This is a genomic window from Mesorhizobium sp. 1M-11 (genome assembly GCF_001303895.1).
Classification (GTDB): domain Bacteria; phylum Pseudomonadota; class Alphaproteobacteria; order Rhizobiales; family Rhizobiaceae; genus Mesorhizobium.
Genome location: NZ_LJSD01000076.1, coordinates 1 through 55,956 on the forward strand (window position 1 = coordinate 1; position 55,956 = coordinate 55,956).

General features: G+C 60.0%; 55 protein-coding genes and 2 pseudogenes (1 of these 57 only partly in view). 30 read left to right on the plus strand and 27 right to left on the minus strand.

Annotation, left to right across the window (positions count from 1 at the left end; all coding sequences use genetic code 11):
- The 3 genes and pseudogenes from AO692_RS31425 to AO692_RS33840 form a co-directional block, all read left to right on the plus strand.
- Nucleotides 1-747, plus strand: a 747-nt coding sequence (locus AO692_RS31425) for a glycosyltransferase family 2 protein (protein WP_152980044.1), incomplete at its 5' end; no start/stop codon positions are given.
- A 491-nt stretch (nt 748-1,238) separates the two neighbouring features.
- A pseudogene (locus AO692_RS33835) lies at nt 1,239-1,355 on the plus strand (IS481 family transposase); the annotation flags it as partial.
- Nucleotides 1,349-1,552 (plus strand): annotated as a pseudogene (locus AO692_RS33840) (IS481 family transposase); the annotation flags it as partial. The pseudogenes AO692_RS33835 and AO692_RS33840, both read left to right, overlap by 7 nt.
- A 75-nt stretch (nt 1,553-1,627) precedes the next feature.
- On the opposite strand, the gene AO692_RS31430 reads toward AO692_RS33840, so the two are convergent.
- The 6 genes from AO692_RS31430 to bcp form a co-directional block, all read right to left on the minus strand.
- Complete coding sequence (locus AO692_RS31430) at nt 1,628-2,386, minus strand: hypothetical protein (RefSeq protein WP_054313985.1); 759 nt, start codon at nt 2,384-2,386, stop codon at nt 1,628-1,630.
- Nucleotides 2,387-2,440: 54 nt separating this feature from the next.
- Nucleotides 2,441-3,661 (minus strand): hypothetical protein, encoded by a 1,221-nt coding sequence (locus AO692_RS33035; protein ID WP_152980045.1) that lies wholly within the window; start codon nt 3,659-3,661, stop codon nt 2,441-2,443.
- 67 nt (nt 3,662-3,728) lie between these two features.
- Nucleotides 3,729-4,979: an oligosaccharide flippase family protein gene (locus tag AO692_RS31440; RefSeq protein WP_082407725.1), complete on the minus strand. Its 1,251-nt coding sequence runs from the start codon at nt 4,977-4,979 to the stop codon at nt 3,729-3,731.
- 3 nt (nt 4,980-4,982) lie between these two features.
- Complete coding sequence (locus tag AO692_RS33040; protein ID WP_152980046.1) at nt 4,983-6,266, minus strand: hypothetical protein; 1,284 nt, start codon at nt 6,264-6,266, stop codon at nt 4,983-4,985.
- A 535-nt stretch (nt 6,267-6,801) separates the two neighbouring features.
- Complete coding sequence (locus tag AO692_RS31450) at nt 6,802-8,112, minus strand: M23 family metallopeptidase (protein WP_054313989.1); 1,311 nt, start codon at nt 8,110-8,112, stop codon at nt 6,802-6,804.
- A gap of 142 nt (nt 8,113-8,254) precedes the next feature.
- Nucleotides 8,255-8,722, minus strand: a complete 468-nt coding sequence (bcp, locus tag AO692_RS31455; RefSeq protein WP_054313990.1) for a thioredoxin-dependent thiol peroxidase — start codon at nt 8,720-8,722, stop codon at nt 8,255-8,257.
- A gap of 203 nt (nt 8,723-8,925) precedes the next feature.
- Between bcp and AO692_RS31460 the strand changes: the two genes are divergently transcribed.
- The gene (locus AO692_RS31460; RefSeq protein ID WP_054313991.1) at nt 8,926-12,324 is read left to right on the plus strand and encodes a DUF3971 domain-containing protein; all 3,399 of its coding nucleotides are present in this window, start codon (nt 8,926-8,928) and stop codon (nt 12,322-12,324) included.
- An 11-nt stretch (nt 12,325-12,335) separates the two neighbouring features.
- Here AO692_RS31460 and tyrS read toward each other — a convergent pair whose 3' ends face one another.
- A complete protein-coding gene (gene tyrS / locus AO692_RS31465) occupies nt 12,336-13,586 on the minus strand; it encodes a tyrosine--tRNA ligase (RefSeq protein WP_054313992.1) in 1,251 nt (416 codons plus the stop codon).
- Nucleotides 13,587-13,944: 358 nt separating this feature from the next.
- Between tyrS and AO692_RS31470 the strand changes: the two genes are divergently transcribed.
- The 4 genes from AO692_RS31470 to AO692_RS31485 all read left to right on the plus strand — a co-directional run bounded on the left by AO692_RS31470 (nt 13,945) and on the right by AO692_RS31485 (nt 17,662).
- On the plus strand, nt 13,945-14,679 hold the full coding sequence (locus AO692_RS31470; RefSeq protein ID WP_054313993.1) for a glycosyltransferase family 2 protein: 735 nt from the start codon (nt 13,945-13,947) through the stop codon (nt 14,677-14,679).
- Complete coding sequence (locus AO692_RS31475) at nt 14,672-15,004, plus strand: lipid-A-disaccharide synthase N-terminal domain-containing protein (RefSeq protein WP_054313994.1); 333 nt, start codon at nt 14,672-14,674, stop codon at nt 15,002-15,004. Before AO692_RS31470 ends, AO692_RS31475 begins: the two co-directional genes overlap by 8 nt.
- A 62-nt stretch (nt 15,005-15,066) precedes the next feature.
- A complete protein-coding gene (locus AO692_RS31480) occupies nt 15,067-16,707 on the plus strand; it encodes a glycosyltransferase family 39 protein (protein ID WP_152980047.1) in 1,641 nt (546 codons plus the stop codon).
- Between the two features lie 97 nt (nt 16,708-16,804).
- Nucleotides 16,805-17,662, plus strand: coding sequence for a phosphatase PAP2 family protein (locus AO692_RS31485; RefSeq protein WP_054313996.1), 858 nt, complete (start codon nt 16,805-16,807; stop codon nt 17,660-17,662).
- 8 nt (nt 17,663-17,670) lie between these two features.
- Here AO692_RS31485 and AO692_RS31490 read toward each other — a convergent pair whose 3' ends face one another.
- From AO692_RS31490 to AO692_RS31500, 3 genes are all read right to left on the minus strand, one after another.
- Nucleotides 17,671-18,324 (minus strand): FMN-binding negative transcriptional regulator, encoded by a 654-nt coding sequence (locus AO692_RS31490; protein ID WP_054313997.1) that lies wholly within the window; start codon nt 18,322-18,324, stop codon nt 17,671-17,673.
- Between the two features lie 78 nt (nt 18,325-18,402).
- Nucleotides 18,403-18,840, minus strand: a complete 438-nt coding sequence (locus AO692_RS31495; protein ID WP_054313998.1) for an acetyltransferase — start codon at nt 18,838-18,840, stop codon at nt 18,403-18,405.
- 33 nt (nt 18,841-18,873) lie between these two features.
- Complete coding sequence (locus AO692_RS31500) at nt 18,874-19,548, minus strand: alpha/beta hydrolase (protein ID WP_054313999.1); 675 nt, start codon at nt 19,546-19,548, stop codon at nt 18,874-18,876.
- Between the two features lie 244 nt (nt 19,549-19,792).
- On the opposite strand from AO692_RS31500, the gene AO692_RS31505 reads away from it, so the two are divergent.
- The 7 genes from AO692_RS31505 to sufA all read left to right on the plus strand — a co-directional run bounded on the left by AO692_RS31505 (nt 19,793) and on the right by sufA (nt 26,977).
- Nucleotides 19,793-20,953 (plus strand): cysteine desulfurase family protein, encoded by a 1,161-nt coding sequence (locus tag AO692_RS31505; protein ID WP_054314000.1) that lies wholly within the window; start codon nt 19,793-19,795, stop codon nt 20,951-20,953.
- Nucleotides 20,954-21,131: 178 nt separating this feature from the next.
- A complete protein-coding gene (gene sufB / locus AO692_RS31510; RefSeq protein ID WP_054314001.1) occupies nt 21,132-22,661 on the plus strand; it encodes a Fe-S cluster assembly protein SufB in 1,530 nt (509 codons plus the stop codon).
- A gap of 27 nt (nt 22,662-22,688) precedes the next feature.
- Nucleotides 22,689-23,444: a Fe-S cluster assembly ATPase SufC gene (gene sufC, locus AO692_RS31515; RefSeq protein WP_054314002.1), complete on the plus strand. Its 756-nt coding sequence runs from the start codon at nt 22,689-22,691 to the stop codon at nt 23,442-23,444.
- A gap of 10 nt (nt 23,445-23,454) precedes the next feature.
- Nucleotides 23,455-24,723, plus strand: a complete 1,269-nt coding sequence (sufD, locus tag AO692_RS31520; RefSeq protein ID WP_054314003.1) for a Fe-S cluster assembly protein SufD — start codon at nt 23,455-23,457, stop codon at nt 24,721-24,723.
- A gap of 89 nt (nt 24,724-24,812) precedes the next feature.
- Nucleotides 24,813-26,057 (plus strand): cysteine desulfurase, encoded by a 1,245-nt coding sequence (locus tag AO692_RS31525; RefSeq protein WP_054314004.1) that lies wholly within the window; start codon nt 24,813-24,815, stop codon nt 26,055-26,057.
- 5 nt (nt 26,058-26,062) lie between these two features.
- Nucleotides 26,063-26,455: an SUF system Fe-S cluster assembly protein gene (locus AO692_RS31530; protein ID WP_054314005.1), complete on the plus strand. Its 393-nt coding sequence runs from the start codon at nt 26,063-26,065 to the stop codon at nt 26,453-26,455.
- A gap of 135 nt (nt 26,456-26,590) precedes the next feature.
- Nucleotides 26,591-26,977, plus strand: a complete 387-nt coding sequence (sufA, locus tag AO692_RS31535) for a Fe-S cluster assembly scaffold SufA (RefSeq protein WP_054314006.1) — start codon at nt 26,591-26,593, stop codon at nt 26,975-26,977.
- 90 nt (nt 26,978-27,067) lie between these two features.
- On the opposite strand, the gene AO692_RS31540 is transcribed toward sufA, so the two are convergent.
- Nucleotides 27,068-27,565, minus strand: a complete 498-nt coding sequence (locus AO692_RS31540) for a GFA family protein (RefSeq protein WP_054314007.1) — start codon at nt 27,563-27,565, stop codon at nt 27,068-27,070.
- A 110-nt stretch (nt 27,566-27,675) separates the two neighbouring features.
- Here AO692_RS31540 and AO692_RS31545 point away from each other — a divergent pair, with 110 nt between their 5' ends.
- Complete coding sequence (locus tag AO692_RS31545; protein ID WP_054314008.1) at nt 27,676-27,999, plus strand: TfoX/Sxy family protein; 324 nt, start codon at nt 27,676-27,678, stop codon at nt 27,997-27,999.
- A gap of 3 nt (nt 28,000-28,002) precedes the next feature.
- Here the strand turns inward: AO692_RS31545 and AO692_RS31550 are convergent, their stop codons facing one another.
- Together AO692_RS31550 and AO692_RS31555 are read right to left on the minus strand one after the other, a co-directional pair.
- The gene (locus tag AO692_RS31550; RefSeq protein WP_054314009.1) at nt 28,003-28,920 is read right to left on the minus strand and encodes a pseudouridine-5'-phosphate glycosidase; all 918 of its coding nucleotides are present in this window, start codon (nt 28,918-28,920) and stop codon (nt 28,003-28,005) included.
- 64 nt (nt 28,921-28,984) lie between these two features.
- A complete protein-coding gene (locus AO692_RS31555) occupies nt 28,985-29,929 on the minus strand; it encodes a carbohydrate kinase family protein (protein WP_054314010.1) in 945 nt (314 codons plus the stop codon).
- 260 nt (nt 29,930-30,189) lie between these two features.
- Here AO692_RS31555 and recA point away from each other — a divergent pair, with 260 nt between their 5' ends.
- On the plus strand, nt 30,190-31,278 hold the full coding sequence (recA, locus tag AO692_RS31565; RefSeq protein ID WP_054314012.1) for a recombinase RecA: 1,089 nt from the start codon (nt 30,190-30,192) through the stop codon (nt 31,276-31,278).
- A 209-nt stretch (nt 31,279-31,487) separates the two neighbouring features.
- On the plus strand, nt 31,488-34,148 hold the full coding sequence (gene alaS, locus AO692_RS31570) for an alanine--tRNA ligase (protein ID WP_054314013.1): 2,661 nt from the start codon (nt 31,488-31,490) through the stop codon (nt 34,146-34,148).
- A 72-nt stretch (nt 34,149-34,220) separates the two neighbouring features.
- On the opposite strand, the gene AO692_RS31575 is transcribed toward alaS, so the two are convergent.
- From AO692_RS31575 to AO692_RS31585, 3 genes are all read right to left on the minus strand, one after another.
- A complete protein-coding gene (locus AO692_RS31575) occupies nt 34,221-35,195 on the minus strand; it encodes a glycerophosphodiester phosphodiesterase family protein (RefSeq protein ID WP_054314014.1) in 975 nt (324 codons plus the stop codon).
- 136 nt (nt 35,196-35,331) lie between these two features.
- Nucleotides 35,332-36,153, minus strand: a complete 822-nt coding sequence (locus AO692_RS31580) for an aldo/keto reductase (RefSeq protein WP_054314015.1) — start codon at nt 36,151-36,153, stop codon at nt 35,332-35,334.
- Between the two features lie 189 nt (nt 36,154-36,342).
- Complete coding sequence (locus tag AO692_RS31585; RefSeq protein WP_054314016.1) at nt 36,343-36,990, minus strand: glutathione S-transferase family protein; 648 nt, start codon at nt 36,988-36,990, stop codon at nt 36,343-36,345.
- A 128-nt stretch (nt 36,991-37,118) separates the two neighbouring features.
- Here AO692_RS31585 and AO692_RS31590 point away from each other — a divergent pair, with 128 nt between their 5' ends.
- Nucleotides 37,119-37,967 (plus strand): AraC family transcriptional regulator, encoded by an 849-nt coding sequence (locus AO692_RS31590; RefSeq protein ID WP_054314083.1) that lies wholly within the window; start codon nt 37,119-37,121, stop codon nt 37,965-37,967.
- Between the two features lie 103 nt (nt 37,968-38,070).
- On the opposite strand, the gene AO692_RS31595 is transcribed toward AO692_RS31590, so the two are convergent.
- Complete coding sequence (locus AO692_RS31595; RefSeq protein ID WP_054314017.1) at nt 38,071-39,282, minus strand: NADP-dependent isocitrate dehydrogenase; 1,212 nt, start codon at nt 39,280-39,282, stop codon at nt 38,071-38,073.
- A 234-nt stretch (nt 39,283-39,516) separates the two neighbouring features.
- On the opposite strand from AO692_RS31595, the gene AO692_RS31600 reads away from it, so the two are divergent.
- The 4 genes from AO692_RS31600 to AO692_RS31615 all read left to right on the plus strand — a co-directional run bounded on the left by AO692_RS31600 (nt 39,517) and on the right by AO692_RS31615 (nt 42,177).
- Complete coding sequence (locus tag AO692_RS31600) at nt 39,517-40,143, plus strand: LysE family translocator (RefSeq protein ID WP_054314018.1); 627 nt, start codon at nt 39,517-39,519, stop codon at nt 40,141-40,143.
- Nucleotides 40,144-40,240: 97 nt separating this feature from the next.
- Nucleotides 40,241-41,116, plus strand: coding sequence for an RNA methyltransferase (locus tag AO692_RS31605; protein ID WP_054314019.1), 876 nt, complete (start codon nt 40,241-40,243; stop codon nt 41,114-41,116).
- Nucleotides 41,117-41,125: 9 nt separating this feature from the next.
- Nucleotides 41,126-41,926: a glutamate racemase gene (gene murI / locus AO692_RS31610; RefSeq protein ID WP_054314020.1), complete on the plus strand. Its 801-nt coding sequence runs from the start codon at nt 41,126-41,128 to the stop codon at nt 41,924-41,926.
- Nucleotides 41,927-41,988: 62 nt separating this feature from the next.
- Nucleotides 41,989-42,177 carry a DUF3008 family protein gene (locus AO692_RS31615; protein WP_054314021.1) on the plus strand — a complete coding sequence of 63 codons (189 nt, stop codon included), beginning with the start codon at nt 41,989-41,991 and terminating at the stop codon, nt 42,175-42,177.
- Nucleotides 42,178-42,214: 37 nt separating this feature from the next.
- Here the strand turns inward: AO692_RS31615 and AO692_RS31620 are convergent, their stop codons facing one another.
- Nucleotides 42,215-42,853, minus strand: a complete 639-nt coding sequence (locus tag AO692_RS31620; protein ID WP_054314022.1) for an NAD(P)-dependent oxidoreductase — start codon at nt 42,851-42,853, stop codon at nt 42,215-42,217.
- 147 nt (nt 42,854-43,000) lie between these two features.
- Between AO692_RS31620 and AO692_RS31625 the strand changes: the two genes are divergently transcribed.
- The 4 genes from AO692_RS31625 (at nt 43,001) to AO692_RS31640 (ending at nt 46,130) form a co-directional block, all read left to right on the plus strand.
- Nucleotides 43,001-43,408 carry a helix-turn-helix domain-containing protein gene (locus AO692_RS31625; protein ID WP_054314023.1) on the plus strand — a complete coding sequence of 136 codons (408 nt, stop codon included), beginning with the start codon at nt 43,001-43,003 and terminating at the stop codon, nt 43,406-43,408.
- A gap of 305 nt (nt 43,409-43,713) precedes the next feature.
- Nucleotides 43,714-44,331 carry a 30S ribosomal protein S4 gene (gene rpsD / locus AO692_RS31630; protein ID WP_054314024.1) on the plus strand — a complete coding sequence of 206 codons (618 nt, stop codon included), beginning with the start codon at nt 43,714-43,716 and terminating at the stop codon, nt 44,329-44,331.
- Nucleotides 44,332-44,449: 118 nt separating this feature from the next.
- A complete protein-coding gene (gene ttcA, locus AO692_RS31635; protein ID WP_054314025.1) occupies nt 44,450-45,316 on the plus strand; it encodes a tRNA 2-thiocytidine(32) synthetase TtcA in 867 nt (288 codons plus the stop codon).
- The gene (locus tag AO692_RS31640; RefSeq protein WP_054314026.1) at nt 45,306-46,130 is read left to right on the plus strand and encodes an inositol monophosphatase; all 825 of its coding nucleotides are present in this window, start codon (nt 45,306-45,308) and stop codon (nt 46,128-46,130) included. The genes ttcA and AO692_RS31640 overlap by 11 nt, the downstream gene beginning before the upstream one ends.
- 31 nt (nt 46,131-46,161) lie before the next feature.
- Here AO692_RS31640 and AO692_RS31645 read toward each other — a convergent pair whose 3' ends face one another.
- Nucleotides 46,162-47,430 (minus strand): multidrug effflux MFS transporter, encoded by a 1,269-nt coding sequence (locus AO692_RS31645; RefSeq protein ID WP_082407729.1) that lies wholly within the window; start codon nt 47,428-47,430, stop codon nt 46,162-46,164.
- A gap of 109 nt (nt 47,431-47,539) precedes the next feature.
- Entirely contained in the window at nt 47,540-47,875 is a 336-nt protein-coding gene (gene grxD / locus AO692_RS31650; protein ID WP_054314027.1) for a Grx4 family monothiol glutaredoxin, read from the minus strand.
- A gap of 160 nt (nt 47,876-48,035) precedes the next feature.
- On the opposite strand from grxD, the gene AO692_RS31655 reads away from it, so the two are divergent.
- Nucleotides 48,036-48,911, plus strand: coding sequence for a phosphodiester glycosidase family protein (locus AO692_RS31655; RefSeq protein WP_082407731.1), 876 nt, complete (start codon nt 48,036-48,038; stop codon nt 48,909-48,911).
- Between the two features lie 28 nt (nt 48,912-48,939).
- Here AO692_RS31655 and AO692_RS31660 read toward each other — a convergent pair whose 3' ends face one another.
- The 4 genes from AO692_RS31660 to AO692_RS31675 all read right to left on the minus strand — a co-directional run bounded on the left by AO692_RS31660 (nt 48,940) and on the right by AO692_RS31675 (nt 53,802).
- Nucleotides 48,940-49,599 carry a class I SAM-dependent methyltransferase gene (locus tag AO692_RS31660; protein ID WP_244483572.1) on the minus strand — a complete coding sequence of 220 codons (660 nt, stop codon included), beginning with the start codon at nt 49,597-49,599 and terminating at the stop codon, nt 48,940-48,942.
- Between the two features lie 113 nt (nt 49,600-49,712).
- Nucleotides 49,713-49,946 carry a BolA family transcriptional regulator gene (locus AO692_RS31665; RefSeq protein ID WP_054314029.1) on the minus strand — a complete coding sequence of 78 codons (234 nt, stop codon included), beginning with the start codon at nt 49,944-49,946 and terminating at the stop codon, nt 49,713-49,715.
- 17 nt (nt 49,947-49,963) lie between these two features.
- Nucleotides 49,964-52,189: a phosphoribosylformylglycinamidine synthase subunit PurL gene (gene purL / locus AO692_RS31670; protein ID WP_054314030.1), complete on the minus strand. Its 2,226-nt coding sequence runs from the start codon at nt 52,187-52,189 to the stop codon at nt 49,964-49,966.
- Nucleotides 52,190-52,383: 194 nt separating this feature from the next.
- On the minus strand, nt 52,384-53,802 hold the full coding sequence (locus tag AO692_RS31675) for a PLP-dependent aminotransferase family protein (protein WP_054314031.1): 1,419 nt from the start codon (nt 53,800-53,802) through the stop codon (nt 52,384-52,386).
- Nucleotides 53,803-53,892: 90 nt separating this feature from the next.
- On the opposite strand from AO692_RS31675, the gene AO692_RS31680 reads away from it, so the two are divergent.
- The gene (locus AO692_RS31680) at nt 53,893-54,138 is read left to right on the plus strand and encodes a DUF1127 domain-containing protein (RefSeq protein ID WP_054314032.1); all 246 of its coding nucleotides are present in this window, start codon (nt 53,893-53,895) and stop codon (nt 54,136-54,138) included.
- Nucleotides 54,139-54,168: 30 nt separating this feature from the next.
- Complete coding sequence (locus AO692_RS33045; RefSeq protein ID WP_152980048.1) at nt 54,169-54,366, plus strand: hypothetical protein; 198 nt, start codon at nt 54,169-54,171, stop codon at nt 54,364-54,366.
- 55 nt (nt 54,367-54,421) lie between these two features.
- Here AO692_RS33045 and AO692_RS31685 read toward each other — a convergent pair whose 3' ends face one another.
- The 3 genes in view from AO692_RS31685 to purQ are tightly spaced (at most 55 nt apart) and all read right to left on the minus strand, a layout consistent with a single transcriptional unit that may run on beyond the window.
- Entirely contained in the window at nt 54,422-55,069 is a 648-nt protein-coding gene (locus tag AO692_RS31685; RefSeq protein WP_054314033.1) for a Pr6Pr family membrane protein, read from the minus strand.
- A 15-nt stretch (nt 55,070-55,084) separates the two neighbouring features.
- Nucleotides 55,085-55,504 carry a hypothetical protein gene (locus AO692_RS31690; protein WP_054314086.1) on the minus strand — a complete coding sequence of 140 codons (420 nt, stop codon included), beginning with the start codon at nt 55,502-55,504 and terminating at the stop codon, nt 55,085-55,087.
- A gap of 55 nt (nt 55,505-55,559) precedes the next feature.
- Nucleotides 55,560-55,956, minus strand: the 3' portion of a protein-coding gene (purQ, locus tag AO692_RS31695; protein ID WP_054314034.1) for a phosphoribosylformylglycinamidine synthase subunit PurQ. 272 nt of this gene lie beyond the right edge of the window; only the last 397 of its 669 coding nucleotides appear in the window; its start codon lies beyond the right edge, outside the window; its stop codon occupies nt 55,560-55,562.

Consider the following 55,956-nt stretch of genomic DNA (forward strand, 5'->3'; position numbering starts at 1 on the left):
AACGAAGTCGACATGATTGCCGACTGCCTGCGGAGCGTCGACTTCTGTGCCGAGATCGTGGTGGTGGATTCTGGTTCGACCGACGGCACGCTGGAATGCATCGCGGACTACGTCGCGAAAGGCTATCCGATCCGCCTGTTCCACAACGACTGGCCGGGCTTCGCCAGGCAGCGGCTTTTTGCGCTACAACAGGCCACGCAGCCTTGGTGCTTGTGCATCGAGGCAGATGAGCGCGCCGACGCTGAGCTGAGGCAATCCATCATCGAAATTACAAGTTCGGGCAGAAACAATACCGATGGTTGGTTCGTCCGCCGTCGCGACTACCTGAAAGGTTACGGCTACGCCCACCGCTGGGTGGCACACAATCGCATCTTCCGCTTCTTTCGCCGCGACAAGGCGACAATGGACATTGCTCAACGCGTCCACGAGTCCTTCAGAGTGCCTGGCCGCACCGCTCTGATCGAAAAGGGGATGCTGCTGCACCGGCGCGCGACCTCGCTGACCGAGGATCTGAAGCGCACGAACTCCTATTCGTCGCTCAAGGTCGAAGCTCAGGTCGAGCAGGGCGACAAGCCCAGCATGTCGCGGCTGGTCTTCTCGCCCTGGATCAATTTCCTGAAATTCTATGTCGGCAAGCGCTACTTCCTGTGCGGCCGCTACGGCTACGTCCATTCGGCGATGGTTTTTCTCTATTCCTACGTCACCGAAGCGAAGCTGTTCGAGGCCCGTGAGAATTCCAAGTCATAGCGATTTGCGTTCGAAGTGCTCAAACTTTCACCTGCTCTGGTTCGCCAAGGGTTTTCTTTCAGGTTACAGGAACCGGTTGCGCTGCGAAGGTCACTTGGTGCTTGTCACATAGTTCATTGGATCCTAATGGTCTCGCTCAACTCAGGCTTGCAGGTTGGAGTTGGACTTCGCGGTTGGTCAAAGAGAGACATTGTCCTTCAGGATTTCTGAAGCGGATGTTGCCAGGTTCGTTGAGTTGTCGGGTGATACAACTCCACTTCCTACTGATGAGCAATTTGCCGTCTCCGCAGGGGTTTAAAGGGGGGTGGTTCACGGTGCACTGCTGTGGTGCGCCTATCCCAGTTTGTTGGGATGACGTTTCCACGGCAGCGCCACGATCGAGCACGTCATCCGAGCGGCAATACAGCGATCGAAGGCTCCGCTCAAAAGAACTAGTGGCGCAGCACGGCTTTAATCAGAAAAACGTCGCCAAGTGGCACAAACAGGCCTTTGTCCACGATGCGTCGATGAGCCCGAAGACTATGCGCTCGATTGTGCTAACCGCTAAGGAAGAGGCGATCGCCGTCGCCCCCGCGCAAGCTACACTGCCGCCTCTGGATGATTGTCTCTGTTCCTCGACGGATACAATTTCGCCAGGCGGTTCAAGACTTTGCGCGGCCTTACACCCTATGGGGCAATCTGTACTGCATGGGCCAATCAGTCAGACCGCTTCCGCCTAGAACCTGTCCATTTGACCGCGGAACTGACACCTAGAGCCGCGGCTCCCCCGGAGAGGAAGCATCATGATGCAATCTGGATCGTCTGATAAGCGATGCTTCGAAATCCAAGAAAAAGCGGTGAATGCCCCAGCACGATCGCGAAGAGAGCGTATCGACTACTTTCAGTTTTTCTGAAGAGAAGCAAAATTCCGCCCAGTGGCAACCGAAATCGCGAGGAGCAAGACCAAAAGAGCACCAAGGACGAGGAGGCGCTTCATTTGTATTTTCGCTACAATGTCGACCTGGATAGGAGAGTTCGCCTTAGTTGGGGTCTGTTTTCCGATAGGTGCGGTATCGAAAGGCAGAACGATCTGAACGTTCGAGGGGAGGGGAGAATTTGTTGATAAGGTGAATTGAAGCGATTTGACGTATGCTAATCGCTTTTCCAGATTAGCTTTTTCTGAGGTCTCCCATTGTGCTTGGATCGCCTTGTGGCGCTCCAGCACCATCGCAATTAAGTCCATCACACACTGCTTCGCAGCGTTGGGTGTGTCCATTATCGCGGCAATTTGAACCACACGACCATCTGTTCTAGACGGTGTAAAACTAGTCGCTGCTGCTACGGTGTCTTCCGCCAATGGGGTGGCGGTCGTTCTGCAGGATTTTTGGGCTGAAGTAGTATACGAAGCCGTATCCCTGAGGGACCCCAGTAATTGGTCCTGCGTTTCGATCCATTCAGTTCCATTTTTGCCGATCTCGACCATTCCTTCCGCTTGATATCGATTCGGTACCGAGTATTGATAGAAAAAAACAGATGTTAGTAGGGTGGCAATTAATAGCAAGACTATCCACCATATCTTGCTTATAAAAATGAAGGCTCTTTTCACGAGATTAAGATTAACTGAAAACTCGATTGAAGGCACTTCTCTCGGGTTGCTCATTTCCTATCCTTGTCGGAACTCTATTTTCTTTGTGTGGAAGCTGCGGATTGATACTTAATCTGCGATGGTTCTTTTTTTAACAAAAATTCTTGTATTCGTAAGACCGTACACGAGCAGGAGAAAAATGAGAAATCTCCATAGGCCCAGTCCATTGTAGAAATAGTTCTCGACGCTTGAGACGGCAAAAATCATAGGGAGATAAATCCCCGCTGGTGAAATCTCATCGGCGCTCCCAATTTGGGCAGAAGAATAGCACAAAACCATGCATATAGCGATCAGAGCGCTTCCTAGCCAGCCAAAATCAAACAACATGGATGCGTAAAGGGTCTCATAGAGCCCAGCAAATGGGTTGGTTATCAGTATCTCCTGCAATGTGGCAGCGCGGTCGCATTTAAAAACCACACACCATTGATCATCTAGATAGGGGGTGGCCCCTAGGAAGCCAAAAGCCTCCGCTGAAATAAGGTCAGCCAACACGCCTATGGAGTGCGTTAGATACTGCCCCAGGAAAACCAGAGGGAAGAGGAAGGGTGCATTGCGGCCTATTGCGTCAAGTGTGGCATCGCTGATGCGCAGGTGATCCATGAGCCAGGAATGTTTGAGCGTGTTGCGCCAATCCCAACCGACTGTCGTGGTGTCTAGGGATCGCGCCCGTGTTTGCCAATCGAACAAAAAAACAAAAACCGTTAGTACAAATAGTATGACCGCTATCGATTTGAAGGAGATTAGTCTCTTGCGGGTGCAAAGTATGTGAAATAAGATCACAAATATAGGGGCATTTCGAGTTCCCAAAAAGATAAAATCTATAATCATAACAATCGCAAACATCGATAGAAATGCTATTCTATGGTATTTTCTCAATTCGGCAAAGCAGAGAATTATAGAAAGAGGGTAGAATAGCATCGTTACAGCTGAGTATAATCCGCCTCCTCCGAGATTTTGATTTGCCCTTGTCTCATATAAACCGACCCTTAAAAAGCTTACTATGTATTCCCCCCTGCTGAGAAATATAACGGAAAAAAAGGAAACAATATAAAGCGTACTAAATAGAATTGGATCGATTCTAGGCCAGCGGGTTGCCTCGTTCGTTGTTGAAACTATGAGTAGTAGAGAGCTGGCGCTGAGCGCTCCTACCATCAGCCAAACAATATTCTGAAACAGTGAACCATTGGCGATCAGGTTTAGGTGGACAAATTGCACTATCAAAATAGCCAGAAGGAGCGCTAGACAACGATTTATGAAGATCCAAAAAGGAATGGGTTTGTAAATTTCCAATATACCGATCCCTGTTTGTTGGCTGCTATAATTCGTCTGGTCTCTAGCGGTAGGTAAGGCGAACGAATTAAGGCGTTCTTTTTCGCGAGAATCGGTAGATGTAGAGAAGCATGCTCGTGAGACCGGTGCAATATACGGCGCTTAAACCGTAGGCGGCCCCAAAGGCACCCCAGTGGCCAATGGTGAAATATAGTGTAGGCACGCTCAGGACAAGCATCATAATGTTGATTTGGGCAATAAACGCTACCTTTCGCATGAATGTAAGAATGGGTGTCATTAGCCCGAGGAGACTTGCGATCAACGCGGCCATGACCACCGGTTGCAAGTACACCTCGACTCCTGCGAAGCTCCGGTCGACTAAGTGTGGCAGAACGAAAATCAGCAAAGGGGGGGCAATAAAATAGAATAAAACGGCCACCGCCGTCATCATAATCAATCGTTGAAGGATCTGGGAAAGCTGTCTTTGGCCAAGATCCGCCGGCAGTCTATAGACCCATGCCTCCCAAACAGGCAGAATTGGACCGAAGAATAAACCGACAACTGCGGAGATTTGCACGGCAACGCTATATAGGCCTAGCTGTTCAGCTCCGACGAATTTTGCTATGAACAGCCGGTCGATTACTAGAAGCCAGTATCCGATCAAGCTGGACACCAGTAGAGGCAGGCTGAAGCGCAGCATTGCCTTCATTGACTTCCAGTCGAACTCCCAGCGTAACGCAAAGTCGCGACGGAGGAAGAAGAGTGAAATCGGAAAGGCTGCGATCGCAACAAGAAGTTCGGCCCAGGCACGAGCGCTCCATCCTGGGATGAATGAGATAAGAAAGAGATAAGTCAATCCAAAAGTGGAGATGGTAACCGTCAGTCCCCACAGTCCATATAGAAGAGGGCGGTTCGTAAGCTGCAGTAAATTGTGCAAAATTACGGATTGAAAGCGAAAGTAGGATAGAAGCATCACTAAATAGTACCATTTATAAGTAAATTCGCTATAGTGGTTTAGGTGTTTTGAGAAGGTGAATATTATTATAAATGAAGAAACGGTTGCCAAATTTGAGAATACAAATGCTGTTGATAGGTGAGTTGGAAATTTTTCTATATTTGTTGCATAAGTTCTCTTTAGCGAAGCGTTGAGTTCGAGCCTAAGAAAATTGCTTCCAAACATGCAGGCTATATTAAAGATGGCGAGAATGCCATAATCCGATGGCGTCATATATTTAGTGAATATAGGAAGCGTTATGACGGGGAGTATTGCTGATACTATATTGAATATAAAATATACTGACGCGCTTTTTATGTAAGAAGATCTGGTTATTTTTTTCATAATTCAGATGAATTTCTTGACAAGGGATTCGAATTGTTCACTGCAGTCGGAATTTCTTGGAATATAAATGTATTCGTTGACGAATTCTTTGTAGTTATCGCTAGGATCTATTTCGGGTGGGTTGTTGATACTGGTATTGATGGCGTTTTGTAGCTGGCTCTTGTCGTAAGCAAAGCGTGCTAGATGGAAAACTGCAGAGTTGCTTGCGGGGTACATGACGTCCTCACCGCGGTCTTTGCACTCACCCCAAGCCGGTAAGACAATGTTTGACCTTGCCATAGCGGCTTCTACTAGAGATAGTGAGTTATATCCAATCACTAGGCGAGAATTTGGCAAGGCGGAGAACAGGTCTATCTCGTGGTCGCAAACCAAATTCCCGGCTGAATCCGAGCCTAACAGGGCTCTGACCTTCATTGTGTCATCAAGGTCTTTCGTTTTGACTAGGAATTGAATCGGACTGTCTCGATGAGACTTAGCTGCAGCAGAAAATGCGTGAAGCACATCAACAAAGGTTGTATCGGCGAAGTAGCCTTCGGTGAACGTCAGGAGCGTGATTAGGGGGCGTTGCTGCATTGGCTTGCTTGTATCTACGTCTCGCCAGGCATCGAAGCGTGGCAGGCCTGTAATAACGACCTGGTCTCGACGGCACACTGTACCCACTTTCCTCAGGACAAGCTCAGTAGACGGACCCGCTACTGCGATGGCGGCTCCATCAAAATGATAACCTGAATTGCGGTACCAGCTTTCTACTATGTCGCACGTTTTTGGAATAATTGGATGCTCTCGTGATAAGACTATAAATGGAATGTTTAGTATTTTGCAGGCTTGCTTAAAACCTGCATCCTGCCAGTAGTCGAAATTGGCTGAGAGGACTGCGCGAACTTGACTTTTTTTTCCCGCAAGTCGAATTAGTTGCAGGGCATATTGTGTACTTTTGGTGAGAGCTTCGGTTTTTCCTGGGCCGTCATACTTTTGATAGAATGTTTGTATCTGCATTGGAGCAGGGGTCCAAGACATTTGAAATCGTGTAAAACCAGCCGTTATCAGAGCGTAGCTGAATTCTGTCCTCCTTCGCAGTTCACGGATGTCCTTGATGAAGGACTCACGTGACAGGCAGAGGATCAGCGGACCACTTTTGGTATCTCGATCAATGCTCAAGTTTGTCAGTCGAGCGGCTACCTTTGGGCCACCGCTTCTGATTATCGTCGCGGCGATCGGTGCCCACAGTCTGGAAAGAACACCATGTCTTAGGTTTTTCAAAAGCCCAAAGCTGCTCAGGTTCAACATGCTATGCTCGTGCCGTCATATCTTGGGGTTGAGGGGAATGCGCTGTCACGGAACTGTACCAAAAAAATAAGCAAAGGAGGCCGGTGTGGGTTCAATCACTTTCCTCGCGCTCTATCTCGAATGAGTTTAGCCTCCGGTTAGGCGAAATATTTAAGACTGACAACGCAGGCCCGCAATTGCACAGGTGGGGGGCTAACTTGATACGGATTGAACAATGCCACTAGTCCTCTCCAAAACGGGCGCGACGGTGGAAGCGCTGTTACAAGATTGTTCGCAAGCGGTATTCAAATTTTAACCGTCTGTTGCCGTGGCATGAAACGATTGCTAGTAACTAGCTATGAGTTTTCAGCAGGTTGTCTATCCGGTCCCTCCGAGAAAACTGAAGCTTCGTAACCTCAGCTTTCCCGGAGGGACCGGATAGACAACCTGCTGAAAACTCATAGCTGGGCAATTTCACGCTGGCGGTCACGGGTTCGTCCCGCCGCTCAGGCATTTGAATGCAATCAACGCTGGCTCAAATCCGCCAATCGCAGCGCTAGAGATACTTCTGGACCTTCTTGCCTACTTTCAAGAACCGCAGCGGATCGATGGCATCGCCGTCATGCCGCACTTCATAGTGCAGGTGCGGGCCCGTCGAACGGCCTGATGAGCCGGTCTGGCCGACGACATCGCCGGCTTTCACGGCTTGGCCTACGGCAACGTCCACGCGACCGAGATGGGCGTAGCGCGTGGTGTAACCCTGGCCGTGGTCGACCTCGACCATGCGGCCATAACCACCATTCCAGCCGGCTTTCGTAACTACGCCGGGTGCTGTGGCGCGGGCGGGCGAGCCCAGCGGAATGCGGAAGTCCATGCCGGAATGCAGTGCCGCAGTGCCGAGCAGGGGATCTGTGCGCACGCCAAATGGGCTGGTTACGGCGCGGCCTGGTGCCGGATTGGCGAGCGGTAATCGCCGCGCCTCCTTGCGAAGGTGATCGAGCTGATCGAGTGCCTCGTCCAGTTCCTTGACCTTGGTGTCAAACAGCGACGCGCGGTCGACCGGCACGAGCGGGCCGCCGACGTCGGTTTCGTCCTTGCCGAAATCATCGTCGACCGGGAGGCCGGCGGCCTGGAGCGCCCCCTTAATGGCGTCGGCATTCTCGTAGGTTGTATCGGCAAGTCGGGTAACGCGCTGCAACTGCTCGGTTTCGATCGCCTGCAGAGACTGGTTGATCGCCACGAACAGCTTGTCGGCGCGGTCTGCGGACGAGGCGTCCGCGGGCAGGTCAGCGCGGGTAGACCAGTGCGAAAAAGCTGGCGTTTGCGAATTGCCCAGGCTGGCCAAGGTGGCAAGTTCTGGTATCGCCTTGTCGCCGACGAGGGCTGCATGATCTTCCGACTTGGCCTGGTCAGCAGGTGCGGCGGCCGGAATCGGATTTTGCGGTTCAGGGCTGATCGTCTCAAGGGTCTCGGCGCGTTCGAGGATGGGGCCAAGCCGGCCATGACGTTGGCTGAGCTGGGTCTGTCGCGCCAGCAATTCGCCGACCTTGGTTTCCATCAATTGCTGATCGAGCAACTGCCGGCTGGTGATTCGGTCCACTTGAGCGCGTAGGGCTGAGATGCGGTCCTCATAGGCCTGCTGCATGCGGGCTTGGCGAGCGGTCGTCGCCCCAATGAGATCGTCGCGGAAAACGAGATAGGACGTGGCCAGCAAGTAGCCGATGACAACTGCGGCAACGGCTGAACCGAAGCATGCAATCATCCAGGGGCGGACTGTGAAGTGCCGGATCTCATCGCCGCGGGCAATGATGACCGTATGCGGCTCCTTACGCCTGCCGAACACCGCCGACTGACCGTTTGCGCTCACCGAACCAGGCTTTCGTTTGCTACCCCAACAATGCCCATTAGGCACTTGTTATGGTTAATAAAGCCTTGCTTCATGGGAGCTATGCAGCTCAATGGGACGAGCAGACATAGTTGGGTACTGGACGCAAGGGCGCCCAGAGAACCTAGAGAGCTTGCACCGCTTCCAGAACCGCTTCGGCATGGCCCTTTACCCGTACCTTGCGCCAAATGTGCGCGATACGGCCGTCGCGCCCGATCAAAAACGTGGCGCGTTCCACTCCCATATAGCTACGGCCATACATCTTCTTTTCCACCCATAGATGATAGGCTTCGATCACCTCGCGCTCTTCGTCGGAGGCGAGATCGACTTCCAGCGCGTGCTTGGCCTTGAACTTGTCGTGCTTCTTTACGCTATCGGGCGAAAGCCCGATCACCGCAGCGCCTGCTTTCTCGAAATCGGATTTGAGTTGCGAAAAGCTGATCGCTTCGTTTGTACAGCTCGGCGTGTCATCCTGCGGGTAGAAGTAGAGAACCACCGGTTTGCCAGCGAAATCGGAGAGCTTGAAGCTGCTGCCGCCGTCACGAGGAAGGATGAAGTCGGGCGCAACATCGCCCACATTGAGATCGGTCATAACCACGCCTTTGTTTGAACCTAAGCGCCGAGCCACGGTGTCCGCGAGAGATAACTTCGGCGGCATCGTGCGTGACCCTCAATAAATTGGCGCGCGATGGAAGGCAAAGCTGGATTCTGCTTTTGCCGTTCGCGCTTTGCATTGGCTCGATATAGTGTCGGCGAGGAATCGTCGGCCACCGAGGGCTGAAGACGGAAGACTAGGTGAATCAGGAAGTCCCGAGGCCCGAGAAGATCCGGTTCAGGCGCGATGAGATTGCCGATCTCCGCACCCTGCCATCCGCCAATGCCGTGCCGCCACTCGGGCGCGCGAAATTTCGTCGTAGTGCGCGGCTTCTGAGCCGTTTTTTATTCGGCATTGGCCTGCTGTTTGTCTTGGTCGTAGCGGGGATTTATGCGATCGGCGCCACCGGCGTTGGCTCGGAACGCTTGCGGCAGGCTGCAGAGCGCGCCATCGAAGGGATGGCTGGCGTCGATGTAAACGTAGCGGTTGGCCCGGCCAGCATCACATTGGACAAGGCAAGCTTCCTGGCGCTCCAGGTGCGGGAGGTAAAGCTGACCGCCAATGATGGCAGGCCGATGGTCGAGGCCGGCCTCATGCGCTTCGGCGTGCGGCTCGCCCCACTTCTGTCGGGTGAGGTGCAGCTAACCAGCGCCCGGATTTCCGATGCACGTATTTTCGCGGATGCGATGCCGTCGCAAGGCAATAGCGAGTGGACGGCAACGTTGCGTAACGCCGATGGGCTTATTGATCCCGACAAGGTGGTCGATGCGGTTTTCGGTGCGGTTCACCAGTCCCTTGACGCCATTCGCCTGGATTCGATCCGCTTGATCGACCTCGACAATGTTGCGGTGGTCCTGTCGAAAACGGGTGACATGCAGTTGGTGACGATCGCCGACGCGACCGTGGAACAATCCGGCTCATCCGGCGTCAAATTCTCCTCCAAGCTCGATATCGATGGACGGAATCTAACCGTCAATGCATCGGCTGGCCGCGACGCGGCGGCGCGCAAAGTGACTGCGCTTCGGGCTGACATCACCGTCGATCCCATAAACGCCGATTCGAAGTCGGTTGGGCAGGCGAGTGGCAATGTCGGTGCGGTGGCGTTGCACTTGGAAGGCGCGGAAGGTGAGGGTGGCGTACAGCCACGGCTCAGTCTTTCTGGCTCGTTGGCGGGTGCTGTGCTTGATCTCGGTACGCGCGGTATGCTGCCTGTCGACGCCAAGGTGAAGGCGACGTTGGTGCGCGGTTCCAACAAGATAGGCATCGATGGCCTCGATCTGCAGGTTGGTCGCTCGGACTTCGACATCGAAGGTTCGCTTGGGCCGAAGCCCCGCCAGGGTACCGCTGGTGATGAACCGTCCTATCGTTTCGACCTCGTCAGCAACAAATCGATGCTGGCGCCAGTCGACTCGTCGGAACCGGCGCTCAACTTCATCGGGCGCATTGCTGGCGAATACCAGACGGTAAGCCGCAAGCTCGTCGTTCCGACAATCGCGGTCCGATCGGGTGCGTCCGGCGAGGTGCTGGGCAATGCAGCCGTGGAATTCGTTACCGGGAAGGCACCTGGTGTCTCGATGGCCCTCAACGTCCACGACATGCCTGTTTCGCACGTCAAGCAGCTCTGGCCCTGGTTCTCGGCGCGCGGCGCCCGCGAATGGGTATTGGAGAATCTGTTCGGCGGCAAGGTCGTCGAAGCCAGCTTGCAGTACCAGGTGGCGCCTGGGCGGGCGGGAAACGGGGTTCCGCTCGACCGCAACGAGGTGTTCGGCCGTTTCCAGCTCGAAGGGTCGCGCTTCGACACCGCTGGACAGATTCCGCCCATTCGCGATGCGAATGGCGTGGTCGAATTCCACGGCAACGATGTCGACATCTCGCTGTCGAGTGGCACTGTTTACATGCCGAGCGGTCGTTTGGTGGCCGCAAGCAACGGCACGCTCACCGTCAAGAATGCCAACGTCCCGCCTGTCATAGGCGCACTGAACATCGATGTCGCGGGCAATGCCGATGCTGTCGCCGAACTAGCTTCCTACGAGCCCATCAACGCGATGCGCCATGTCGGATTGAAGCCGGACGAGTTGTCGGGAACCGTCACCGGCAACGTCAAGGCGGATATACCGCTGCAAAAGGGCATCGACACGTCGAAGCTCGGTTGGCTGGTGTCGCTGGACTACGAAGATCTCGCTATCTCCAAGCCGATCGACGACCAGTTGGTCACCGACGCCGATGGCAGCGTCGTCGTCAACCCAAAGAGTGCGACGGTGAAGGCGGACGCGCTACTCAACAATATTCCCGCCGAAATCGCTCTGGTCGAACCGCTGGAAGTTGACGGGCCGCCGCGCTCCCGTCAGGTGACGCTGACGGTCGACGACAAAATCCGTCAGACTTTGATGCCGGGCCTCTCTGCCATGCTTTCCGGCACGATGAAAATCGAGCTCGACAAGAGCGACAACGCCAACCAGGACGTTGTGGCCGACCTGACCAATGCCAAGCTCAGCATTCCCTGGGCTGGATGGAGCAAGGGGCCGGGTGTGCCGGCTACCGTTTCCTTCACCATGGAGAAATCCGGATCGATCACCCGGCTCAAAGACTTCGACCTTGATGGCAAGACTTTCGAGGCTCGCGGCGCCGTAGAGCTCTCCGACGGCGATCTGGTTTCCGCCAACCTGTCCCACGTGCAGCTTAACCGGGGCGATGACGTCGCGGTCTCCATCAAGCGTTCCGGCAAGGGCTATGTGGTGAAGGTGAACGGCGAAGCGCTGGATGCACGTGCACTGGTCAAGCAGTTCACCTCGGATACCGACAGTGCCACAAAGGGTACAGGCGGCGATGCGATCTCGGTGACCGCCAACGTGAAGGCGCTCACGGGCTTCAACGATGAAGTCGTGTCGAACTTTATCCTCGACTACAGCGGCGCGGGATCGAAGGTGAATGGGCTGGCGGTGAAGGCACAGGCCCGCTCCGGCGCGTCTATTGATGTATCCAACAACACCGCAGGTGGCCGTCATACGCTCGATATGAAGTCGGCGGATGCGGGCGCGGTGCTACGGTTTCTCGACATCTACAAACATATGGAAGGAGGCGCGATCGCCGTTGCGCTGTCTGGCGCGGCAGACGGGCCGATGCGCGGCACGGTCGATGCCCGCAACTTCCAGATCGTCAATGAACCCAAGCTGGACTCGATCGTCTCAACGACACCGGCCGGCGACAAACGTTCGCTCAATCAGGCAGTGAAGGCCGATATCGATACCTCGCGCGTGCAGTTCGAGCGCGGTTATGCGGAGATCGTCAAGGGCAACGGCTATCTCAAGGTGGCGAACGGTGTGCTGCGCGGCCCCCTGATCGGTACCACCTTCCAGGGCACGCTCTACGACCAGAACGACAATATGGACATGACCGGCACCTTCATGCCGGCCTATGGCATCAATCGCATCTTTGGCGAATTGCCACTGGTTGGCGCGCTGCTGGGCAATGGCCGAGACCGTGGCCTGATCGGCGTAACCTACCGGTTGAAGGGCAGCGCCAACAAGCCCGACCTGCAGATCAACCCGCTGTCGGTGATCGCGCCCGGCATCTTCCGCTCGATCTTCGAATTCCGGTGAGGTCGGCGCGCTTAGACCGGCCGCACCAGAATGTGTTTTTTCTTGCCGAGTGAAAGCTTTAGTACCTTTTCCGGACTCAGATCTTGAAGCGTTACAGAGCGCCGGTCGTCGGTAATGGCTTCGTCGTTGAGCCGCACCGCGCCGCCCTGGACATGGCGTCGCGCTTCGCCGTTGGATGCTGCAAGCCCGGCCCGCACCACCAATGCAAGAAGGCCTATACCGGTCTCCAGTTCAGAGCCTGCCACCTCGATCGACGGCAAATTGTCAGCGAGCGCGCCTTCCTCGAAGGTTTTGCGCGCCGTCTCGGCAGCCTCTTGCGCCGCGGTGCGCCCGTGCACGATGGCCGTCACTTCGGTGGCGAGGATCTTCTTGGCCTCGTTGAGCTCGGAGCCGCCAAGCGCTGCCAGCTTGGCGATCTCGCCAAGCGGCAGGCGCGTGAAGATCTTCAGGAAACGGCCGACATCGGCATCCTCGGTGTTGCGGAAATACTGCCAGAAATCATAGGGGCTGAAGAGATCGCCGTTCAGCCAGACCGCACCTGAAGCCGACTTGCCCATCTTCTCACCGGAGGATTTGGTGAGCAGCGGCGTTGTCAGAGCGTAGAGCTGTGGTCCTCCCATGCGGTGGCTGAGATCGACGCCGTTGATGATATTGCCCCACTGGTCGGAGCCGCCCATCTGCAGCACCGTTCCGTAGCGCCGGCTGAGTTCGGTGAAGTCGTAACCCTGCATGATCATGTAGTTGAATTCGAGGAACGACAGCGACTGCTCGCGGTCGAGCCGAAGCTTCACGCTGTCAAAGGACAGCATGCGGTTGACCGAGAAATGCCGGCCGACATCACGCAGGAATTCGACATAGTTGAGCTTCAGCAGCCAGTCGGCATTGTTGACCATGATGGCGGGGTTCGACCCGTCATAGCGCAGGATGTTGCCGTAGACCTTCTTGATGCTCTCGATATTGGTCTCGATCTGCTCGATGGTCAGCAGCTTGCGCTGCTCGTCGCGGAAGGAAGGATCGCCCACCATCGATGTGCCGCCACCCATCAGCGTGATCGCCTTGTGGCCGGTTTCCTGCAGCCAGTAGAGCATGGTGACGGTGATGAGGTTGCCGATATGGATCGAGGTCGCCGTGGCGTCGTAGCCGACATAACCGCAGATCTGGCCCTTTGCGGCCAACGCGTCGAGCCCTTCCGGATCGGAGATCTGGTGGACGAAGCCACGTTCATCGAGAACGCGCAGAAAGTCGGACTTGAAGGCGGACATGACAGGATTCCGGAAAACAACGAGAAAACAGCGCTGCCCTTGGGGGCGCTGCTTCGGGCCTTTAGCATCGCCGGGCCTGGAATCACAAGAATATAGGTCAAGAATGCCCCAATTCTGCGCAGTCGGTCTGATAAGCGGCATCTCGATGGACGGCTCGACCTCGCTGCCGGGAGGCTGTGACAGGCGGACTGATCACGCGTCCGTGAATGGTGTTGGAGCATCTCGCATGCTTGCCACGATCTGGCCGCTGGCGTAAGGAAAGCCCGCGTTCCGGTGGACGCGCCGCCGTTCCAGAGCACGCGTCGGGCCGACCGCGTCGCTCGACATCCGTGAAGCTGTTCCGGCCGATCTGATTGCCATGGCGGACGCCTTGATCTCCATCGTTATCCCAGGCCGCAACGAGGCGGCCAACCTGCCTCTGCTGATCGATGAGATCGCAGCCGCCATGAGCGGGCGTGATTTCGAGGTGATCGTCGTCGATGACGGTTCGAGCGATGACACTCAGCCGGTTCTTGCCGCACAAGCAGCCGCGCGGCCGTTTCCGGTTCGTCACATTCGCCATGAGAAGTCGTCCGGCCAGAGCCTCGCCGTGCGTTCCGGTGTCTGGGCTGCGCATGGCGACATCGTCGCCACCATCGATGGCGACGGCCAGAACGATCCGCAATACATTCCCATCCTGGTCGATGCGTTGCGCGATGCCGGGCCCGAGGTCGGCGCGGCGCAGGGCCAGCGCCTGAAGCGGCGCGACAGCAGGGCCAAGCAACTCGCCTCGCGTTTCGCCAACTGGCTGCGCAATGCCATCCTGCACGACCAGACCCGCGATACCGGCTGTGGGCTGAAGGCCGTGCGTACCGAAATCTTCCGCAAGATTCCGTTCTTCGACGGTACCCACCGCTTCGTGCCGGCGCTTGTCATCCAGGAAGGCTATGGCGTGGTGCATCGTGACGTGGTCGACCGCTCGCGCCGTCACGGCAAGTCCAACTACGGCATCTTCGATCGTGGCCTGCAGGGGGCTGCCGATCTGCTTGGGGTTTGGTGGTTGCGGCGCCGGCGTCGGCGCATGCCAAGGGCAAGGGAAATCACGCATGGATAGTGTGTTCCAGGAATTGTTGACCTGGTTGCACGAAGTCTTCGTGCAGCAGTTCGACGGCTGGGTTCTGCTCGGTTTTGTCGCCCAGATGTTTTTCACCATGCGCTTCGTGGTGCAGTGGGTAGCATCGGAGCGAGCCAAGCGTTCGGTGGTGCCGATCGCCTTTTGGTTTTTCTCCTTGGGTGGTGGTGCCCTGCTTTTGATTTATGCGATCGCGCGCCGCGACCCCGTCTTTATCGCCGGGCAGGGGCTCGGCCTCTTCATCTACATCCGCAATCTCTGGCTGATCGCCAATGAGCGCAAGGCCGCCATGAGCAAGGTCGACTGACCTTGATGGGCATGGGCGTCCACGGTGGTTCAATCTTTCGATAGGGGATCAGGCGCGTGGAGATGACCCGGAGATATCTGTTTCTGTTTCTCTTCAGCCTCGTGCTTTCGGCATCGGGACTGGCCAGCCTGCCTGTCGTGGATCGTGACGAAGCACGCTTCGTGCAGGCCACCAAGCAGATGGCTGAGAGCGGCGACTACCTGGATATCCGCTTCCAGGAGGCATCGCGCTACAAGAAACCGATCGGTATCTACTGGCTGCAGTCGGCAGCAGTGGCGCTGAGCGGCGAAGGGGCCGACGCGCCGATCTGGATCTATCGCCTTGTTTCAGCTCTTGGCATCGCCATCGCCGCGGTTGCGACCGCCTGGACGGCAACCGTCCTGTTCGGGGCCAATGCGGGCATGGCGGCTGGCCTGGTGGTCGCTGCCATCTTTGCCACTGCATTCGAGGGGCGCATCGCCAAGACCGACGCCTTTCTTCTCGCCTGCTGCGTGCTCGCGCAAGGGGCATTGGCGCAGATCTATGTCGCATCGCGCCGCAACGAGCAGTCGGCGGCATATCTGCCCTGGTTGTTCTGGATCGCGCAGGGGCTGGGCATTCTCATCAAGGGGCTGATCTCGCCAGCCCTGTCCCTTCTCACCATCCTGGTCCTGCTAGCCTTTGAACGCGACGCGCGCTGGCTGTCGCGGCTGAAAGCCGGCCGGGGGCTGCTGCTGACAGCCCTCATCGTCGTACCCTGGCTTGCCGTGATCACCTGGAAGAGCGGAGGCGCCTTCTGGCAGGAAGCGGTCGGCAAGGATCTCGTTGGCAAGGTGGCCGATGGTCAGGAATCGCACGGTATGCCGCCAGGCTATTATTCGCTGACCTATTCGTTGTTCATGTGGCCATTCAGCCTCATCGCCATTGGCGCAGGGCTGGCAGCCCTCAATCACATGCGCGGTGACCCGCGCCTGCGTTTCTGTCTTGCCTGGTATATACCGTTCTGGATCCTTCTCGAACTGGTGCCGACCAAGCTGCCGCATTATGTGCTGCCGGCCTATCCGGCAGTCGCACTGCTGGTTGGTTGGCTGCTCACCCTGTCGCCGGAGCAGGCGGCCCTGAAACGCTGGCAGACATGGCTCTATTGGGCGACTGCCTTCGGTCTTGTTGTCGTCACACTCGGTATCGCGGCAATCGCCGTCGGTGCACCGCTCTACCTGACAGGGGCGTTCAATCCCTGGAGCATTCCGGCAGCCATTTTCGCACTCGCCGCGGGGTATCTAGCGTTTCCGCGCCAATCGCAGCTTTCGTTGAACCGTGTCGGTGCGGCTGCTGCGGCCGCAGGGGCGGCCTATGCCTTGTTGATCGGCCTCATCGTGCCGACCCTGACGCCGATCTGGCTGACGCCGCGCATCGTCGCTGCGATCCAGGAAAAAAAGCCCTGCGAGAATTCGGTTCTGGCATCTTCGCAATACCACGAGCCGAGCCTGATCTTCATGGCCGGCACCAAGACCAAGCTGACCGATACGCAAGGGGCTGCGGATCATCTGGCCACAGACCCGAACTGCGCGCTGGCTTTAGTCCCCGTTGCCGATGAGGCCGCGCTGCAATCGGCGCTGGCCGGTTCAGGCAAGACGGCAACGCGCCTGACGGAAATCAACGGCACCAACTACTCGTCCGGCGACAAATTGGCGCTCGGCCTCTACCGGGTCGCCAACCCTTGATCATTCACTAGCCAGACCTTGATGATCTGTCATGATAGCGTCACTCTACCGAAGTGTTGCTGCCACGATGTGGCGGAACTGGGGTAAGGGGCATATCATGAAGGATGCTGGCGCGCCGTCGGGGCCGCTCGTCCAGCGCATGCTTGCGCGCAGTTGGGCGAATACGGCCGGCACATTCGCCGTGATTGGCCGTCGCTTCCGTCAGCGGCCGGCCCGGTATGATCGCATATTCTGGCTGTCCTGGACGCTCGGCTGCAGCCTTCTGGCCGGACTGGCGGCAATCTTCCTGGATCGTGCCTCGGTTTGTAATTGGCCTCCTGCATTTAAAGCAGTGGCGGAAATGTCGACGCCTCTCGGTCTTGGCGAATGGTATCTCTGGCCAGCGGCTGGCTGGCTTCTGGTTGCCAACCAAATCGATTGGTCTCGCCTGGGGCGCAAGCAGCTTATGGCGGTCTATAACCGCACCTCGGTCGCGCTTTTCGTGCTCGTGGCAGTTGGACTGCCCGGTCTGCTCACCATCGTCCTGAAAATATTGATCGGCCGCGCACGCCCGGCGCTGTATGACGAATATGGAGCATTCTCGTTCCATGCATTCACCGTAAAGGCGATCTTCGCCTCCTTCCCGTCCGGCCACGCCACCACAATCGGATCGGTCACGGCCATCCTGGTGCTTTTTTTCCCCCGCGGGAAATACGCATTCCTGCTTCTTGGATTGTGGTTCGCCTCGACACGCATCTTCGTCGGCGCCCACTATCCCAGCGATACCATCGTCGGCTTCGGTCTCGGCTTCGGCTTAGCCGTGCTGGCAGCGATCGTTTGTGCCCGGCTGGGCTTCCTGTTCCGCTCGAATCCGATTGGGCTGCCGCGCTTGAGACGCACTGTCTGGTGCACGCCGAAAGCTGAGCGGACGTTAGGCTTGCAGGTTGCTCACAACCAGCCGGCAGTTCAGCACTAGGCTGCCAACTATCCTTGTTCCAGCCCACCATAACGACGCACTAGGGAAGCCATGGCAGGCGAGTGCGCGGCCACCTCGTGATCGAGACCTGCCGCGACGCCTTCCCGGTCGGCAACCGGCCGATTCTGGCTGACTTTCCATTTGCCGGTGATGTTTTCCACGGTGATTTCGAGCCCAATGATGCCCTTGATCTGCGCCTGGATGAACTCTGGCGGGGCATCCGTGACAGCCCAGGCCTGCTCGCGCCCGCCTTCCTGCTGCCTGGTGAGGTCGGCGATCTGCCGGGCAAGCCAGGCGCTGTCGTCCTTGATCTGCGCCGTTCCACGCACTTGCACTGAGGCATAATTCCAGGTCGGTACCACCTTGCCGGTTTGCCGCTTGGTTTCGTACCAGGACGGCGTGACGTAGGCATCTTCCCCCTGGAAGACGATCAGAACCTTGGCCGATGGATTGTCCGCAATCAGGCGCCAGTGCGGATTGGCCTTGGCCAGATGTGCTCTAAGCATGCCATGCTTGCCAGTTTCTCCATCGAGCAGGAAAGGGATTGGATCGGCGACAGGTCCGTCCTCGCCATTGGAGATCAACAGTCCCAGCGGATGCGCGCGGATCAGCCCATGCAGGACTTCGAGGCGCGTCTCGTTGAAATGTGGCGGTTGGTACACGGATCAATCCTTCTTTCGGGACGACCCTGCCGCCAACATGCCCAGCAAGCAATACGCCTGCAGGGATATAAGGCTGTCTCAGCCGAGTTGCGCCAGATGCAGCAGCGGGAAGGGTTTTCCCGAACCATCGAGTTCGGAACGCCCGACCTGTGTGAAGCCGCATTTGAGATAGAAGGCCAGCGCGCCGGGGTTCTGTTCGTTGACGTCCACCTTCAATCGCCCTTTGAGGGCAACGGCATGGTCGATCAGTTGCTTGCCGATGCCGCGCCCGTGGTGGGCAGGATCGATGAACAACATTTCCAGATTCACCCCGTCCAGTCCGGAAAATCCCGTGGCCCGGCCGTCTTCGCCTTCGGCGACATACACCTCCAACGCCGGTATGTACTGGTCGCGCAGCTGTGGCAGGAAGAACTGGATGTCCTCCTCGGTCAGGAAATGATGCGTGGCACGTACGGCGGCAAGCCAGATATCGACCAGGCGCGCGGTATCGCGCTTGGTATGAGGTCTGATCTTCATGTCCGGTCCTGCTGCCGGCGCCGGCAGTATGTTCTAGCGCAGCCGCTTCGGGCGCGGGTCGGCCAGTTCGCCGGCGAGACGGCGGTCGAGATAATCCGCGCATTCCTCAATCAGCAACTCAGCGTCATTGGCAAAGAAGTGGTTCGCGCCCGGAAGCGTCTTCTGAGTGATGGTGATGCCCTTCTGGGTGTGCAACTTGTCGACCAGCCCCTGCACGTCCTTGGCTGGCGCCACCTTGTCGGCATCGCCATGGATGATCAGGCCTGACGACGGGCAGGGCGCCAGGAAGGAGAAATCGTAGGTGTTGGGCTGCGGTGCCACCGAGATGAAACCTTCGATTTCCGGGCGACGCATCAAAAGCTGCATACCGATCCAGGCGCCGAAGGAATAGCCGGCCACCCAGCAGCTTTTGGAGTCGGGATGCAGCGACTGTACCCAGTCGAGCGCGGCTGCGGCGTCTGAAAGTTCGCCTGTGCCGTGGTCGAACTCGCCTTGGCTGCGGCCGATACTGCGGAAATTGAAGCGCAGCGTGGTGAAATTGCGCTTCTGGAACATGTAGAAGAGGTCGTAGACGATCTTGTTGTTCATCGTGCCGCCGAACTGCGGATGCGGATGCAGGACGATGGCGATCGGCGCGCTCTTTTCCTTGGAAGGCTGGTAGCGACCTTCAAGGCGGCCGGCCGGACCGGCGAAAATGACCTCTGGCATGAATAACTCCTGGTGTACGCTTTATGGCGTTTGAACAATTCCTGCTTCGGCCCCAATCCAAGCTTGACGCAAGGCGAGCGTCTACCTAGAAGCTAGTTTAGAACTGTTCAAAACTGCATGGCCGAGATGTAAGGCTCTGCCATTGCTGCCGCAAGCCGCGTAATAGGACGGCTGGCCTTGGAATTTCAAGGAAATAACGCTTCTCTTTGCGAGAGCGGGTTTTGAAGGGAAAACACCGGGTAAAATGGCCGAGCCTCGCGCCTATCTCGACTACAATGCCAGTGCGCCGCTGCTACCTGCGGCGCGCGTGGCCGTGGTCGCGGCACTCGATGCGGCAAATCCCTCCTCGGTGCATGCCGAAGGCCGTGCGGCGCGGCGCCTGATCGAAGACGCGCGCCGCGATGTGGCGGCATTGGTCAATGCCAAGCCCGACCATGTCGTCTTCACCTCCGGTGCCACGGAGGCGGCGGTAACACTGCTCTCTCCCGACTGGCGCATGGGTCGTGCGGCGCTGCGCATGGCGCACCTTTATGTTTCCAAGGCCGAACACCCTTGCCTGCTCAATGGCGGTCGTTTCACTCCAGAAAAGATCTCGCGCATTGGCGTGACGTCAGACGGTATCGTCGACCTCGGCGCTTTGGCGCTGGCGCTCGCAGGGCATGACAAAGCCGCAGGCCTGCCTCTGATCGCCATCCATGCTGCCAACAACGAGACCGGTGTCATCCAGCCGATCGGCGAGATCGCTACGATCGTGAAAGCGGCCGGCGGCGTGCTGGTCGTGGATGCGGTGCAGGCGGCGGGGCGCTTTCCGATCGATATGTCAGTGCCTTATGCCGATTATTTGATTCTCTCCTCGCACAAGATTGGCGGCCCGAAGGGCGTCGGCGCCATCGTCGCCGCTTCCGACCTGATGATGCCGGCCCCGCTAGTTACCGGCGGCGGCCAGGAGAAGGGCCATCGCGGCGGCACTGAGAACCTTGCCGCCATTGCCGGTTTCGGCGCGGCTGCGCGCGAGGCGCTCATTGCTCTTGGCGGTATTGCGGCGGTCCGGCAGCGGCGCGACGTCATTGAGGCGATCGTGACCGAACTGGTGCCGGACGCTGAAATTTTTGGAAAGCGCGTCGAACGCCTTGCGAATACGACGTTCTTCGCTATTCCGGGCGCCAAGGCCGAGACGGCGCAGATCGCCTTCGATCTGGCGGGTATCGCACTGTCGGCAGGTTCTGCCTGTTCGTCCGGCAAGGTCGGGCCGAGCCATGTGCTGAAGGCGATGGGCTGTGGCGAGGATGGTGGAGCGCTGCGCGTGTCGATTGGCGCCGCCACGACCGCCGAGGACGTCGAACGGTTTCGCAAGGCGCTGGCCGGTATTGCCGCTCGCCGCGCCGCGCGGGAAAGAGCCGCCTGAAGGCGGGAAGAATTCAGGCTTCGGCCTGGTAGAGCCGTGTGTTCCTGTTGGCCGGGTGTTTTCTTGGCCGGAGCGCACTATATGGAACTTACGCCGCCAAGTACGGCCCGCATCGGGCCGGTGGTGCCATAGTTTGAAAACGGCCGGGCCTTGACCTCGGCATGGATGGAGAACGCTTATGCCTGCCGTGCAGGAGACGATCGATCGAGTCCGAAAGATCGACGTCGACCAATACAAGTATGGATTCGAGACAACGATTGAGACCGACAAGGCGCCAAAAGGCCTTTCGGAAGACATCATTCGTTTCATCTCCGAAAAGAAGAGCGAGCCGGAGTGGATGCTGGAATGGCGTCTCGAAGCGTATCGCCGCTGGCTGGCGCTGGAAGAGCCGACCTGGGCGCGCGTCGAATATCCGAAGATCGACTTCCAGGACATTCACTACTACGCGGCGCCGAAGAATCAGTCCGGGCCAAAGTCGCTGGACGAGGTCGATCCGGAACTGCTGAAGGTCTACGAGAAGCTCGGCATTCCCCTCAAGGAGCAGGAGATCCTCGCCGGTGTGCAGAAGGAAAAAGCTCCGGTCGACGGGTTGGCCGACGAGGACGGCAGCGACAACGTCTACAAGTCCGGCCGTGTCGCCGTCGACGCTGTCTTCGACTCGGTTTCGGTCGTCACCACTTTCAAGGAAGAGCTGGCCAAGGCCGGCGTCATCTTCTGTTCGATCTCGGAAGCCATCCGTGAACATCCCGAACTGGTGAAGAAATATCTGGGTTCGGTCGTGCCGACCTCGGACAATTTTTACGCCACGCTGAACTCCGCTGTGTTCACCGATGGTTCCTTCGTGTTCGTGCCGAAGGGCGTTCGCTGTCCGATGGAGCTTTCCACCTATTTCCGCATCAATGAGAAGAACACTGGCCAGTTCGAGCGCACGCTGATCATTGCGGAAGAGGGGGCTTACGTTTCCTATCTGGAAGGCTGCACCGCGCCGCAGCGCGACGAGAACCAGCTTCACGCTGCTGTTGTCGAACTGGTTGCGCTCGACGACGCCGAGATCAAATATTCGACTGTGCAGAACTGGTATCCCGGCGACGCACAGGGCAAGGGCGGCATCTATAACTTCGTCACCAAGCGTGGCGATTGCCGCGGCCACCGTTCGAAGATCTCGTGGACGCAGGTCGAGACCGGTTCGGCGATCACCTGGAAATATCCGTCCTGCATCCTGCGCGGCGATGAGAGCCAGGGTAACTTCTATTCGATCGCGGTTTCGAACGGCTATCAGCAGGTCGATAGCGGAACCAAGATGATCCATCTCGGCAAGAACACCAGGAGCCGGATCATCTCGAAGGGTATCGCGGCCGGATTCAGCCAGAACACCTATCGCGGCCAGGTTTCGGCCCATCGCAAGGCGACCAACGCGCGCAACTTCACCAACTGCGACTCGCTGTTGATCGGCGACCAGTGCGGCGCCCACACGGTTCCTTACATGGAAGCCAAGAACTCGACCGCAAAGTTCGAGCATGAGGCCACCACCTCGAAGATTTCCGAGGATCAGAAGTTCTACGTCATGCAGCGCGGCATTCCCGAAGAGGAAGCCATTGCGCTGATCGTCAACGGCTTCGTCAAGGATGTCATCCAGGAACTGCCGATGGAGTTCGCCGTCGAGGCGCAGAAACTCATCGGCATTTCGCTCGAAGGCTCGGTCGGCTGACCGCTCAAAAAGATTCAGGAAGAACAAATGCTTGAGATCAAGAACCTGCATGCCCGCATCGCCGAGGATGGCACCGAGATCATCCGCGGGCTGAACCTGACGGTTAACAAGGGCGAAGTGGCCGCCATCATGGGCCCGAACGGCTCCGGCAAGTCGACGCTGTCCTATATCCTTGCCGGTCGCGAGGACTACGAGGTCACCGAAGGCGACATCCTCTACAACGGCGAGTCGATCCTGGAGATGGACCCGGCAGAGCGTGCCGCCGCGGGCATCTTCCTCGCTTTCCAGTATCCGATGGAGATACCGGGCGTGGCGACGATGGAATTCCTGAAAGTGGCCATGAACGCGCAGCGCAAGGCGCGCGGTGAAGAGCCGCTGAAGGTGCCGGAATTCCTGAAGCTGGTGAAGGAGGCCGCCGCCTCGCTTAACATGGACATTGCCATGCTGAAGCGTCCGCTCAATGTCGGCTTCTCCGGCGGCGAGAAGAAGCGGGCCGAAATCCTGCAGATGAAGCTGCTCGAGCCGAAGCTGTGCGTGCTGGACGAAACCGATTCCGGCCTCGACATCGACGCGCTGAAGATCGTCTCCGACGGCGTCAACGCACTGCGTTCGCCCGACCGCGCCATCGTCGTCATCACTCACTACCAGCGCCTGCTCGAGCACATCGTGCCGGACAGCGTGCACGTGCTCTACAAAGGTCAGGTCATCAAATCCGGCGACAAGTCGCTGGCGCTCGACCTCGAAGCCAATGGTTATGCCGGCGTGATCGGCGAGGCTGCTTGAGGGGGCTGTCATGAATGTACATGCTCAACCGCAGCTGACCCAGGCCGAGACGGCGCTGATCGATGCCTTCGGCGAGCGGCAGTCGCTGCTGCCGGGCGATGGCGAGGTCATGGTTCGGCGCGACAACGCCGTCGAAGCGCTCAAGGCCGGCCTGCCGACCAAGCGCATCGAAAGCTGGCACTACACTAACCTGCGCACCTTGCTGCCGGCGGTGCCGGGTTTTGATCCTTCGGCAAGCGCCAAGGCGATCGCCCCGGTGATCGACGGTTCGACCGTGGTTTCGGTGCTGAATGGCGCCGCCGCAGCCAAGTTCCCGACGGTCGAAGGTGTTTCGTTCGCCCGCCTGTCGGACAAACTGACCGACGGCAGCTTTGCACCGGCGCTGGATCTCTATGGTCCCGATGATGCCATCGGTGCGCTCAACACTGCCTTTGTTGCCGATGGCGTGTTCGTCGACGTGGCCGATGGGATCGAACTGGAAAAGCCGATCGAACTGCAGAATGTGCAGGCCGGTGGCCAGAGCCATGTGCGGTTGCCGGTCCGCGTCGGCAAGGGCGCCAAGGCGGTCATCGTCGAACACCAGACCGGCGAGGGTGCGGCGCTCACTTCGTCCGTCAGCCAACTGACGCTGGACGAGGGTGCGGAGGCGACCTGGCTGATCGTGCAGGAGCAGCCGGAGACGGCTTCGCATCTTGCCCAGTTCAAGGCCTGGATCGGCAAGGACGCCAAGCTCACTTTGTTCTTCCTGAATGCGGGCGGCAAGCTGGTGCGCCAGGAAGTCGTCGTCGCCACCAAGGGCGAAGGCGCGGATTTCAAGCTGCGCGGCGTCAATCTCCTGGCCGGTGACACGCACACGGACGTGACCATGGTGCTCGACCATGCCGTACCGCATACGACGTCGACGGAAGTGATCCGCAACGTCGTCACCGGCAAGGCGCGTGGCGTTTTCCAGGGGCGTATCAATGTGCATCAATACGCCCAGAAGACAGATGCCAAGATGGCCTGCAACACCTTGCTGTTGTCGGACGACGGCGAGTTCTCGACCAAGCCGGAGCTGGAAATCTTCGCCGACGACGTGCAGTGCGGCCATGGCGCCACGGTCACCGAGATCGACCACGGCCATCTTTTCTACCTGATGGCGCGCGGTATCGATGAGAAGACCGCGCGTGGCTTGCTGGTGAAAGCCTTCGTCGCCGAAGTGATCGAGGAACTGGAAGACGAGCAGATCGTCGAGACGCTGGAAGGCAAACTCGACGAATGGTTCGCTACGCATGGCTAGAGAGTAAGGGACAGGGAGTAGCGAATAGGGGGCAGGGAGAGTGGCGCGATCTTTGCTACTCCCCATTCACTATTCGCTTCGAGCAGGAAATGGACCACGTGCTGAACACCACCGCTCCCTACGATGTCGAGGCGATCCGCCGCGACTTCCCGATTCTGTCACGCGAGGTCTACGGCAAGCCGCTGGTCTATCTCGACAATGGCGCTTCGGCGCAGAAGCCGCAGGCTGTGCTGGACACCATCCAGCACGCCTATTCCCAGGAATATGCCAACGTCCATCGCGGCCTGCACTTCCTGTCGAACGCTGCCACAGATGCCTATGAAAAGGCACGTGAAACCGTGCGGCGGTTCCTGAATGGGCCCAGCACCGACAACATCGTCTTCACCTCTAACACCACGGCCGCGATCAACACCGTGGCATATGGCTGGGGCATGCCGAACATCGGTGAGGGCGACGAGATCGTGCTCTCCATCATGGAGCACCATTCCAACATCGTGCCGTGGCATTTCATCCGTGAACGCCAGGGCGCCAAGCTGGTCTGGGTGCCGGTGGATGATTTCGGGGCCTTCCACATCGAGGAATTCGAAAAGCGGCTGACCGATCGCACCAAGCTTGTCGCCATCACCCAGATGTCGAACGCGCTGGGCACCGTGACGCCGATCAAGGAGATCTGCCGGATAGCGCATCAGCGTGGCATCCCGGTTCTGGTCGACGGCAGCCAGAGCGCCGTGCACATGCCGATCGACGTGCAAGACCTCGACTGCGACTTTTTCGTCTTCACCGGCCACAAGGTCTACGGTCCTTCCGGCATCGGTGTGCTCTACGGCAAGAAAGAGCGGCTCGAGGCGATGCGGCCCTTCATGGGCGGTGGCGAAATGATTGAGGAGGTGACGGAAGATATCGTCACCTACAACGACCCGCCGCACCGTTTCGAGGCCGGCACGCCGCCGATCGTGCAGGCGATCGGCCTGGGTGCCGCGCTCGAATATATGGAAAAGGTGGGGCGCGAGCGTATTGCCGCGCATGAGGCCGACTTGAAGACCTATGCGCATGAGCGGCTGCGTTCGATCAACTCGCTGCGCATCTTCGGCGACGCGCCGGACAAGGGCGCCATCATCTCCTTCGAACTCAAGGGCATCCATGCCCACGACGTGTCGATGGTGATTGATCGGCAGGGTGTTGCGGTCCGCGCGGGCACGCATTGTGCTCAGCCGCTGTTGAAACGCTTCGGTGTTACCTCCACATGCAGGGCATCCTTCGGCATGTACAACACGCGCGCCGAAGTTGACGCCCTCGTCGAGGCGCTGGAAAAAGCACGGAAATTCTTCGGGTAAGAACCATGGAAGACGCCGCGATCACCGAAACAGAGGCATTGCAGACCGCCACGGCGGATGCTGCTCCCGCTTCCGCCATTCCCGCCGATGAACTGGCGCGCATCACCGACGACATCGTTTCGGCGCTGAAGACGGTGTACGATCCGGAAATCCCCGCCGACATCTATGAACTCGGACTGGTTTATAAGATCGACATCGAGGACGACCGCACGGTTAAGATCGACATGACGCTGACCGCGCCAGGCTGTCCGGTGGCCGGCGAGATGCCTGGCTGGGTCGAGAACGCTGTTGGCACCGTGGAAGGTGTCTCAGGTGTCGAGGTCAAGATGGTGTTCGACCCGCCATGGACGCCCGACCGCATGTCGGAAGAGGCTCAGGTCGCGGTGGGGTGGTATTAGCGCGCCGCGCGTCTTCGGACGCGCAAAGGACGCTCTACACTTTTTCTGGCCGTCTTGCATGGCTGTGAAAACTTCACCATCTTATAGCTAGACTCGTTCCGTGGGCCTTGAACCCGCGTGAAACTGGAGAATGACATGGGACGCTTCGCCGTCATCTCAATGACCGACAAGGCCGCCGAGCGCGTGCGCGAGATCATGGCCACGCGCGAAAACGCGCAGGGCATCCGTCTCGGCATCAAGAAGGGCGGCTGTGCCGGCATGGAATACACGGTCGACCTGGTGACCGAGCCCAACACCAAGGACGATCACGTCGAGCGCGACGGCGCGCACGTCTATGTCGCGCCGGAAGCGGCATTGTTCCTGTTCGGCACCGAGATGGATTTCGAGCGTACCACGCTGCGAACCGGTTTCACCTTCCGCAACCCGAACCAGTCTTCGGCCTGCGGCTGCGGCGAATCCGTGGAATTGAAGCCTGCCGATCTGAAGGCATTGGCCGAAGCCCGCGCTCAAAGCGCTGCCTGAGATTTCTCGCCGGAGAACGCCTGTTCCTCTCTCAAACCGTGCGTGGCCGCGGCACGGGCGCTTGAGGACTTCGCCGGCGAAGTCTGATCTTCACTCCACCCACATTCCTGTTCTTCGATGCCAGTCGGCAATCGATTCCTCGGGGTAGAGATCGAAGACCTTGTCGGCATCGCGAATGTTGGGCTCCACCCAGCTGCTTTTGTATTTCAGCATCAGATGCGTGCGCTCCGGCGGAACCGGCAGGTCTGTATCGATGGCCGACGCAAATGGATGCACGAGTTCCGGCCAGGTCGGATCGTAGAGCCACAGTGCCGAACCGCATTTCTTGCAGAAATTGCGTTCGCCGGTGGAAGTCTCACACACGGGACGTTCGTCGTCCTGGATTTCAGCGCGATAGACACCGAGGTTTTCACTCCCCGTTATCTTCAGCGTTGCGGAGTCGGCACCGAGGTTGATCGCATATCCGCCTCCACCCTGCTGCTTGCGGCAGATCGAGCAATAGCAGAGCTGGTAGGGTGCCGGTGTGTGGCTTCCGACTTCGAAGCGGACGGCGCCGCAACGGCAGGAGCCTTGAAGAAGCATGGGCATGGCGGTCTCCTCGGTTTCGTCCGAAATCCTACACGTTGCAGGGGCTAAACCTGTCAGCAGAGCTTTGGTTGCGTGGTGACGATCATCAAGGTTCATGACAAGATCGTGCCATGGACAATGACGCGATCAGCGACCTTTTCGCCGGCCTCGGCCCGGTCAGCATCCGCCGCTTGTTTGGCGGCAAGGGCATCTATTTCGATGGCGTCATCGTCGCCATCGAACTGCGCGGCGAACTGATGCTGAAGGCTGACGCCGAACTAGGCCGCGAATTCGCCGCGGCCGGCTGCACGCAATGGACCTATGTGGGCTCGCGTCACGGCAAACAGGTGGCGATGCCCTATTGGACCTTGCCGGACGGAGCCGCCGACGACCCGGACGACATGGCTGCCTGGGCAAGGAAGTCCTATGAGGCTGGCCTGCGCTCCGGAAAATAGTTCTTACAGCGCCTTGGCGACCCTTGCCGCAACGCGGGCATTGTTTTCCACCAGCGCGATATTGGTCTTCAGGCTGCGGCCGTTGGTGATCTCCAGGATCTTGCCGAGCAGGAACGGTGTCACTGCCTTTCCGGTTACGTTCTGCGCTTCCGCTGCCTTCTGCGCGGCCTCGATATAGCCGGCCATCTCCGCGGCAGGGATTTCGTCGGCTACAGGAACCGGATTGGCCACCAGCACGCCGCCGTCAATACCAAGCGCCTGGCGCGTCTTGAACAGCTTGGCGATCTTTTCGGGTGCATCCAGCGTCAGCGGTGCCCGGAAGGGCGATTGACGCGACCAGAAGGCCGGCATCGTCTCGCAGCCATGGCCGATCACCGGCACGCCGCGCGTTTCCAGCACCTCCAGCGTCTTCTCGATGTCGAGAATGGCCTTGGCGCCGGCGGACACCACGATGACCGGCGTGCGCGCCAATTCGTCGAGATCGGCTGAGATGTCGAAGCTCTTTTCAGCACCCTTGTGCACACCGCCGATGCCACCGGTGGCAAATACCTTGATGCCGGCCATATGCGCCGCGATCATGGTGGCGGCCACCGTCGTGCCGCCGGTGCGCCCTTCGGCGACGGCGAAGGCGAAGTCGGCGCGCGACAGCTTCATGGCGTCACCGGTCATCGCAAGCGATTCCCGTTCGCCGTCGGACAGGCCGATCTTGATGCGGCCATTGATCACCGCGATCGTTGCCGGCACCGCGCCTTCGTCTGAAATGATCTTTTCGACATTGGCCGCCATGGCGCCATTGTCGGGATAGGGCATGCCGTGGGTGATGATGGTCGATTCAAGCGCCACCACCGGGCGACCCGCCGCCAGCGCTTCGGCCACGGGCGCGTGGATGTCGATGTAGGGGCGGGCGGTTTCGAGCGTCATAGGAAATCTCCGGTCGGCATCACGCGGTTTGCGGACAGCCGTTCAACAGTTGGGGTTGCCGTCCTCATGCCACTTCCCGCGCTTCCGGCACAAGAGCCAGGGCTGCGGCAAAGGATGCCGGAGTGAAGCCGGGCACGGAGAGCGGGCTTTCAATGGCCAGCCCCGCAGCCGCAACACCTTCACGCAAAGCGGTGCGTAATGGCAGGCCGCGCAGCAGCGCCGCGGTGGTGGCTCCCGCCAGCGCATCGCCCGCGCCGGTCACGTCGACCACGGTCTTGGGCGGAGGCGGCGCGATCGAAAAGGCGCCGTCCTTGTCGTAACCGAGAGCAGGGCGATCTCCCGCTGTCACCACGCCGCCACGCAGGCCGATGCCACGTAACCCCCTCACCAGTTCTGTCTCAGGCGCTTCGCGCGAAAGGCCAGTCAGCGCGGCAGCCTCGCGGCGGTTCATGAACACCAGCGCCGGCCGCTCGAACAGCGAGGCGAGGCGCACCACCTTGGCCGGCGAAATGGCGATGACGAAGACGGGTCTGGCGTCGGCCAGTGCCATCAGCCGCTCGAGCGCTGCAGTCGGCAGGTTCGCGTCGCACAGCACCGCGTCCGCCGCCTCCACCGCGCCGCGAATGTTGGCGCGCCGCATCTGTTTCGGGAAGGCGAGGTCGTAGAGCCCCATGTCCGCGAAGCCCACCACAAGCTCTCCTTCGCTGTCGAGGATCGCCGTGTAGCTCGGCGTGGTTCGATCGAGGAAGGTGACGGAAAGGTCCTCGATGCCAGCCTGCGCGATCGTCCGCGCGACTGTTTCGCCTGCCGTGTCGCCGCCGCGCGCCGATATAAGCGAAGCAGAGACACCGCGTCGCACGACTGTGCGCAGGGCGTTGAAGACGCCGCCGCCGACATCCTCGTGCATCGTGCCTGGGTTGGACGCCGCCGGCACATAGGGGCCGCTGACCTGGCCGCGTCGATCGATATGGGCACCGCCGGCCGCGAAAAGCTTTGGCGTGGGGCTCATGCTGGCACCTCGATGGAGGCGGTCCTGCTGTGCCCGGCTATGGCGATGCCGAATCGATGGCCGCCGTGTCGCGGCAATGTGATGTCCACGCGTGAGAAAACTTTTTGGACACTCCTGACAAAACAAAAAAAGAACAAATATGGATTTATCATATTTTTCAAGATGTTGGATCGCCTTGTCAAAACGGAACAAAAAGGGTACATATTTACAGGGATAACCAGGCAGTCCGGCCTTCATTGACGACCAAGGGGTGATGTATCATGGCTCAGAATAGCTTGAGGCTTGTAGAGGACAATTCGGTGGACAAAACAAAAGCTCTCGACGCTGCGCTGTCGCAGATCGAACGGGCATTCGGCAAGGGCTCGATCATGCGGCTCGGCGCCAATGAGCAGGCAGTCGAGATCGAGACGGTACCGACCGGCTCGCTGGGCCTCGACATCGCGCTCGGCGTCGGCGGTCTGCCGCGTGGCCGTATCGTTGAGATTTACGGGCCGGAAAGCTCGGGCAAGACCACGCTGGCGCTGCACACGGTGGCGGAAGCGCAGAAGAAGGGCGGCATCTGTGCCTTCGTCGATGCCGAACATGCGCTCGATCCGGTCTATGCCCGCAAGCTGGGCGTCGATCTCGAGAACCTTCTGATCTCGCAGCCGGATACCGGCGAGCAGGCGCTGGAGATCTGTGACACGCTGGTGCGTTCCGGGGCTATCGACGTTCTGGTGGTCGATTCGGTCGCAGCACTCACCCCGCGTGCAGAAATCGAAGGTGAGATGGGCGATGCACTGCCCGGCCTGCAGGCTCGTTTGATGAGCCAGGCGCTGCGCAAGCTCACCGCTTCGATCTCGCGCTCCAACACGATGGTCATCTTCATCAACCAGATCCGCATGAAGATCGGCGTCATGTTCGGTTCGCCGGAGACGACCACCGGCGGCAACGCGCTGAAGTTCTACGCCTCGGTGCGCCTCGATATCCGTCGCATCGGCTCGATCAAGGACCGGGACGAGGTTGTCGGCAACCAGACCCGCGTCAAGGTCGTCAAGAACAAGCTGGCCCCACCCTTCAAGGTCATCGAGTTCGATATTATGTATGGCGAGGGCGTGTCCAAGACCGGCGAATTGATCGACCTCGGCGTCAAGGCTGGCATCGTCGAGAAGTCGGGCGCCTGGTTCTCCTACAATTCGCAGCGTCTCGGTCAGGGCCGTGAAAACGCCAAGCAGTTCCTGCGCGACAATCCGGATCTTGCCCGCGAGGTCGAGCAGGCGCTGAGGCAGAATGCCGGGCTGATCGCGGAGAAGTTCCTCGACAATGGCGGTGACAGCGACAACGATCTCGATGACGCTGCGGAAGGGTAACGCTCTGCTCATCCCCAAGGGGAAGCTCATCGCCTGATGACTATGTCTTAACCGCCGGCCTTGCGCCGGCGGTTTGCGTTTCAGGCGGCGGCTTTTTTATCTGCTCGCGTAGGCCCTGCCTGTTTCTGGACAGGCTGGAAGGCTGCCGCTAAAAGGCCTATTCCATTTCCGCCGGCCTGGCCTGCGGCTTCACCATAAAGGCAGTTTCGATGAGTGGCGTGAACGATATCCGGTCGACCTTTCTCGACTATTTCCGCAAGGAAGGGCACGAGATCGTCGCCTCCAGCCCGCTGGTGCCACGCAACGACCCGACGTTGATGTTTACCAACGCCGGTATGGTGCAGTTCAAGAACGTCTTTACGGGTCTCGAGAAGCGGCCTTATTCGCGCGCTGCGACCGCGCAGAAGAGCGTGCGCGCCGGTGGCAAGCACAACGATCTCGACAATGTCGGCTACACGGCCCGTCATCTCACCTTCTTCGAGATGCTCGGCAACTTTTCGTTCGGCGATTATTTCAAGGAACGCGCCATCGAGCTTGCCTGGAACCTCATCACCAAGGATTTCGGGCTGAAGAAGGACAAGCTGCTCGTCACCGTCTATCATACCGACGATGAGGCAGCCGGCTACTGGAAGAAGATCGCCGGCTTTTCAGATGACCGCATCATCCGCATTGCAACCTCGGACAATTTCTGGGCGATGGGCGACACAGGTCCCTGCGGCCCGTGTTCGGAGATCTTCATCGACCGCGGCGAGCACATCTGGGGTGGCCCTCCCGGCAGCCCGGAAGAGGACGGCGACCGCTTCCTCGAATTCTGGAACCTGGTCTTCATGCAATACGAGCAGGTCACCAAGGACGAACGCATCGACCTCCCGCGTCCGTCGATCGATACTGGCATGGGCCTGGAGCGCATGGCTTCCATTCTGCAAGGTGTGGAGAGCGTTTTCGAGACGGATCTCTTCCGTCATCTGATCGACGCGGCTTCGTCCGCACTCGGACACGGCCCCAACACCGAGAATGTCGCGTCCTACCGTGTGATCGCCGATCACCTGCGGTCGTCGTCCTTCCTTGTGGCCGATGGCGTTCTGCCGTCCAACGAGGGCCGCGGTTATGTGCTGCGCCGCATCATGCGTCGCGCCATGCGCCACGCGCAGCTGCTCGGTGCCAATGAGCCGCTGATGTGGAAGCTGGTGCCTGCGCTGGTGCGCGAGATGGGGCAGGCCTATCCCGAACTGGTACGCAGCGAAGCGCTGCTCACCGAAACGCTGAAGCTGGAGGAAACCCGCTTCCGCAAGACGCTGGTGCGCGGCCTTGGCTTGCTCGCCGACGCTACCGACAAGCTCGGTGCCGGCGACATGCTGGATGGCGAGACCGCTTTCAAACTCTATGACACCTACGGCTTCCCGCTGGACCTGACGCAGGACGCGCTGCGCCAGCGCAGCATCTCCGTCGACCTTGCCGGTTTTACCGATGCGATGGAACGGCAGAAGGCGGAAGCGCGTGCAAGCTGGGCCGGTTCCGGCGAGGCGGCGACCGAGACCGTCTGGTTCTCGGTGCGCGACAAGACCGGCGCCACCGAGTTCCTTGGCTATGAGACCGAGAAGGCTGAAGGTATCGTCACGGCTATCCTGCGCGACGGCAAGGTCGTCGATGACGCCGGGGAGGGCGATAGCGTCGCGATCATCGTCAACCAGACGCCGTTCTACGGCGAGTCCGGCGGCCAGATGGGCGATACGGGAACGATCATCGGCGAGGGTTTCCGCGTCGATGTCACCGACACGCTGAAGAAGGCCGACGGCCTTTTCGTGCATCAGGGCAAGGTGATCAAGGGCTCCCTGAAGACGGGGGCTGCGGTCGAGCTCGAAGTCGATCATGCGCGCCGGACGCGCCTGCGCTCCAACCACTCCGCTACGCACCTCATCCACGAGGCGCTGCGCGAGGTTCTGGGCACGCATGTCGCCCAGAAAGGCTCGCTTGTGGCGCCGGAGCGGCTGCGCTTCGACATCTCGCACAACAAGCCGATCTCGCCGGAAGAGCTGGAAGAGGTCGAGCGCATGGCCAACGAGATCGTCGTCCAGAACAGCCCGGTCACGACCCGGCTCATGTCAGTGGACGACGCACGCGCGGAAGGCGCCATGGCGCTGTTCGGCGAAAAATACGGTGACGAGGTGCGCGTCGTGTCGATGGGCACGGCTTTGCATGGCGAGAAGGCCAACCGGCCGTATTCGATCGAGCTTTGCGGCGGCACGCATGTGAAGTCGACCGGCGACATCGGCCTGGTGCGCATCGTTTCCGACAGCCCGGTCGCGGCCGGCGTTCGACGTATCGAGGCGCTGACCGGTGAGGCGGCACGCCGCCATCTCGATGAGCAGGATCGGCGCCTCAAGGCAGTTGCAGCGACGCTCAAGATTTCGCCGGCCGATGTGCTCGCGCGGGTGGAAACCTTGCTGGACGAACGCAAGAAGCTGGAGCGTGAACTGACTGATGCGCGCAAGAAGCTTGCCATGGGTGGTGGTTCCGCCGGTGCGGCCGAGAATGCCACTGAGACGGTGGCGGGGGTCGGTTTCCTCGGCAAGTCCGTCAGCGGCGTTTCGCCAAAGGACCTGAAGCCGCTCGCCGACGAGGGCAAGAGGGCGCTGGGTTCCGGCGTCGTCGTGCTGGTCGGCGAGGCTGAAGGCAAGGCAAGTGTCGTCGTCGCGGTCACCGAGGACCTGACCGGTCGCTTCAGCGCCGTCGATCTGGTGCGTGTCGCGTCCGCGGCGCTCGGCGGGCAGGGCGGCGGCGGTCGGCCGGACATGGCGCAGGCTGGCGGTCCCGACGCTTCCAAGGCGGATGACGCCATCGCGGCCGTCAAGGCAGCATTGGCTGCCTAAGTCACGCAGGCGTCTCTTCAACTCGCAATCTGAGTTGCTATCGATGCCGGGAGAAAAACCCGGCATCGGCTATTATGGGGCAGCCACCGCAGGCCCGATCCGGTCCACGCGGTTGGTCCAGATGGCGCCGTCGAAGCGGGCGGGTAATTTCTTGAGCGTTGCGATGTCGTCGACGCCGGTCGAATACTTCGAGCCGTCATTGTCGCCGAGGATCACCATTGTCGAGCCGTTGGCTTCCAGCCGTTCACTGAGCCGGTTGGGGAAGCCCCAGGCGAAGGGGGCGAAGTTGGCCGGCAGCATGAACAGCGTCTTGCGGCAGTCCTCCGGCACATAACCACTCCAGCCGAGCGCGGCATAACGCATCAAACAAGGGACGACGCGATCCGTTCCCAGCACAACGGCGTCAGGCAGGGCGGCCTTGTAGGCATCGATCGCCTTGCCGCCGCCGTAGACCATGATGAGTTTCTGCTGTTCCGCCGGCAGCGCGCCGATCATTCTTGCCAGCAACCGGCCTTCGGTTATGTCATCGCTTTTGATGTTGATCAGGAAACGCCTGGTCGGAAATGCGGTGAGCACCTCGCCAAGGCTCGGCATCTGGCCGATGCCCTTGCCCCGGAACGGGAAGGTCTTGCCGCCATCGGCGGTGTAGCCGTAGCCGATGTCGAGGGCCTTCAATTCCTTGAGGCTCTTTTCGCGCGTCACGCCCTTGCCGTCGGTGCGGCAATCCACTGTCCAATCATGGAACACTGCGAAATCACCATCGGTGGTCGGGTGGACGTCGAGTTCGACGATGTCGGCGCCGGCCGCAAATGCCGCCTGGAAACCCTCGATGGTGTTTTCGAGATGTGTGTGTTCCGGCGGATAGATGCGATCGGCCGTGCAGGTGTCGTTGCCGATGCCGACGGGCGAAAAGGTCTGGCCGAGCCCGCGATGCGCGATCAGCATCGGTCGCTGCTCCGGAGTGCCGGCAAGCAGACTGCTGTTGAGCGCCCATATGGTGGCGGCGGCGGCGAGTGCCCCGAGCAGGGCGACGGTTCGTTTGCGCATGATTCCCCCGAATTGATGGGAAGACTATGCGCCGAACCGGGACAAAATCTGGACGAAGCTGCGCCGCTTTGAAGGCAGCCGCGAAAAAGGTTTGGCAGGGCGGGCGCGTTCCAGGAGGAACGCGCCTGGTTCGAAACTATCCGACCGCGAAAGTGTCTGGATCCGGCCCGATCTTGCCTTTGACACTGTCGAGCTTCTCGATCTCGGTGATGTCTTCAGCTGCCAGCTTGAAATCGAAGACCTGGAAATTCTCGACGATGCGCGATGGTGTCACCGACTTCGGGATGACGACGTTGCCGATGTCGAGATGCCAGCGCAGGATCACCTGCGCGGCGGTCTTGTTGTGTTTTTTCGCCAGCGCGACGAGCGCCGGATCATGCAGCAGCGTGCCCTGGCCGAGGGGGCTCCACGCCTCGGTCACGATGCCTTCCCTGGCGTGATAGGCGCGTAGTTCCTTCTGCTGGAAGCGCGGATGCAGTTCCACCTGGTTGATCGCCGGAACCACGCCGGTCTCCGCCTTCAGCCGCTCGAGATGGGCGATCTGGAAGTTGGAAACGCCGATCGAGGCGACACGGCCTTCCTCGCGCAGTTTGATCAGTGCCCTCCAGCTGTCGACATAGCGATCGCGTGACGGCACCGGCCAGTGGATGAGATAGAGGTCGATCCTGTCGCGGCGCAGTTTCCTGAGGCTGGCGTCGAAGGCTTTCAACGCCGAGTCGTAACCTTGCTCGGAATTCCAGAGCTTGGTGGTGAGGAAGATATCGGGGACGTTCGAGGCAGCGAGCGCGTCGCCGACACCTTGCTCGTTGCCGTAGATGGCGGCGGTGTCGATCGAGCGGTAGCCGGCTTCGAGGGCTGCGGTCACGGCGGCATTGGCGCCTTCGTTCGGCACCTGCCATACGCCGAAGCCGAGCTGCGGGATGGCCTTGCCGTCATTGAAACGGATTGTCGGGCTCATGGGTCTCTTTCCTGAAATGTTTGAAAGGACGGTGATTGAAAGGCGTCCGCTCCAGGCGGTTGCTTGCCGAGGTTGAGGGAGGCTCATGGCGAGAAAGGTCGCAGTCTTATCTGGGGCGCTTGGTAGCCGAGGGCAAGAAAAGACCCTCGTCGTTTCGGTTGGGCGAAGCAAAAATATTTCTGAAGATGGCTAGCTGGTTGGGCTGGTGCCAGGAAAGCTCTCGCGTGCCTGCATCGATTGCCACCAGTCGAACAAAGCAGGGTGCCTGGCCAGCATCGGCACTGACGCCTCGGCTTGCATGAAATAACCGAACATCGGCGCAGCATGCAGGTCTGCCAAAGTCAGTTGTTCACCCAGAAGCCATGGACCAGGTGCTTTCAGCGCGGTCAACGTAGCGAGGCAGGTTTCGGCGCGCAGAAGAGCGGCTGAAACCACGGCGTCGTCAGCTGTCTTGCCCTCCCGTGGTTTGGAGACGGTCTCGACATAGATGTCCCACACCAACGTGCGGTAGGCGTAGGCGTCGAGCAAGCCGACGATCTGGTTCATCACCGCGCGCTCGTGCGGTCGGGAAGGCTGTAGCGCGGGACCATCGAAGGCCTCGTCGACATAGCGGGCGATCGCCGTTGTCTCGAACAGCCTCAGCCCGTCATGCTCGAACGCCGGGATCTTCGAAAAGGGATGCAGCGCGCCATACCAGTCGGGCGGACCGCCATCCGCGAAGATGTCGACTGGAACGAGATCGTAGTCGATATGTTTCTCCGCCAGCGTCAGACGAGCGATGCGGACATAGACGCTGTAGTCCGCACCATAGAGCGTCGGTTTGGACTCTCGGTTCATGGTCGGGCTCCTGTCCTGCTGGTTGCATACCACAGGAAAGCGGCTTGTTTCTCGTGCGTTGCAAGTCAGCAGGATTTGTCAAAAGCGGCTATGGTTGTTTCCAGCCGATCGATTGCATGAGGCCTGGCATGAATGGCGAAACAGCATGGGCTGTTTACGAAGCTCGTTTGAGACGGGTTTCAACCCACATCCACGACCACCTCGACGAGGATCTGGATATGGACGGCTTGGCCGAAATCGCCTGCCTGTCACCCTATCACTGGCATCGGATCTATCGCGCCATCTACGGCGAAACCGCTGCGGCAACCGTCAAGCGATTGAGGTTGCATCGGGCTGCCGGCGACATCGTGGAGACGGATCTCGGCATCAGTGAAATTGCGAAGCGGTCTGGCTATCCCAATGTCCAGTCGTTCAACCGCATCTTCAAGGCAGTCTACGGCATGCCGCCGGCGCGCTATCGGAGAGAGGGAAGCCATACGCTCTTTGAAAGCAAGCAGAGAAAGGCTTCCACCATGTTTGATATCTCCATCCGCACGCTCCAACCCACCGAACTGGTCGGTGTGCCTCATCAGGGTTCCTATATGAATATCGGCAAGGCGTTCGAACAGCTATTCGGAACGCTCTATGCCCGCGGCCAGGGTCACCCGGGCCTGCGCATGATCGGCGTCTATCTCGACGATCCCGACGTTGTCGCGGTCGACAAGCTGCGCTCCTATGCCTGCGTCGAAATGGATGCGGCCCAACCTGCCCAGGCGCCATTGGAGCGTCGCACGCTCGAAGGCGGCGAATATGCCGTGCTGCGCCACAAGGGGCCTTATGCCGAGATGCACAAGGCCTATACATGGCTCTACGCCGAATGGCTGCCCATGTCCGGCCGCAAGCTGCGCGACACGGTGATGTTCGAGGAATACATCAACAATCCACGCGACGTCGCGCCGGCGGAGCTTTTGACCGACATCCATCTGCCTCTGGTCTGAGGGCTTCGGCCTTCTCCGACAAGGGGGAGAAGGTGCCGATGGCGTAGCCAACAAAAAAGCCCCGGATCGCCCGGGGCTTTTTCTTCCTGTCCTGCCAGGATGATCAGGCCATTGCCTTCTGCAGGTTCTCGTCGATCTTGTCGAGGAAGCCGGTGGTCGACAGCCATGGCTGATCGGGACCGATCAGCAATGACAGGTCCTTGGTCATATAGCCGCTCTCGACGGTCTGAATGCAGACCCTCTCCAGCGTCTCGGCGAACTTCTTCAGTTCGGCATTGTCATCCAGCTTGGCGCGGTGCGCGAGGCCGCGTGTCCAGGCGAAGATCGAGGCGATCGAGTTGGTCGAGGTTTCTTCGCCCTTCTGGTGCTGGCGGTAGTGGCGGGTGACGGTGCCATGCGCGGCTTCCGCTTCCACCGTCTTGCCGTCCGGCGTCATCAGCACCGAGGTCATCAGGCCGAGCGAACCGAAGCCCTGCGCGACCGTGTCGGACTGCACGTCGCCATCATAGTTCTTACAGGCCCAGACGTAGCCGCCTGACCATTTCAGCGAAGAGGCGACCATGTCGTCGATCAGGCGGTGTTCGTACCAGATCTTCTTGTCCTTGAAGGCGGCCTCGAATTCCTTCTCGTAGACTTCCTGGAAGATGTCCTTGAAGCGGCCGTCATAGGCCTTGAGGATGGTGTTCTTGGTCGAGAGATAGACGGGATAGCCACGCAGCAGGCCGTAATTCATCGAGGCGCGCGCGAATTCGCGGATCGATTCGTCGAGATTGTACATGGCCATGGCAACGCCGGCGCCCGGGGCGTCGTACACATCGTGCTCGATCACCTGGCCGTCGTCGCCGACGAACTTGATCGAAAGCTTGCCCTTGCCGGGGAACCTGAAGTCGGTTGCCTTGTACTGGTCGCCGAAGGCATGGCGGCCGACGATGATCGGCTTGGTCCAGCCCGGCACCAGGCGCGGCACGTTTTTCATGATGATGGGTTCGCGGAAGATGACGCCGCCCAGGATGTTGCGGATCGTGCCGTTCGGGCTCTTCCACATCTTTTTGAGCTTGAATTCTTCGACGCGGGCTTCGTCAGGCGTGATGGTCGCGCATTTGACGCCGACGCCATACTTGTTGATGGCATTGGCGGCATCGACGGTCACCTGGTCGTTGGTGGCGTCGCGGTGCTCGATACCGAGATCGTAGTAGTCGAGGTTGACGTCGAGATAGGGGTGGATCAGCTTGTCCTTGATGAACTGCCAGATGATGCGGGTCATCTCGTCGCCGTCGAGTTCGACGACGGGGTTAGCCACCTTGATCTTCGCCATGGAAAGAAGCCTCGCTGCTGGTCGGGAAGGGCCTCGCACATGGCTCGGCCAGGAGATGCGGCCCCTATATCAAAGCGCGATTGGGGGTGCAAACGGTCAGAACGACTGATTGACCATCGGGCAACAATCGAAAGCCTCGTCTGCCCCATGGTGAAGACGCCTGATGGGCCGGCGTTCGTTGCTTTTCAGCCGAAAGGGTGATGGTGTTGGCGGTGACGGGCAGGGAGCTGACACGTGATCGATTTGGCCACATTGATTTCTTATGTCGCGATCGTGTTCGGCTTTGTCTTCATTCCGGGGCCGGCAACGCTTCTCACCGTTGCGCGCTCGACCAGTTCGGGAACGAAGGTGGGTATCGCCACCGGTGCCGGCATCGCCGCAGGCGACATGATCCACACCGTTCTGGCCATCGTCGGTATTTCGGCCATCGTCGCCGCATCGGCCGTGCTGTTCAGCGTCGTCAAATATCTTGGCGCCGGCTATCTCATTTATCTCGGCATCCGGGCAATCCTGGCAAAGGCACCGACGGAGTTCACCGCGAACACGCTTCCGATCAGCGCCGGCAAGGCTTTTCGCCAGGCGATCCTGGCCGAAGTGCTCAATCCCAAGACGGCGTTGTTCTTCCTGGCCTTCCTACCCCAGTTCGTGCGGCCGGAGAACGGGCCGGTTCCTTTCCAACTGCTGATCCTGGGCGCCATCTTCGTTCTATTGGGACTGGTGAGCACGCTGATTTTTGCTTTTGGCGCGGGCGCGCTTGGCAACCTGCTGCGCCGTAACCCGACGATCCTGAAATGGCAGGGCAAGGTCGTCGGCGGCATCTATTGCGCACTGGGGCTGCGCCTGGCATTGCAGCATCGCTGAACCGCCAGCGGTCGCCGGGGACAGCCAAAGCTTCATTTTCGCGGCCGAATATGGCAGGGGTCGCGACAGTGCCGCAAATGAGCGTTTTCTGGTTGTCATGACGAATTCCCCTGAAGAGCCGGCGGACCCCGCCATCATCCTTGTCGAGCCGCAACTCGGCGAAAACATCGGCATGGTCGCGCGTGCCATGGCGAATTTCGGCTTGAGCGAACTGAGGCTGGTCAACCCGCGTGACGGCTGGCCGAGCGAGAAGGCCCGGGCGGCCGCCAGCCGAGCCGACCATGTCATCGATGCCGTCAAGCTATATGACGACCTTGCCTCGGCCATCGCCGACCTCAACTTCGTTCTTGCCACCACGGCGCGCGAACGCGACGGCTTCAAGCCGGTGCGTGGACCGGTGGAAGCGGGCAGGGCGCTGAGGGCCCGGCAACACGGCGGTTTGAAGACCGGTATCCTCTTCGGGCGTGAACGCTTCGGCCTCTACAACGATGAAGTCGGCCTTGCCGACGAGATCGTCACCTTCCCGGTCGATCCTGCCTTTTCCTCGCTCAACATTGCGCAGGCCGTGCTTCTAATGTCCTATGAATGGATGAAGTCCGGCCTCGAAAACGAGACGGATACCAACTTCTCCACTCCGGACATGCTGCCGGCGACCAAGGAACAACTGCACGGTCTGTTCGCCCATCTGGAAGCGGCACTCGAATCCCGGGGGTATTTCCGGCCCGCCGCAAAGAAGCCCAAGATGGTCGACAATCTGCGCGCCGTCTTGACCCGCGCCGGCTTTGCCGAGCCGGAGCTGAAGGTGCTGCGTGGTGTCGTTGCGTCGCTCGACTATTTCTCGCCGAAGGAACCGCGCGGCGCAGGTTATCCCGAACGCAAGGCCAGGGCCGATCGCGCAGCACATCCGGCCGAGGACAGCGACGATGCCGACACACTGCCACCCGTCGGCGGCAAGGGGTTGGACAACGACTGAGGGCAAAAGATGACCGAGCAGCCGATCCTGATCTTCGATTCCGGTGTCGGCGGGCTCACCGTATTGCGCGAAGCGCGCGTGCTGATGCCCGACCGTCGTTTCATCTACATCGCCGATGACGCCGCCTTTCCCTATGGCAATTGGGAAGAGCCGGCACTGAATGCGCATCTTCTGGGGCTGTTCGGACAGTTGCTGGAGCGCTATCGGCCGGCGCTTTCCGTCATTGCCTGCAATACAGCTTCCACGCTGGTCATCGACGCGTTGCGAGAGGCTTTCCCAGGCCATCTCTTTGTCGGCACCGTGCCCGCGATCAAGCCGGCGGCCGAGCGTACGCGCTCCGGTCTCGTTTCGGTGCTGGCAACGCCTGGGACGGTCAAGCGGCAATACACACGCGACCTCATCGGCAAGTGGGCGCAGAAATGTCATGTCCGGCTCGTCGGCTCGACCGCTTTGGCCGGCCTTGCCGAGATCTACATGCGCGACGGTTTCGTCGACGAAGAAGCCGTGCGTGCCGAGATCGCCCCCTGTTTCATCGAGCAGGACGGCCGTTTCACCGACATTGTCGTGCTCGCCTGTACGCACTATCCTTTTCTGGTCAACCGCATGCGCAAGACCGCGCCATGGCCGGTTGACTGGATCGATCCGGCGGAAGCCATTGCGCGCCGGGCACTGTCACTGCTTGAGGATGGACGGTCGAAAGAGGCTGTCGAGCTTTCCAGCAATGGCACCGATTTCGCCGTCTTCACCTCAGGCAAGACGAATTTCGCGACACGGCGGCTGATGCAGGGATTCGGGCTGACCACGTCCTGAATTTGCTGGAACGCATAGCCTTGCGAGGAGTTTCCGATCAGACGGAAACAGGAGAAGCGATCATGCCCGCCACCTCCAAGGCCCAGCAGCGCGCCGCCGGCGCGGCACTCGCTGCCAAGCGCGGAGAAATCAAGAAGAGTGAACTGATCGGCGCATCGAAAGAAATGTACGAATCGATGAGTGAACGGCAACTTGAGGAGTTCGCCGAAACCAGGCGCAAAGGTCTGCCGGACAAGAAGTCAGAAAACTGACCCTGTCCGGCAAGACACGCGCGGCCCTCGATCCGGTTCAGTAGCCGAGCGTGAAACGCTTGCCGGTATGCTTCGGCTTCTCAGCCTCATCAAGGATGGCGTAGGCAAGGTCTTCCACCGAGACGTGGCTCTCGCCCTTGGCGTCCAGCACCGGCTTGTCGTCACCAAGGCGGAACTTGCCCGTCCGTTCACCCGGCGCGATGTGTGCTGCCGGCGACACGAACGACCATTCCAGCCCGCTTTCCTTGCGCAGTTCAGTGAGCGCATCGCGAGCGGCGCGGGCGCCGTCCTTGTATGCGGCGGGGAACTCGGGCGAATCGACGATCTGGCTGCCATCCGGCGCAAGCAGGCTGCCGGCACCCCCGACGACGATCAGGCGCACACCGGCCTGTTTGGCGGCAGCTACAATGGCACGCGAGCCGGCAAGGTGTTTGTTGTAGATGTCGGGGTCGCCCCAGCCGCCATTGAAGGCGGAGATGACGACGTCATGGCCGGCGAGCTGCGCGGCAAGCTGCCTGGCATCGTTGACGTCGCCCTTGATGGCGCTGACGCCGGAAATGGCGGCGACCTTTTCGGGGTTGCGGACAATGGCCGTAACGCTGTGGCTGCGCTGGGTGGCTTCCTTGAGCAGTGCGCCGCCGACGAAGCCGGACGCGCCGATGAGGGCGATCTTCATGGATGGATTCCTTGTCTTGTTTCTTCCCTTTGTCGGGAAAGATGGATATTTTGAGTAATCAGGTTATCACCGGTAACTACATAGCTGCGACCGGTAGGCGCGAAAAGAACGCATGATTTCGTGCCCAGGTTACGTGAAGGGAACCGCATGAACGCCAGGACGAACGAAGTAGGCGTGCCGCTGCTGCACACCACGCCGGGTTTCGCCACCGACGCGGATGGCAACTGCCCGATCCGCGAGGTGCTCGACCGTGTCGGCGACACCTGGAGCATCCTGGTCATCCTCAACCTGCAGCCCGCATCGATGCGCTTCAATGCGCTGAGGCGCGCGATCGAGGGGATCTCCCAGCGCATGCTGACCGTCACGTTGCGGTCGCTCGAGCGCGACGGTCTTGTCAGCCGCACCGTGCGCCCGACCACGCCGCCGGAGGTGGAGTATGCGCTGACCGGGCTTGGCCAGTCGCTCGCCGTGCCGATCGCGGCACTTGGCGCCTGGGCAGCAGGCAACCGCGACAATCTGCGTTCTGCTCAAGCCGCTTTCGACGCAACCGCCTGATGCAAAGGGCGGCGCCCTGCGTCAACATTGCAAGGCGAGCCGCATTCGTTTGCTTGACAGAAAGATGACAGCGGTCTATCGAAGCCGCGCAACGCCGGGCCGTGAGGTCCGGTGCTTTGTTTTATGCCGCAAGATCTGAAGATGCCATCGGTTTCCAGGATCTTGCATCAATGACGTGTCCCGTGGGTTTTCTTGTCGCTTGCGCGGAAAATCCTGTCAGGTCTCGAAAAAGGGGGCCAGAGGAGGGCGCGTTTCCTTCGCCCGAACCGTGGTGGTTCGGGTCTGTTGTTTTGAAAGGGAATGCGATGAGCAAACGCGAATCCGCTAAGTACAAGATCGACCGCCGTCTTGGTGAAAACATCTGGGGCCGCCCGAAGTCCCCGGTCAACAAGCGCGAATACGGCCCGGGCCAGCACGGCCAGCGCCGCAAGGGCAAGCTTTCCGACTTCGGCCTGCAGCTGCGCGCCAAGCAGAAGCTGAAGGGTCACTATGGTGACGTTTCGGAAAAGCAGTTCCGCAAGACCTATGAAGAGGCCAACCGCCGCAAGGGCGACACCTCGGAGAACCTGATCGGCCTGCTCGAATCGCGCCTGGACGCCGTCGTCTATCGCGCCAAGTTCGTACCGACCATCTTCGCTGCCCGCCAGTTCGTGAACCACGGCCACATCAACGTGAACGGCAAGCGCACCAATATCGGTTCGTACCGCTGCAAGCCGGGCGACGTCATCGAAGTGCGCGAGAAGTCGAAGCAGCTCGTCATCGTTCTGGAGTCCGTCGGTCTCGCCGAGCGTGACGTGCCGGACTACATCGAAGCCGACCACAACAAGATGGTTGCGACCTTCGCACGCGTTCCGGGTCTGGCGGACGTTCCGTTCGCGGTCCAGATGGAGCCGAACCTGGTCGTCGAATATTATTCGCGCTAATCAAGCCGCGAATTCGAATGCAAAAGGCAGCCTTCGGGCGGCCTTTTTTGTTGCGGGCATTTGTTTGACGAAGCGAGCCTCGGTATAAGGCGCGGCACCAACTGCGGAACGCAACGCCATGAACGCACCAGCAGACCCCATTCCCGATCTCGACGGTGGTTGCCATCCACTGTTTCGCGATGTGCCGTCATCGGTCGAGTTCAACAAGCTGCGCAAACGCCTGCTCAGGCTGGGACGGCAGGCGATGGACGACTTTGCCATGGTGAAGCCAGGCGAGCGCTGGCTGGTGGCCTTGTCGGGCGGCAAGGATTCCTACGGGCTGCTCGCGCTGCTGCTCGATTTGAAATGGCGCGGCCTGCTGCCGGTCGAACTCATCGCCTGCAATCTCGACCAGGGGCAGCCCAACTTTCCCAAGCATGTCCTGCCGGATTATCTGACAGCCAACGGCATCCCGCATCGCATCGAATACCAGGACACCTATTCAATCGTCACCGACAAGCTGCCCGAGAACTCGACCTACTGTTCGCTGTGCTCGCGGCTGCGGCGCGGCCATCTCTATCGGGTCGCACGGGAGGAGGGCTGCTCAGCGCTGGTGCTGGGCCACCATCGCGAGGACATCCTCGAAACCTTCTTCATGAACCTCTTCCATGGTGGGCGCCTGGCCGCCATGCCGCCCAAGCTCCTCAACGATGAGGGGGACATGATGGTGCTGAGGCCGCTTGCCTATTGCGCCGAGGACGATCTGGAAAAATTCGCCAACGCCATGGCCTTTCCGATTATCCCTTGCGACCTCTGCGGGAGCCAGGAAGGGCTGCAGCGCAACGCCATGAAGGCGATGCTGGACGATATCGAAAAGCGCATGCCCGGCCGCAAGGACACGATGATCCGTGCCATGACCAATGTGCGGCCCTCGCATCTGCTTGATCGCAAACTGTTCGATTTCGCCGCTTTGGCACCTGCACCCGGGAAGACAGATGCGCTTTGATGACCGCGATATCGAATGGCTGACCGGCGTTCTGGCTGATGCGGCCGAACGTGAAATCATGCCGCGCTTCCGCCGTCTTGGCGCAAACGACGTTCAGCAGAAGAAGTCCGCCGCCGACCTTGTCACCCAGGCGGACATCAATGCCGAGCGTGTGATCACGCAAGCGATCGCTGCAAGATATCCGGACGCCCTCATTGTCGGTGAGGAGGCTTGTGAGGCTGACAAGACATTGTTGGCGAAGCTCGGCGGCAGCAAGCTGGCCTTTGTCATCGATCCCGTCGACGGCACATACAACTTCGCTTCCGGCGTTCCGGTGTTCGGCGTGATCCTGGCCGTGGTCAAGGATGGCGAGACGGTGGCCGGCATCATCTACGACCCGGTCGGCAAGGATGCCTTGATCGGCATCCGCGGAGCGGGAAGTCACATGGTCGGCGCTGAGGGACGGGAACGCGCTGCCGTGGCCGAACCAGTGCCTTTCTCGCAGATGACAGGCGCGCTCGGCTGGCAGGCTTTCGATGAACCGGAGCGTTCGCTGCTCGCGAAAAACCAGGCGAAATGCCTATCCTATATTGGCTACCGTTGCTCGGCGCATGAATATCGCGTGCTTGCCGGCGGTTATGCGCATTTCATCGTTCAGAACGTGATGATGCCTTGGGACCACCTTGCCGGCGTGCTGATCCATCAGGAGGCGGGTGGCTATGCCGCGCGTTTCGACGGCAGCGCCTACCTCCCCTCCCATATCTCAGGCGGCCTGATCGTGGCGCCCGACAAGGCGAGCTGGGCCGAAGTGAGGCGAGAGCTCTGGGCGCATTGAAAGCCGGTGGCAGTGCCACCGGCTTTTTTGTTTAATGGGACAGGTCTGCGCTGAACGTTTGCTGCGCGTTCGGCGCGGTAAACAGCTTGCCGCGTTCCGCGATCAGCACGAATACCAGTCCCATCAGACCGACACCGCAGAAGCCGGCAGCCAGCGGTGTCACGGTTCCGTCGAAGGCCTGGCCGATACCCGCGCCGATCAGCCCGCCGCCGAGTGTCTGGATAAAACCCTGGATCGACGCCGCGGTTCCGGCGATGTGGCCGAGAGGCTCCATGGCGATGGCGTTGAAGTTCGAGCCGATCCAACCGAACTGGAACATGGCCAACGCGAACAGGAGCACGAACAGCGGCAGCGGTACCGGTCCGAACAGCGACAGCACGAACCAGATCGTCGAGACGATGGTGAAGCCGATCAGCGCTCCATGCGACAGGCGGCGCATGCCAAGCCGCATCACCAGGCGCGAATTGAGGAAGGACGACACCGCCATCATGCCGGCGATCGCTGCGAACAGCACGGGGAACCAGTAACCGAGCTGGTAGATGCCGATATAGACCTGCGGGGCGGAGTTGATGAAGCCGAACAGCGCGGCGAACACCGAAGTCGATGCCAGCGTATAGCCAAGCGACAGCCGGTTCGACAGCACGATCCCAAAACCCTGCGCGATGGAACCGAGATCGATCTGGCGGCGGTCTTCCGGATGTTGCGTCTCCGGCATCCGGATAAAGGTCCAGAGCGCGATCGCGGTGGCGATCACCGCCATCACCATGAAAATCATGTGCCAATTGGCGAAGATCATCACCAGTTGCCCGATCGACGGGGCCACGACCGGAATAACCATGAACACCATGAAGATCAGCGACATCACCTCCGCCATGGCGCGGCCGCCGAAACGGTCGCGTACCATGGAGACCGCAATGACGCGCGTCGAGGCGGCGCCTATGCCCTGGATGAAACGCAGCAGCAGCAGCATTTCGAAGCTGGGCGCGAACACCGCGCCGGCAGCGGCGCAGATATAGATGACAAGTCCGACCAGCAGGGGCTTGCGGCGGCCGAAACGGTCCGACAGCGGTCCAAAGAAGATCAAGGCGGCGGCGAGGCCGCCGAAATAGGCCGAGATCACATATTGCCGGTGGTTCTCGTTGGCGACGCCGAGGGTGGAGCCGATCTCCTGCAGGCCGGGCAGCATGATGTCGATGGCGAGCGCGTTCAGCGCCATCAGCGCGGCGCATATGGTGATGAACTCCCAGCGAGGGATCGCAAAAGCCGGTTGTCGGGCGTCTTGCTGGGTTTGCGTGTCCATGAGAATCCCCCAATGCCGAAATGCCGATGCGCTGGCCAGCGTATCGGCATGGTGTCCTGGAACGGACGATTTTGCTTAGCCGGGCAGGGGCCGCCCGGCGAGGGTCAGGTCAGGCAGCGCCTTTGACCTTGATACCCTTTTCATCGAAGAAGGCCTGCAATTCGCCGGCCTGGAACATTTCGCGCACGATATCGCAACCGCCCACGAACTCACCCTTCACATAAAGCTGCGGGATGGTTGGCCAGTTCGAATAATCCTTGATGCCCTGGCGCAGATCGTTGGAGGTCAACACGTTGACGCCCTTGTAGTCCACGCCGACGTAGTCGAGGATCTGCACGACCTGACCCGAGAAGCCGCACTGCGGAAAGCCTGGCGTGCCCTTCATGAACACGACGACGTCGTTGCTCTTCACTTCGTTGTCGATGTAGTCGTTGATTCCGCTCATGGGCCAAAATCCTTCTGCGCCCGTGGGAGTCGGGCTTGTAACATCGTCATGAAATAACCCCGACAGCGGGCCGAAACAAGATGTTTGCCGATCACCATTCCGAAAAGGCGCAAGCAACAGCCAGTTGCTGGGCCAAGCAGAACGCAGTCTCGGGCAGCCGATGACACGCCGAATCTGGCTTGTCTTGCTGGTTCTGTTGCTGACCGGTGCTGGGCTGGCGGCCTGGTTTGCATTGCGGTCGCAGCCGACCGAGCCTGCGGGACTGCCATCGGCGCCAACGGTTCCGATATCGCCGCAACCTTTGCCGCCGGCGGGCCAGGCTGTTCCATCCCCACCGCCGACAAAGATCGAGCTGCCTGAACCTTGCCGCGACTCTACTTTCGAGGCGGTCGCTTATGTTGTCTGCGAAATAGACCTGCGCCGCTACACGGTGACGTTGCACAGGCTGGATTCGGCGGGAAAGCCTTATGGCTCCGTCACGAAATTCACTGAAGCCATGCGTGTTGCCGGAACACCAGCGTTAATCGCCATGAATGCCGGCATGTACCACAAGGACCTGTCGCCGGTCGGTCTGTTCGTCGAGGACGGCCACAAAGGGGCGCCGCTCAACCGTGAGGACGCTGAGGGTAATTTCTTCCTCAAACCCAATGGTGTTTTTTATATCGGCACCGACGGCAAGGCGGGTGTTGCGGAAACCGGCGCCTTCGCCACCGCAAACCCAACGGTCACTTATGCCACCCAGTCTGGTCCGATGCTGGTGATCGATGGGGTGCTTCATCCGCGTTTCGAGCCGAATGGCATCTCGCGCTACATCCGCAACGGTGTCGGCGTTCGCGATCCTGATACGGTCGTTCTGGTGATTTCGCGCGGCGAAGTCAGCCTCGGCAGTTTCGCTCGATTGTTCCGGGATGCGCTTGGATGCCGCAATGCGCTGTTCTTCGATGGCGCAGTCTCGACCCTTTCCAATGGCACGGACAGGATCGTCGGGGGCTCGTTCCCCGCGGGGCCGATTTTGGCGGTGCGCATGAAGCCCTGAGACCAGCAGCAGCCTGAAAAAGCGTGACTTATTTGCGTGCGCGTATGCAGATGAAGCCAGGCATATGCGACAGTTCGGCGAAATGCCTGGCATCGGTCGTCTTCATTTCAGGCGCGGGTAGCGGCTCAACGAAGCGGTCAAGACACCAGCCGGATGCGGTGAGTGGGTTGAGGATATCCTGCAGTGGACGACGATAGGATTCCACATAGGGGTAAGGCCGCCCGAAGCCGGTCCAGTGTGTCCCCCAGCGATTGGTTTCGAAATAGGATTTCCCGCCGTGCGTGCTGGAATCCATCCAGTCGCGCATCGGATGGCTCATTGAGAAGACCAGCAAGCCGCCGGCGCGTGCGATGCGCGCAAACTCGCGAAACACAGTCTCCAACTGCTCGACATAATCGAGAGCAAGCGAGCAAAGAATGCGATCGACGCTCGCGTCGGGCATCCAATCGAGTGGGTGCCTGAAATCAGCTTCTCGAATCTCGACGTCAAGCCCTTCACACCGCTTACGGGCCAGCTCTACCATTTCGGGAGTGACATCGAAGGCCCGGACCCGTGCGCCTGCATCCGCCAGGATTTGGGAGACGATGCCGGAGCCGCAACCGGCATCGAGCACATCGAGGCCGGCTACATCGCCCAATAGCGCCAGCGAGGCGGGGCGTTCGTAAAGCGCATTGTGCGGTTTAGTCACGGCCGCACGATCATAACGCTCTGCGAAGGTTGCATAAGCGCGTTTTGCGAGAGGCTGATCAGCGCCTGCGCGGGAGTTTGTCGACATAAGAGGTAATCAGAGCACCTGCGTGCTCATTCAGGTACGCTGGTCTGCAGGGCGAGGGCATGCAGCACGCCGCCCATATTGCCCTTCAGCGCGTCGTAGACCATCTGGTGCTGCTGCACGCGGTTCTTGCCGCGGAAGCTCTCGGCCACGACTTCGGCCGCGTAATGGTCGCCATCGCCTGCGAGATCGCGGATCGTCACCTTGGCGTCCGGAATACCTTCCTTGATCAGCCGTTCGATGTCGCGGGAGTCCATAGCCATGGGACGTTCCTTCTTGTTCAGTTCCCCATGAAGCGAGGAAACCAGGATTCGTGCGCCGCTTTCAAGTCTTCGATTGATATGGCGCGCGCAGAACCCAGTTTCAATTCGCTGCCGCCGGTGTTGCCGATCCATGGCGCAAAGATGCCCAGCGCCTTGGCTTCGGCCCATAGAGCCTGCAATTCTTCCGACTGGCCGGCACATTTCACCGTCACGACATAGCGGCCCTGGTCTTCGCCGAAGAAGACCGGGATCGGATTGGCATCGCTCAGGCCGGGTACGGTCGCTCCGATGCCGGACGCCATCGCCATTTCGGCCAGCGCCACGGCGAGACCGCCATCCGACAGATCGTGCACGGCGGTTGCCGTGCCGCTGAGGATCAGCTTGCGCACGAAGTCGCCGACTTTCTTCTCATGGGCCAGGTCGACCGGCGGCGGCGGACCGTCGCTGCGGTTATGGATGTCACGCATATAGATCGACTGGGCGAGGTGACTGCCCCAGCCGGCGGGGCCGCCGATGAGCAGGATGACTTCGCCTTCACCGGCAAAGCGGAGCTTCGCCATCTTCGACCAGTCGTCGATCAGGCCTACGCCGCCGATGGTCGGGGTGGGCAGGATGCCTTGTCCGTTGGTTTCGTTGTAGAGCGAAACGTTGCCCGAGACGATCGGGAAGTCGAGTGCGCGGCAGGCATCGCCGATGCCCGTGACGGCCTTGGCGAACTGGCCCATGATCTCGGGCCGTTCCGGATTGCCGAAATTGAGGTTGTCAGTGGCTGCGAGCGGCAGCGAGCCCGTCGCAGTCAGGTTGCGCCAGCATTCCGCTACGGCCTGCTTGCCGCCCTCGTAGGGATCGGCCTCGCAATAGCGTGGCGTGACATCGGAGGAGAAGGCGAGCGCCTTGCTGGCGTGGCCGTCGACGCGCACAACGCCCGCGTCACCGCCCGGGATCTGCAGCGAATTGCCCTGGATCAGCGTGTCGTACTGCTCCCACACCCAGCGGCGCGACGAGAGATCCGGGCCGCCGAGCATCTTCAGCAGCGCGTCGGCCACGTCAGCCTGTGGAATGTCGTTGGCCGCCAGCGGCGCATGCTTGGCAGGCTCCACCCACGGGCGATCATATTCAGGCGCCTGGTCGCCCAGTTCCTTGATCGGCAGGTTGGCGACTTCCTCGCCCTGGTGCAGGACGCGGAAGCGCAGGTCGTCGGTGGTCTTGCCGACGATGGCGAAATCGAGCCCCCATTTGCGGAAGATCGCTTCGGCTTCCTGTTCTTTTTCGGGGCGCAGCACCATCAGCATGCGCTCCTGGCTCTCGGAGAGCATCATTTCATAGGCGCTCATGCGCTCTTCGCGCACCGGCACCTTGTCGAGGTCGAGCTCGATGCCGAGATCTCCCTTGGCGCCCATTTCGACGGCCGAACAGGTGAGGCCGGCGGCCCCCATGTCCTGGATCGCGATGACGGCGCCCGACGCCATCAATTCCAGGCATGCCTCCAGGAGGCATTTCTCGGTGAAGGGATCGCCGACCTGGACCGTCGGGCGCTTCTCCTCGATCTTGTCGTCGAATTCGGCCGAGGCCATGGTGGCGCCGCCGACGCCGTCCCGACCGGTCTTGGCGCCGAGATAGACGACCGGCAGGCCAACGCCCTTGGCCTGCGACAGGAAGATGCCGTCAGCCTTGGCGAGGCCTGCTGCGAAGGCGTTGACCAGGATGTTGCCGTTGTAGCGGGCGTCGAAATTGACCTCGCCGCCGACGGTCGGCACGCCGAACGAATTCCCATAGCCACCGACGCCGGCGACCACGCCGGCGACGAGGTGGCGGGTCTTGGGGTGGTCAGGCGCGCCGAAGCGCAGCGCGTTCATCGCAGCGACAGGCCGTGCCCCCATGGTGAAGACGTCGCGCAGGATGCCGCCGACACCGGTGGCTGCGCCCTGATAAGGTTCGATGAAGGAGGGGTGGTTGTGGCTCTCCATCTTGAAGACGACGACGTCGCCGTCTCCGATATCGACCACGCCGGCATTTTCGCCGGGGCCCTGGATAACGCGTGGCCCTTTGGTCGGCAGGGTACGCAGCCACTTCTTGGAGGATTTGTACGAGCAGTGCTCGTTCCACATCGCCGAGAAGATGCCGAGTTCAGTGAAAGACGGCTCGCGCCCCACAAGGTCGAGGATGCGCTGATATTCGTCGGGCTTCAGCCCATGGGCGGCGATCAGCTCTGGCGTGATTTTCACGGTGTTGGAGATGGTCATGGTGCGGCGGGCAGCTCCGAAAGCGTGTTGCGGCCCCTATAGCCGAACAGCCGGCGTTGCGACACTGCCGATTTCAGAAAAAAGGCCGCATGCCACAGGCAGTTTGCTTCTGGCTGGACTTGTGCGCCTGAATAAGAGGGTTTCGCGAGCTCTTTAGTGCTGGACTGGGCGGTGCCACCGGGATTGCCGGCGGTTCAGCCGAAGGAATCGTAACCCGCGCGGCCTTCTTCCAGCAGTCTGCGGATGATTTCCACACCGCGCGCGACTTCGCCGCGCTGGCTTGGCGCCGAGACGCCAAAACGCACGCCATGGAAGACCTGTTCGGAACGGCCGGCTTTGAATTCGTCCTCATCGTCGAGCAACACGCCGTTCTCAAACGATGCCTTCTTGAAAGTGCCGGAAAGCCAGGGGTCGGGCAAAGTGAGCCAGACGAAGGGCACGTTGTCGCGTGCCTGAAAAGCGAAACCGGCGAGCTTCTCGCGCACGACGGCGATGCGGGCGTCGATCTCGCGAATGCTGTCGCGGCGGATTTCATGCGCCTTGCCGGACAGCACCAGTCGGGCGCCGACTTCGGCAAGCAGGAACGGCAGGCCTCCGGTCAGCATCTTGTGTGCCACCTGGATACGGTGGCGGTAGGCGGGTGGGCAGGACAGCCAGCCGCCGCGCACCCCTGCAGACACCGATTTCGACAGGCCGCCAGCGACAATGGTGCGCTCCGGTGCGAATTCGGCCAGCAGCGGTGTCTTGTCGTCGGTGAGACCGCCATAAAGGTCATCCTCGACCAACAGCACATTGTATTCCCGCGCGATCAGCGCGATGTCACGCCGGCGCCCGACGTCGATCGTGGCCAATGTCGGGTTCTGCACGGTCGGCATCAGAAACATCATCTTGGGATGTTTCTGCGCGCAGACATGCTCGAAGTCCTCTGGATCGATGCCCTCGGCGTCGGAACCAACCAGCGCGATGCGTCGTCCGATCAGTCCTGCGCTGCGCGACACCTGCGAATAGGTCAGGTGCTCAAAGGCAATGTAATCACCGGGTGCCGTGAGCGCTGCAATCGCTGCCATCACAGCGGCATGGGTGCCGAGTGTCGGCACTATGCTGTCCGGGCTGGGGCGAAAACCATTGCGGGCAAGCCACAGGCTGCCGGCCTCCATCCAGTGCTGCGGGAAGTCACGCGTATAACTGGCGATTTCATAGGCGTGCTCGCGCGCGATCTGGGTCAGAAGCTCGGTGATGGCACCACCCTGACCGGTGTCGGGCGCTGCCGTGCTGTCGAAACGCAGCTTGCCCGCCGGCACCACGGCAAGACGTGTGCCTTCGGGATGGGAGGGGAGGGCGGGCTCGCCCGCTGGCGTGTTGGCGGAATGGCGTTCCAGCACATAGGTGCCGCGACCAACCTCCCCGCTGACCAGTCCCCGCTCTCGCAGCAACTGGTAGGCGCGGCCGATCGTGCCGACGGTCGCGCCGATGTCGTAAGCGAGATCGCGCTGTGGTGGCAATTTCGTGCCGGGACCAAGCACGCCACGGTCGATATCCGCTTCGATGCGGTCTGCCAGGCGCTGATACAGCGGGCCTGTGCCGGCGGATAGGTCGGGAAGCCAATTTGTCATGGTGACAATTTAGTATATTGTATCAATTGAAGAGTCAATACATATGGATTGCACCGCGATTGTTGCGGAGATTGTGACAATGGTGCCGTTATGACGAGTGCAATAGAGACAATTTATCGGAGACAATCTTCTCCGATCGAGCAACCATCAGGCCATTCTGGTTTTGGTCGTCGTGTGACGGTGATGATGGTCTCGTTTTCAGCCTGGCTGTCATTCGCGCTGGAGCGTCATCGCAGCCGAAAGATCTTGCTCGAAATGACTGACGAGCAATTGAAGGACATCGGGATTTCGCGCGCAGACGCTTATCGCGAAGGAATGCGTTCCTTCTTGGATTGAGCCGCGGTGCTCGTTGAGACGAGGTGCGATATGGAACGGAAAAAGAGATACCCTGCGCCTATACGCTCCACCGGGTGGGCGCTTCCGACTTTTACGAGCTCGCTGGACAATTTGCTGCGCTGGTGGAACGCGTTGCCGCAACATCAGCTCACGCGCCGCGGTCTGATGGAGCTCGATGACGAGCAGCTTGCCGAACTCGGCATGCCGCCGCGCCCAGGAACGATGTGAGCCGAAATCAAACGGAAATCTCCGAGAGACGGTTACCGTCAATGGCGAAAGTTTCCTAGTTCGGTTGCACCTTGCCGGCGCGTCGCCTGCCAACGACTTTGTCCGTGGCGACAGCGCAGATGCCGAGGATCACGAACAACGCTGCGACGCCAAGCGCTGCGGTCGCCACGCCGACAAAACCATTCTTGCCGATATCAAGAAACGGGTAGGGTACTTCGCCCGCGAAAGGCGCGCGGGCAAGCGCGTAGGTGACGTAGAGCACCGGATAGGCAAGCCACACAAAAATGTCGCCCCAGCGCGACGTGCCATCGGCCCCGGCCGCCAGCCACCACAGCACAAACAGCGCCGGCGCAATGTAGTGAAGCAGTATGTCGCACAACAGGAACAATCCCTGCGGCTGCCATAGCGGTGCCAGCACGACGAGATAGACGATGGCGACGACGCTGATTGCCACCGCAACGCCGGCACGCAGCCGTGGCGAGGCGAAAGCCTGCACCCAGGCATTGCCCGTGGAGGACAGCAACGCGATGTGGACCATCACCGCAGCGATGTTGGTGAGGATGGTGAAGAAGCTGAAATAGAAGACGACAGAGCCGAGAAGGCTGCGACCCGCGGCCATCGAAGCCGGAATGGTGATCGCGAATTGCAGGATCAGACCGGCCAAGCCTACCACCAGTTCGGCAATCTGCAGGATGCGCCCCATCGGGTGCTCAGTTGCCTATGCTTTTGCGCCGCAGTCGCTGCTGCCGGTCTGCCAGCGGGCGATATCGGAACCGATGCGGCCGGAGAGCGGTTCGCTCATCAGCGGGCCGAACACTTCGACCCGGTTGGAGTTGCCGCGTGCCTGCACCACCAGCAGCGGCTTGCCGCCATAATGCTTGGCCGGCACAAGCAGGAAGCGCGGTGTGCCGCCGAAATTGTTCAGCTCGTTGGCCATCTGGTAGGATTTGAAAGCCGGGTCCTTCGAAGCGATCCAGCATTTGTGCGCAGCAATCGCCACCTGTTCCATGGCGCGCAGCGAAGCACTTTTGCCGCCGCCGCTGGGCGCGGAGTTATAGGACTTCGACTGGCAAGCCACCAGTGCGAGGCTTGCGAGGGCGACAATGCCGAAACGAATGGCCGTCTTTGCTGCGTTCATCGTTTCGGCTTCCCCAAGTCGAGATAAGATTTCAGTGGTGTTGAAAAGGTCGTGTTCAGGCAGCGATGCCGAGCGCGCCTTCGAAAAGGGCACGACCATCGTTGCCGCCATGCGCCGCCTCGATCAGGTTCTCGGGATGCGGCATCAGGCCGAGTACATTGCCCTTGTCGTTGATGATGCCGGCGATGTCGTTGATCGAGCCGTTCGGATTGGTATCTTCGGCGTAGCGGAACACGACGCGGCCTTCGCCTTCGATGCGAGCGAGCGTGTCGGCATCGGCGAAATAGTTGCCGTCATGATGCGCCACCGGACAGCGGATGATCTGGTTCGGCTGATAGCCTCGTGTAAACGCCGTGTTGGCGTTGGCGACCTGCAGCTTCACTTCGCGGCAGACGAATTTCAGCGACGCATTGCGCATCAGTGCGCCGGGCAAAAGGCCCGCCTCGACCAGG

Excerpts from the sequence above, each read along its gene's own strand:
- AO692_RS31430 (WP_054313985.1), bottom strand. The coding sequence starts at position 2,386 with ATGAGCAACCCGAGAGAAGTGCCTTCAATCGAGTTTTCAGTTAATCTT.
- AO692_RS31440 (WP_082407725.1), bottom strand. The coding sequence starts at position 4,979 with ATGAAAAAAATAACCAGATCTTCTTACATAAAAAGCGCGTCAGTATAT.
- AO692_RS33040 (WP_152980046.1), bottom strand. The coding sequence starts at position 6,266 with ATGTTGAACCTGAGCAGCTTTGGGCTTTTGAAAAACCTAAGACATGGT.
- bcp (WP_054313990.1), bottom strand. The coding sequence starts at position 8,722 with ATGACCGATCTCAATGTGGGCGATGTTGCGCCCGACTTCATCCTTCCT.
- tyrS (WP_054313992.1), bottom strand. The coding sequence starts at position 13,586 with ATGTCCGCCTTCAAGTCCGACTTTCTGCGCGTTCTCGATGAACGTGGC.
- AO692_RS31470 (WP_054313993.1), top strand. The coding sequence starts at position 13,945 with ATGGCGGACGCCTTGATCTCCATCGTTATCCCAGGCCGCAACGAGGCG.
- AO692_RS31475 (WP_054313994.1), top strand. The coding sequence starts at position 14,672 with ATGGATAGTGTGTTCCAGGAATTGTTGACCTGGTTGCACGAAGTCTTC.
- AO692_RS31480 (WP_152980047.1), top strand. The coding sequence starts at position 15,067 with ATGACCCGGAGATATCTGTTTCTGTTTCTCTTCAGCCTCGTGCTTTCG.
- AO692_RS31485 (WP_054313996.1), top strand. The coding sequence starts at position 16,805 with ATGAAGGATGCTGGCGCGCCGTCGGGGCCGCTCGTCCAGCGCATGCTT.
- AO692_RS31495 (WP_054313998.1), bottom strand. The coding sequence starts at position 18,840 with ATGAAGATCAGACCTCATACCAAGCGCGATACCGCGCGCCTGGTCGAT.
- AO692_RS31500 (WP_054313999.1), bottom strand. The coding sequence starts at position 19,548 with ATGCCAGAGGTCATTTTCGCCGGTCCGGCCGGCCGCCTTGAAGGTCGC.
- AO692_RS31505 (WP_054314000.1), top strand. The coding sequence starts at position 19,793 with ATGGCCGAGCCTCGCGCCTATCTCGACTACAATGCCAGTGCGCCGCTG.
- sufB (WP_054314001.1), top strand. The coding sequence starts at position 21,132 with ATGCCTGCCGTGCAGGAGACGATCGATCGAGTCCGAAAGATCGACGTC.
- sufC (WP_054314002.1), top strand. The coding sequence starts at position 22,689 with ATGCTTGAGATCAAGAACCTGCATGCCCGCATCGCCGAGGATGGCACC.
- sufD (WP_054314003.1), top strand. The coding sequence starts at position 23,455 with ATGAATGTACATGCTCAACCGCAGCTGACCCAGGCCGAGACGGCGCTG.
- AO692_RS31525 (WP_054314004.1), top strand. The coding sequence starts at position 24,813 with ATGGACCACGTGCTGAACACCACCGCTCCCTACGATGTCGAGGCGATC.
- AO692_RS31530 (WP_054314005.1), top strand. The coding sequence starts at position 26,063 with ATGGAAGACGCCGCGATCACCGAAACAGAGGCATTGCAGACCGCCACG.
- sufA (WP_054314006.1), top strand. The coding sequence starts at position 26,591 with ATGGGACGCTTCGCCGTCATCTCAATGACCGACAAGGCCGCCGAGCGC.
- AO692_RS31540 (WP_054314007.1), bottom strand. The coding sequence starts at position 27,565 with ATGCCCATGCTTCTTCAAGGCTCCTGCCGTTGCGGCGCCGTCCGCTTC.
- AO692_RS31545 (WP_054314008.1), top strand. The coding sequence starts at position 27,676 with ATGGACAATGACGCGATCAGCGACCTTTTCGCCGGCCTCGGCCCGGTC.
- AO692_RS31550 (WP_054314009.1), bottom strand. The coding sequence starts at position 28,920 with ATGACGCTCGAAACCGCCCGCCCCTACATCGACATCCACGCGCCCGTG.
- AO692_RS31555 (WP_054314010.1), bottom strand. The coding sequence starts at position 29,929 with ATGAGCCCCACGCCAAAGCTTTTCGCGGCCGGCGGTGCCCATATCGAT.
- recA (WP_054314012.1), top strand. The coding sequence starts at position 30,190 with ATGGCTCAGAATAGCTTGAGGCTTGTAGAGGACAATTCGGTGGACAAA.
- alaS (WP_054314013.1), top strand. The coding sequence starts at position 31,488 with ATGAGTGGCGTGAACGATATCCGGTCGACCTTTCTCGACTATTTCCGC.
- AO692_RS31575 (WP_054314014.1), bottom strand. The coding sequence starts at position 35,195 with ATGCGCAAACGAACCGTCGCCCTGCTCGGGGCACTCGCCGCCGCCGCC.
- AO692_RS31580 (WP_054314015.1), bottom strand. The coding sequence starts at position 36,153 with ATGAGCCCGACAATCCGTTTCAATGACGGCAAGGCCATCCCGCAGCTC.
- AO692_RS31585 (WP_054314016.1), bottom strand. The coding sequence starts at position 36,990 with ATGAACCGAGAGTCCAAACCGACGCTCTATGGTGCGGACTACAGCGTC.
- AO692_RS31590 (WP_054314083.1), top strand. The coding sequence starts at position 37,119 with ATGAATGGCGAAACAGCATGGGCTGTTTACGAAGCTCGTTTGAGACGG.
- AO692_RS31595 (WP_054314017.1), bottom strand. The coding sequence starts at position 39,282 with ATGGCGAAGATCAAGGTGGCTAACCCCGTCGTCGAACTCGACGGCGAC.
- AO692_RS31605 (WP_054314019.1), top strand. The coding sequence starts at position 40,241 with ATGACGAATTCCCCTGAAGAGCCGGCGGACCCCGCCATCATCCTTGTC.
- murI (WP_054314020.1), top strand. The coding sequence starts at position 41,126 with ATGACCGAGCAGCCGATCCTGATCTTCGATTCCGGTGTCGGCGGGCTC.
- AO692_RS31615 (WP_054314021.1), top strand. The coding sequence starts at position 41,989 with ATGCCCGCCACCTCCAAGGCCCAGCAGCGCGCCGCCGGCGCGGCACTC.
- AO692_RS31620 (WP_054314022.1), bottom strand. The coding sequence starts at position 42,853 with ATGAAGATCGCCCTCATCGGCGCGTCCGGCTTCGTCGGCGGCGCACTG.
- AO692_RS31625 (WP_054314023.1), top strand. The coding sequence starts at position 43,001 with ATGAACGCCAGGACGAACGAAGTAGGCGTGCCGCTGCTGCACACCACG.
- rpsD (WP_054314024.1), top strand. The coding sequence starts at position 43,714 with ATGAGCAAACGCGAATCCGCTAAGTACAAGATCGACCGCCGTCTTGGT.
- ttcA (WP_054314025.1), top strand. The coding sequence starts at position 44,450 with ATGAACGCACCAGCAGACCCCATTCCCGATCTCGACGGTGGTTGCCAT.
- AO692_RS31640 (WP_054314026.1), top strand. The coding sequence starts at position 45,306 with ATGCGCTTTGATGACCGCGATATCGAATGGCTGACCGGCGTTCTGGCT.
- AO692_RS31645 (WP_082407729.1), bottom strand. The coding sequence starts at position 47,430 with ATGGACACGCAAACCCAGCAAGACGCCCGACAACCGGCTTTTGCGATC.
- grxD (WP_054314027.1), bottom strand. The coding sequence starts at position 47,875 with ATGAGCGGAATCAACGACTACATCGACAACGAAGTGAAGAGCAACGAC.
- AO692_RS31655 (WP_082407731.1), top strand. The coding sequence starts at position 48,036 with ATGACACGCCGAATCTGGCTTGTCTTGCTGGTTCTGTTGCTGACCGGT.
- AO692_RS31665 (WP_054314029.1), bottom strand. The coding sequence starts at position 49,946 with ATGGCTATGGACTCCCGCGACATCGAACGGCTGATCAAGGAAGGTATT.
- purL (WP_054314030.1), bottom strand. The coding sequence starts at position 52,189 with ATGACCATCTCCAACACCGTGAAAATCACGCCAGAGCTGATCGCCGCC.
- AO692_RS31675 (WP_054314031.1), bottom strand. The coding sequence starts at position 53,802 with ATGACAAATTGGCTTCCCGACCTATCCGCCGGCACAGGCCCGCTGTAT.
- AO692_RS31680 (WP_054314032.1), top strand. The coding sequence starts at position 53,893 with ATGACGAGTGCAATAGAGACAATTTATCGGAGACAATCTTCTCCGATC.
- AO692_RS33045 (WP_152980048.1), top strand. The coding sequence starts at position 54,169 with ATGGAACGGAAAAAGAGATACCCTGCGCCTATACGCTCCACCGGGTGG.
- AO692_RS31685 (WP_054314033.1), bottom strand. The coding sequence starts at position 55,069 with ATGGGGCGCATCCTGCAGATTGCCGAACTGGTGGTAGGCTTGGCCGGT.
- AO692_RS31690 (WP_054314086.1), bottom strand. The coding sequence starts at position 55,504 with ATGAACGCAGCAAAGACGGCCATTCGTTTCGGCATTGTCGCCCTCGCA.